The 52601-nt window shown below is 69.5% G+C and carries 45 protein-coding genes and 1 pseudogene; 25 read left to right on the forward strand and 21 right to left on the reverse strand.

The window, feature by feature from the left end; all coding sequences use genetic code 11:
- The first annotated feature begins 33 nt into the window (after positions 1-33).
- The 3 genes from AC31A1_RS05655 to AC31A1_RS05665 are packed head-to-tail and all read left to right on the forward strand — an operon-like array spanning position 34 to position 2964.
- Complete coding sequence (locus AC31A1_RS05655) at positions 34-1245, forward strand: ABC transporter substrate-binding protein (protein ID WP_489652178.1); 1212 nt, start codon at positions 34-36, stop codon at positions 1243-1245.
- Positions 1246-1248: 3 nt separating this feature from the next.
- On the forward strand, positions 1249-2112 hold the full coding sequence (locus AC31A1_RS05660; RefSeq protein WP_489652139.1) for an ABC transporter permease: 864 nt from the start codon (positions 1249-1251) through the stop codon (positions 2110-2112).
- A gap of 36 nt (positions 2113-2148) precedes the next feature.
- The gene (locus AC31A1_RS05665; protein WP_489652140.1) at positions 2149-2964 is read left to right on the forward strand and encodes an ABC transporter permease; all 816 of its coding nucleotides are present in this window, start codon (positions 2149-2151) and stop codon (positions 2962-2964) included.
- Between the two features lie 41 nt (positions 2965-3005).
- Here the strand turns inward: AC31A1_RS05665 and AC31A1_RS05670 are convergent, their stop codons facing one another.
- Positions 3006-4418, reverse strand: a complete 1413-nt coding sequence (locus AC31A1_RS05670) for an aminopeptidase P family protein (protein WP_489652141.1) — start codon at positions 4416-4418, stop codon at positions 3006-3008.
- A gap of 92 nt (positions 4419-4510) precedes the next feature.
- Between AC31A1_RS05670 and AC31A1_RS05675 the strand changes: the two genes are divergently transcribed.
- From AC31A1_RS05675 to AC31A1_RS05730, 12 genes are all read left to right on the forward strand, one after another.
- Positions 4511-5674, forward strand: coding sequence for an NAD(P)/FAD-dependent oxidoreductase (locus AC31A1_RS05675; RefSeq protein ID WP_489652142.1), 1164 nt, complete (start codon positions 4511-4513; stop codon positions 5672-5674).
- Entirely contained in the window at positions 5671-5973 is a 303-nt protein-coding gene (locus AC31A1_RS05680; protein ID WP_489652143.1) for a (2Fe-2S)-binding protein, read from the forward strand. Before AC31A1_RS05675 ends, AC31A1_RS05680 begins: the two co-directional genes overlap by 4 nt.
- Positions 5966-7399 carry an FAD-dependent oxidoreductase gene (locus AC31A1_RS05685; protein WP_489652144.1) on the forward strand — a complete coding sequence of 478 codons (1434 nt, stop codon included), beginning with the start codon at positions 5966-5968 and terminating at the stop codon, positions 7397-7399. The genes AC31A1_RS05680 and AC31A1_RS05685 overlap by 8 nt, the downstream gene beginning before the upstream one ends.
- Before the next feature lie 69 nt (positions 7400-7468).
- Complete coding sequence (locus AC31A1_RS05690) at positions 7469-8365, forward strand: dihydrodipicolinate synthase family protein (RefSeq protein WP_489652145.1); 897 nt, start codon at positions 7469-7471, stop codon at positions 8363-8365.
- Between the two features lie 40 nt (positions 8366-8405).
- On the forward strand, positions 8406-9407 hold the full coding sequence (locus AC31A1_RS05695; protein WP_489652146.1) for a proline racemase family protein: 1002 nt from the start codon (positions 8406-8408) through the stop codon (positions 9405-9407).
- Between the two features lie 69 nt (positions 9408-9476).
- Entirely contained in the window at positions 9477-10172 is a 696-nt protein-coding gene (locus AC31A1_RS05700) for a GntR family transcriptional regulator (protein ID WP_489652147.1), read from the forward strand.
- 122 nt (positions 10173-10294) lie between these two features.
- A complete protein-coding gene (locus AC31A1_RS05705; RefSeq protein WP_489652148.1) occupies positions 10295-11293 on the forward strand; it encodes a LacI family DNA-binding transcriptional regulator in 999 nt (332 codons plus the stop codon).
- A 110-nt stretch (positions 11294-11403) separates the two neighbouring features.
- Positions 11404-12750, forward strand: a complete 1347-nt coding sequence (locus AC31A1_RS05710) for an ABC transporter substrate-binding protein (protein ID WP_489652149.1) — start codon at positions 11404-11406, stop codon at positions 12748-12750.
- 4 nt (positions 12751-12754) lie between these two features.
- Positions 12755-13711: a carbohydrate ABC transporter permease gene (locus tag AC31A1_RS05715; protein ID WP_489652150.1), complete on the forward strand. Its 957-nt coding sequence runs from the start codon at positions 12755-12757 to the stop codon at positions 13709-13711.
- The gene (locus AC31A1_RS05720) at positions 13708-14583 is read left to right on the forward strand and encodes a carbohydrate ABC transporter permease (RefSeq protein ID WP_489652151.1); all 876 of its coding nucleotides are present in this window, start codon (positions 13708-13710) and stop codon (positions 14581-14583) included. The genes AC31A1_RS05715 and AC31A1_RS05720 overlap by 4 nt, the downstream gene beginning before the upstream one ends.
- A gap of 40 nt (positions 14584-14623) precedes the next feature.
- Positions 14624-16225, forward strand: a complete 1602-nt coding sequence (locus AC31A1_RS05725; RefSeq protein WP_489652152.1) for a glycoside hydrolase family 13 protein — start codon at positions 14624-14626, stop codon at positions 16223-16225.
- Between the two features lie 66 nt (positions 16226-16291).
- Entirely contained in the window at positions 16292-18472 is a 2181-nt protein-coding gene (locus tag AC31A1_RS05730; RefSeq protein WP_489652153.1) for a discoidin domain-containing protein, read from the forward strand.
- Here AC31A1_RS05730 and AC31A1_RS05735 read toward each other — a convergent pair.
- The 7 genes from AC31A1_RS05735 to AC31A1_RS05765 all read right to left on the reverse strand — a co-directional run bounded on the left by AC31A1_RS05735 (position 18462) and on the right by AC31A1_RS05765 (position 24193).
- Entirely contained in the window at positions 18462-19268 is an 807-nt protein-coding gene (locus tag AC31A1_RS05735) for an ABC transporter ATP-binding protein (RefSeq protein ID WP_366493485.1), read from the reverse strand. The genes AC31A1_RS05730 and AC31A1_RS05735 overlap by 11 nt on opposite strands.
- 20 nt (positions 19269-19288) lie before the next feature.
- On the reverse strand, positions 19289-20068 hold the full coding sequence (locus AC31A1_RS05740) for an ABC transporter permease (RefSeq protein WP_489652154.1): 780 nt from the start codon (positions 20066-20068) through the stop codon (positions 19289-19291).
- Entirely contained in the window at positions 20065-20838 is a 774-nt protein-coding gene (locus AC31A1_RS05745) for an ABC transporter permease (protein WP_489652155.1), read from the reverse strand. The genes AC31A1_RS05740 and AC31A1_RS05745 overlap by 4 nt, the downstream gene beginning before the upstream one ends.
- The gene (locus AC31A1_RS05750; protein ID WP_489652156.1) at positions 20835-21803 is read right to left on the reverse strand and encodes an ABC transporter substrate-binding protein; all 969 of its coding nucleotides are present in this window, start codon (positions 21801-21803) and stop codon (positions 20835-20837) included. Before AC31A1_RS05750 ends, AC31A1_RS05745 begins: the two co-directional genes overlap by 4 nt.
- Positions 21804-22020: 217 nt before the next feature.
- A complete protein-coding gene (locus AC31A1_RS05755) occupies positions 22021-22956 on the reverse strand; it encodes a PDR/VanB family oxidoreductase (protein ID WP_489652157.1) in 936 nt (311 codons plus the stop codon).
- Positions 22953-23132, reverse strand: coding sequence for a hypothetical protein (locus tag AC31A1_RS05760; protein ID WP_327399957.1), 180 nt, complete (start codon positions 23130-23132; stop codon positions 22953-22955). The genes AC31A1_RS05755 and AC31A1_RS05760 overlap by 4 nt, the downstream gene beginning before the upstream one ends.
- Entirely contained in the window at positions 23129-24193 is a 1065-nt protein-coding gene (locus AC31A1_RS05765) for an aromatic ring-hydroxylating dioxygenase subunit alpha (protein WP_489652158.1), read from the reverse strand. Before AC31A1_RS05765 ends, AC31A1_RS05760 begins: the two co-directional genes overlap by 4 nt.
- Positions 24194-24540: 347 nt before the next feature.
- Between AC31A1_RS05765 and AC31A1_RS05770 the strand changes: the two genes are divergently transcribed.
- Both AC31A1_RS05770 and AC31A1_RS05775 read left to right on the forward strand, forming a co-directional pair.
- Positions 24541-26031, forward strand: coding sequence for an NACHT domain-containing protein (locus AC31A1_RS05770; protein WP_489652159.1), 1491 nt, complete (start codon positions 24541-24543; stop codon positions 26029-26031).
- A gap of 213 nt (positions 26032-26244) precedes the next feature.
- Positions 26245-26954 (forward strand): annotated as a pseudogene (locus AC31A1_RS05775) (amidohydrolase family protein); the annotation flags it as partial.
- Between the two features lie 89 nt (positions 26955-27043).
- Here the strand turns inward: AC31A1_RS05775 and AC31A1_RS05780 are convergent.
- A complete protein-coding gene (locus AC31A1_RS05780; protein WP_489652160.1) occupies positions 27044-28117 on the reverse strand; it encodes a glycosyl hydrolase family 18 protein in 1074 nt (357 codons plus the stop codon).
- Positions 28118-28224: 107 nt separating this feature from the next.
- Positions 28225-29055 (reverse strand): GntR family transcriptional regulator, encoded by an 831-nt coding sequence (locus tag AC31A1_RS05785; protein WP_489652161.1) that lies wholly within the window; start codon positions 29053-29055, stop codon positions 28225-28227.
- 123 nt (positions 29056-29178) lie between these two features.
- On the opposite strand from AC31A1_RS05785, the gene AC31A1_RS05790 reads away from it, so the two are divergent.
- From AC31A1_RS05790 to AC31A1_RS05810, 5 genes are all read left to right on the forward strand, one after another.
- Positions 29179-30525: an ABC transporter substrate-binding protein gene (locus tag AC31A1_RS05790; protein WP_489652162.1), complete on the forward strand. Its 1347-nt coding sequence runs from the start codon at positions 29179-29181 to the stop codon at positions 30523-30525.
- A 5-nt stretch (positions 30526-30530) separates the two neighbouring features.
- Complete coding sequence (locus AC31A1_RS05795) at positions 30531-31496, forward strand: carbohydrate ABC transporter permease (RefSeq protein ID WP_489652163.1); 966 nt, start codon at positions 30531-30533, stop codon at positions 31494-31496.
- A 111-nt stretch (positions 31497-31607) separates the two neighbouring features.
- Positions 31608-32510, forward strand: a complete 903-nt coding sequence (locus tag AC31A1_RS05800) for a carbohydrate ABC transporter permease (RefSeq protein ID WP_393757841.1) — start codon at positions 31608-31610, stop codon at positions 32508-32510.
- Positions 32507-33754 carry a 6-phospho-beta-glucosidase gene (locus AC31A1_RS05805; RefSeq protein WP_489652164.1) on the forward strand — a complete coding sequence of 416 codons (1248 nt, stop codon included), beginning with the start codon at positions 32507-32509 and terminating at the stop codon, positions 33752-33754. The genes AC31A1_RS05800 and AC31A1_RS05805 overlap by 4 nt, the downstream gene beginning before the upstream one ends.
- Positions 33754-34749, forward strand: a complete 996-nt coding sequence (locus tag AC31A1_RS05810) for an N-acetylglucosamine kinase (RefSeq protein WP_489652165.1) — start codon at positions 33754-33756, stop codon at positions 34747-34749. Before AC31A1_RS05805 ends, AC31A1_RS05810 begins: the two co-directional genes overlap by 1 nt.
- A 22-nt stretch (positions 34750-34771) precedes the next feature.
- Here AC31A1_RS05810 and AC31A1_RS05815 read toward each other — a convergent pair whose 3' ends face one another.
- Positions 34772-35404 carry a response regulator gene (locus AC31A1_RS05815; protein ID WP_489652166.1) on the reverse strand — a complete coding sequence of 211 codons (633 nt, stop codon included), beginning with the start codon at positions 35402-35404 and terminating at the stop codon, positions 34772-34774.
- Complete coding sequence (locus tag AC31A1_RS05820; protein ID WP_489652179.1) at positions 35404-36675, reverse strand: sensor histidine kinase; 1272 nt, start codon at positions 36673-36675, stop codon at positions 35404-35406. Before AC31A1_RS05820 ends, AC31A1_RS05815 begins: the two co-directional genes overlap by 1 nt.
- Before the next feature lie 206 nt (positions 36676-36881).
- Between AC31A1_RS05820 and AC31A1_RS05825 the strand changes: the two genes are divergently transcribed.
- Positions 36882-37619 carry an ABC transporter ATP-binding protein gene (locus AC31A1_RS05825; protein ID WP_489652167.1) on the forward strand — a complete coding sequence of 246 codons (738 nt, stop codon included), beginning with the start codon at positions 36882-36884 and terminating at the stop codon, positions 37617-37619.
- Positions 37613-40069, forward strand: a complete 2457-nt coding sequence (locus tag AC31A1_RS05830) for an ABC transporter permease (RefSeq protein WP_489652168.1) — start codon at positions 37613-37615, stop codon at positions 40067-40069. The genes AC31A1_RS05825 and AC31A1_RS05830 overlap by 7 nt, the downstream gene beginning before the upstream one ends.
- A 16-nt stretch (positions 40070-40085) precedes the next feature.
- Here AC31A1_RS05830 and AC31A1_RS05835 read toward each other — a convergent pair whose 3' ends face one another.
- The 3 genes from AC31A1_RS05835 to AC31A1_RS05845 all read right to left on the reverse strand — a co-directional run bounded on the left by AC31A1_RS05835 (position 40086) and on the right by AC31A1_RS05845 (position 42847).
- Positions 40086-40739: an Atu4866 domain-containing protein gene (locus AC31A1_RS05835; RefSeq protein WP_489652169.1), complete on the reverse strand. Its 654-nt coding sequence runs from the start codon at positions 40737-40739 to the stop codon at positions 40086-40088.
- Positions 40740-40741: 2 nt separating this feature from the next.
- Positions 40742-40873: a hypothetical protein gene (locus tag AC31A1_RS05840; protein WP_489652170.1), complete on the reverse strand. Its 132-nt coding sequence runs from the start codon at positions 40871-40873 to the stop codon at positions 40742-40744.
- A gap of 108 nt (positions 40874-40981) precedes the next feature.
- Positions 40982-42847, reverse strand: a complete 1866-nt coding sequence (locus tag AC31A1_RS05845; RefSeq protein ID WP_489652171.1) for a glycoside hydrolase family 76 protein — start codon at positions 42845-42847, stop codon at positions 40982-40984.
- A gap of 403 nt (positions 42848-43250) precedes the next feature.
- On the opposite strand from AC31A1_RS05845, the gene AC31A1_RS05850 reads away from it, so the two are divergent.
- Positions 43251-46070 carry an alpha-L-rhamnosidase-related protein gene (locus tag AC31A1_RS05850; protein ID WP_489652172.1) on the forward strand — a complete coding sequence of 940 codons (2820 nt, stop codon included), beginning with the start codon at positions 43251-43253 and terminating at the stop codon, positions 46068-46070.
- A gap of 54 nt (positions 46071-46124) precedes the next feature.
- On the opposite strand, the gene AC31A1_RS05855 is transcribed toward AC31A1_RS05850, so the two are convergent.
- The 6 genes from AC31A1_RS05855 to AC31A1_RS05880 form a co-directional block, all read right to left on the reverse strand.
- Positions 46125-46460: a hypothetical protein gene (locus AC31A1_RS05855; protein WP_489652173.1), complete on the reverse strand. Its 336-nt coding sequence runs from the start codon at positions 46458-46460 to the stop codon at positions 46125-46127.
- A 52-nt stretch (positions 46461-46512) separates the two neighbouring features.
- Complete coding sequence (locus tag AC31A1_RS05860; protein ID WP_489652174.1) at positions 46513-48450, reverse strand: glycoside hydrolase family 9 protein; 1938 nt, start codon at positions 48448-48450, stop codon at positions 46513-46515.
- A complete protein-coding gene (locus AC31A1_RS05865; RefSeq protein WP_489652175.1) occupies positions 48447-49085 on the reverse strand; it encodes a sensor histidine kinase in 639 nt (212 codons plus the stop codon). The genes AC31A1_RS05860 and AC31A1_RS05865 overlap by 4 nt, the downstream gene beginning before the upstream one ends.
- Positions 49052-49429 (reverse strand): response regulator, encoded by a 378-nt coding sequence (locus AC31A1_RS05870; RefSeq protein WP_489652176.1) that lies wholly within the window; start codon positions 49427-49429, stop codon positions 49052-49054. The genes AC31A1_RS05865 and AC31A1_RS05870 overlap by 34 nt, the downstream gene beginning before the upstream one ends.
- Positions 49430-49505: 76 nt before the next feature.
- Positions 49506-50957, reverse strand: coding sequence for a cellulose binding domain-containing protein (locus AC31A1_RS05875; protein ID WP_489652177.1), 1452 nt, complete (start codon positions 50955-50957; stop codon positions 49506-49508).
- An 87-nt stretch (positions 50958-51044) separates the two neighbouring features.
- Positions 51045-52586 carry a beta-N-acetylhexosaminidase gene (locus tag AC31A1_RS05880; protein WP_489652180.1) on the reverse strand — a complete coding sequence of 514 codons (1542 nt, stop codon included), beginning with the start codon at positions 52584-52586 and terminating at the stop codon, positions 51045-51047.
- Between the last annotated feature and the right edge of the window lie 15 nt (positions 52587-52601).

A 52601-nucleotide genomic window follows, 5' to 3' on the forward strand; every position in this document is an offset into this window, starting at 1 on the left:
CCCCGACCCCGCTCCTCCCACGTCCTTTCACGTATGGAGAACGTCGTGCGCCTCACCCCAACCCTCAAGGCCGTCGCCGCCGTGGCCACGCTCGTGCTGGCCGCCACCGCCTGCGGCTCCTCCGACTCGACGGGCAGCTCGTCCGGCGGCCTCAACCCCCCTGATCTGAAAGCCCAGTCGAAGCTCGGCAAGAGCGAGGGCGAGGTCAACCTCATCGCCTGGGCCGGCTATGTCGAGGACGGCTCCAACGACCCCAAGGTGAACTGGGTCAGCGACTTCGAGAAGCAGACGGGCTGCAAGGTCAACTCCAAGGTCGCCGCCAGCTCCGACGAGATGGTCAAGCTGATGAAGACCGGCGAGTACGACGCCGTCTCCGCCTCCGGCGACGCCTCCCTGCGCCTCATAGCCTCCGGCGACGCGGCCCCCGTGAACACCGGCCTGGTCCCCAACTACAAGGACATCTTCCCGGACTTGAAGCTCCAGGCCTGGAACTCGGTCAAGGGCAAGGCCTACGGCATCCCGCACGGCCGCGGCGCCAACCTGCTGATGTACAACACCCAGAAGGTCACGCCCGCCCCGACCTCCTGGGCCGCGGTCTTCGACGACGCCTCCCAGTACAAGGGCCATGTGACGGCGTACGACTCGCCGATCTACATCGCCGACGCGGCCCTCTATCTCAAGGCCACCAAACCCGAGTTGAAGATCAAGGACCCCTACGCGCTCGACCAGAAGCAGTTCGACGCGGCCGTCGCCCTGCTGAAGAAGCAGAACGCGGACATCGGCGAGTACTGGAGCGACTACCTCAAGGAGATCTCCGCCTTCAAGAGTGGCGACTCCGTGGTCGGCACCACCTGGCAGGTCATCGCCAACCTCACCGCCGACGAGGGCACCAAGATCAAGGCCTTCGTGCCCAAGGAGGGCTCGACCGGCTGGTCCGACACCTGGATGATCTCCGCCAAGGCCAAGCACCCCAACTGCGCCTACCAGTGGCTCAATTGGATCGTCTCCCCGAAGGTCAACGCCCAGGTCGCCGAGTACTTCGGCGAGGCCCCCGCCAACGCGAAGGCCTGTGAGGAGACCAGCGACAAGAGCTTCTGCACCACCTACCACGCCGCCGACACCGCGTACTGGAAGAACATCGCCTTCTGGAACACGCCCATCGAGCAGTGCCTCGACGGCCGTACGGACGTGAAGTGCGTGCCGTACGCCAAGTGGGTACAGGCCTGGACCGAGATCAAGGGCTGAGACATGTCCTTGCTGAACCGGACCGCGGGGGCGCTGTACCGGCGCCCCCGGCTACGGCTCTCCCTGCTCCTCACCGCACCGCTGCTGTGGCTCGCCGTGCTCTATCTCGGCTCCCTCAGCGTGCTGTTCGTCTCCGCGTTCTGGACGACCGACTCCTTCACCTCCGAGGTGGTGAAGGTCTGGTCGACCGACAACTTCCACGAGCTGTTCACGGTGCCCGTGTACCGGCAGGTCATCCTGCGCAGCATCGGCGTCGCGCTCGCCGTCACGGTCCTGTGCGCCGTGATCGCGTTCCCGCTCGCCTTCTACACGGCCCGCGTCGCGAAGCCGCGGTGGCGCCCGCTGCTGGTGGTCGCCATCCTCACCCCGCTGTGGGCCAGTTACCTGGTCAAGGTGTACGCGTGGCGGCTCATCCTGTCCCAAGGCGGCCTGGCCGACTGGGCGTTGAAGCCGTTCGGCCTCAGCGGACCCGGGTTCGGACTCCCCGCGACCGTCCTCACCCTGACGTACCTCTGGCTGCCGTACATGGTCCTGCCGATCCACACCGCGCTGGAGCAGCTGCCCGCCAACCTCCTTGACGCGTCAGCCGACTTGGGCGCGCGGGCCGGGCGGACCTTCCGGTCGGTCGTCCTGCCGATGGTGCTGCCGTCCGTCGCCGCCGGCTCGGTCTTCACCTTCTCGCTCAGCCTCGGCGACTACATCACCGTGCAGATCGTCGGCGGCAAGACCCAGCTCATCGGCAACCTCGTCTACTCCAACATCGAGCTCAACCTGCCCATGGCTGCCGCCCTCGGCACCGTCCCCGTCGTCGTCATCGTGGTGTACCTGCTCGCGATGCGCCGCACGGGCGCACTCAGCAGCCTGTAGATGATTCTCGACCGCCTCCGAAGGGGGTGACATGTCATGCAGCTCTCCCGTTCCGCGCGTATCGCCCTGCGCGTGGCCGCCGGGTTCGGCTTCGCGGTGATCTACGTCCCGCTCCTGCTCGTCCTGGTCAACTCCCTCAACCCGGACCGCAGCGCGAGCTGGCCGCCGTCCACCCTGACCGTGCACTGGTGGTCGGTCGCCTGGCAGAACTCCGGTGCCCGCGCGGCCCTCTGGGTCTCCGTGAAGGCCGGCCTCGGCGCCACGGCCATCGCCCTCGTGCTCGGTACCCTGATCGCCTTCGCGGTCGCCCGGTACCGCTTCTTCGGCCGCGACGCCATCTCCTTCGTGGTCGTCCTGCCGATCGCGCTGCCCGGCATCGTCACGGGCATCGCCCTCAACTCGGCGTTCAGTACGGTACTTGAGCCGCTCGGGGTGGGCCTCGGGCTGTTCACGGTGATCGTCGGGCACGCCACCTTCTGCATCGTCGTCGTCTTCAACAACGTCGTCGCCCGGCTCCGGCGCACCTCCGGGTCGTACGAGGAAGCCGCGATGGACCTGGGCGCCGACACCTTCCGCGCCTTCGTCGACGTCACCTTCCCGCTGGTGCGCTCGGCGCTCCTCGCGGGCGGACTGCTCGCGTTCGCGCTGTCCTTCGACGAGATCGTGGTGACCACGTTCACCGCCGGGCCCGGCATCGAGACCCTCCCGATCTGGATCTTCAACAACATGACCCGGCCCCAACAGGCCCCGATCGTCAACGTGGTGGCCGCGGTGCTCGTCCTGCTCTCCGTGCTCCCGATCTACGTCGCCCAGCGACTGTCCGCCGACACGGCCACCGCAAGCCGCGTCTGACGACCGGTCACCCCGCCGGCCGGGGTGACCAGTCGGCGCACTCAGCCCGCGAACTCCCGCATCCACGCCTCGACTTCATCGGCCGAACGCGGCAACCCCGCCGACAGGTTCTCGTAGCCGTCCGCCGTCACCAGCAGATCGTCCTCGATCCGGACGCCGATGCCCCGCCACTCCTCCGGCACCGTCAGATCGTCGGGCTGGAAGTACAGGCCCGGCTCGACGGTGAGCACCATGCCGTGTTCCAGGATCCCGTCCACGTACTCCTCGCTCCGCGCCTGGGCGCAGTCGTGGACATCGAGCCCGAGCATGTGCCCGGTGCCCGCCATCGTGAACCGCCGCTGGAGCGACAGCTCGTACGCCCGCTCGGCCGGCCCCTCGATGAAGCCCCACTCCACCAGCCGCTCGGCCAGCGACCGTTGGGCCGCCTCGTGGAAGTCCCGGTAGTGCGCGCCCGGCTTCACCGCCGCCATGCCGGCCTCCTGGGCCTCGAACACCGCGTCGTAGACCGTGCGTTGGACCGGGGAGAACGTGCCGTTGATCGGGAGGGTGCGGGTGACGTCCGCGGTGTAGAGGCTGTGTGTCTCGACTCCCGCGTCCAGCAGGAGGAGTTCGCCGGGGCGGACCGGGCCGTCGTTGTCGGTCCAGTGCATGATCGTGGCATGCTCACCGGCGGCGCAGATCGAGCCGTAGCCGACATGGTTCCCTTCGACACGCGCCCGGCGGAAGAACGTGCCCTCGATCCAGCGCTCCGAGGTGGCGACCGCCTGTGACAACTCCCGTACGACATCGGTGAATCCGCGCACCGTGGAGTCGACGGCCCGGCGCATCTCGCCGATCTCCCACGCGTCCTTGATCAGCCGCAGCCCTGAGACGGCCGACTCGAACTCGTCGTCGCGTTCCTCGTCGGTGTCGAGTGCGGCGTCCAGGACCGGGTCGACGCCGCGGACGATGCGGGTGGGCGTCCCGGACGTCTTCGCCAGGTCCTCGGCGATCGTGCGGATGTCACGGCAGGGCAGCCCGAGGACCAGTGCCGACTCGGCGAGCGAGCGGCGGCGGCCCATCCACAGCTCGGCGGTGTAGCCGGTCCAGAACTCGTCGGTGTCCCGGCTGTCGCGAGGGAGCTGGTAGCAGTGCGCGTCGTGCCCGCCGTCGGGGCGGGGCTCCAGGACCAGGGCGCCGTCGCGTGCCTGGTCGCCGGTGAGATGCACATACCCGGAGTACGGGCGGAACGGGTGGTGGCTGTCGTTCGAGCGGATCAGGAGGTTCCCGGACGGTACGACGAGGCGCTCGCCCGGGAAGAGCGCGGACAGCGCGGCCCGGCGGCGCGCCGCGTGCGGCGCCTGCTCGGTCGGCTCCAGATCCGTGCGCTCGGTGTCGGCCCAGCCGGTCCGCATCAGGGCGGACAGCTCGTCGGGGATTCCTCGGTACAGACCGTTCTTTCGGCCCTTGGCCACGTCGGGCACCTCTTCCGTGTGTGGTGACATGCGGGTGGGGAGATCCGCGTGGGGACATACCCAGTTAGAGAGTCATGTGACATAGTACTGCTGTGAGCAAGCGACTGACCTGCGATGTCGTGGTCGTCGGAGCCGGAATGGTGGGCGCGGCCTGCGCCCTCTACGCGGCCCGGGCGGGCCTCGACGTCGTCATCGTGGACCGCGGCCCGGTCTCCGGCGGCACGACCGGGGCCGGCGAGGGCAACCTGCTCGTCTCCGACAAGGAGCCAGGCCCGGAACTCGACCTCGCCCTTCTCTCCGGCCGGCTGTGGGCGCAACTCGCCGAAGAAGTGGGGGAGTTCGTCGAGTACGAGGCGAAGGGCGGCCTCGTCGTGGCCTCCACGCCCGACGGGCTCGCCGCGCTGGAAGGCTTCGCCGAGCGGCAGCGCACCGCGGGAGTCGTCGTTGAACCGGTCCAAGGCGACGCCCTGTACGCCCTCGAACCCCACCTCGCCCCCGGCCTCCCGGGCGGCGTGTACTACCCCCAGGACTGCCAGGTGATGCCCGCCCTGGCCGCCGCCCACCTCGTCCGGGCCTCGGGCGCCCGCCTGCTCACCGGCCGCACGGTGACGGACGTACTCCTCAAGACGGACGGCACGGTCGACGGCGTCCGCACGGACCGGGGCGACATCCTTGCCCCGACCGTGATCAATGCCGCGGGAACCTGGGGCGGCGAACTCGCGGCCCTCGCCGGAGTCACCCTCCCCGTCCTCCCGCGCCGCGGCTTCGTCCTCGTCACCGAACCGCTGCCACGCCTGGTCCGCCACAAGGTGTACGCCGCCGACTACGTGGCCGACGTGGCCAGCGACTCGGCCGCCCTGCAGACCTCACCGGTCGTGGAGGGCACCGCCGCTGGACCGGTCCTGATCGGCGCGAGCCGTGAACGCGTCGGTTTCGACCGGGAGTTCTCGCTGCCGGTCGTACGGGCGCTGGCGGCGGGCGCGACGAGACTGTTCCCATTCCTGTCCGACGTCCACGCGATGCGCTCCTACCTCGGCTTTCGCCCGTACATGCCGGACCACCTCCCCGCCATCGGCCCCGACCCCCGGGTCCCCGGCCTCGTCCACGCCTGCGGACACGAGGGCGCGGGCATCGGACTCGCCACCGGCACAGGGCACTTGATCGCGCAGTCGCTGGGCAGCAAGACCCCGGACCTTGACTTGGCATCCTTCCGGCCCGACCGCTTCCCCGACTTCCCCGAGAAGGAGGGTGCGTGAACTCCCCACTGGACCTCGCCGACGCCCACCCGGGCCCGGCCTTCACGGTCACCCTCGACGGCCGCGAGATCGAGGCCCTCCCCGGCCAGACCGTCGCCGCCGCACTCTGGACGGCGGGCGTGACGTCCTGGCGCACCACCCGGGGCGAGGGCCGCCCACGCGGCGTCTTCTGCGGGATCGGCGTCTGCTACGACTGCCTCGTCACCGTCAACTCCCGCCCGAACCAACGGGCTTGCCTGGTGTCCCTGCACCCGGGCGACGCCATCCGTACGCAGGAGGGGACGGGCCACGATGACTGACGACCGACCGCACCTCGCCGTGATCGGCGCGGGCCCGGCGGGACTCGCCGCCACCGTCGCCGCCGCGGCTTACGGCGTCCGTGTCACCCTGATCGACTCGGCGGCGCGGGCGGGCGGCCAGTTCTACCGACAGCCCGCCGCCGAACTGAACGCCGGACGCCCGCAGGCCCTGCACCACCAGTGGCGGACGTGGGAGCGACTGGGGGATGCCCTCGCGCAACACGTAGAGGCAGGCCGCGCAACACACTTGACGGGCCATCATGTGTGGCTCGTGGAGCGGAGGTTGAAGCAACAAGCCGGAGATGCCGGCCGATACGCCTTCACCGTGCACGCCCTCCTCGGCCCCGCTCAGGAGACCCCGGGCGAGGTACGCGCCGACGCCGTCCTCCTCGCCACCGGCGGCTACGAGAAGGTCCTCCCGTTCCCCGGTTGGACCGTTCCCGGAGTCCTCACCGCGGGCGGCGCCCAGGCCATGCTCAAGGGCACACTCGCCGTCTCCGGACGCACCGCCGTGGTCGCCGGTACCGGCCCGCTCCTCCTCCCCGTGGCAACCGGCCTCGCGGCGGCCGGTGTCGAGGTGGCCGCGCTCGTCGAGTCCGCCGACCCCAAGGCGTTCGTGCGGCGGACCCGCGCGCTCGCCGCACAGCCCGGCAAGGTCGCCGAGGGTGCCCAGTACGCGGCTCAACTCCTGCGCCACGACGTCCAGTTGCTCACCCGGCACACCGTCGTGGAGGCCCACGGTGACGAGCGGCTGGAGGCGGTGACCGTCGCCGCACTCGACACCGACGGGCGCGTCCGGCCCGGCACCGAACGCCGTATCGCCTGCGACACCCTCGCGGTCGGTCACGGCATGCTTCCGCACACCGATCTCGCCGAGACCCTTGGCTGTCGGCTCGACGGGACCGACGTCCACGTCGACGACGAACAGCGCACCGACGTCCCCGGCGTCTGGGCGGCCGGCGAGACCACCGGCATCGGCGGCGCGGCCCTCTCCCTCGCCGAGGGTCACATCGCGGGACGCTCCGCCGCAGCACGCCTGAACGGCGCCGAACCCGACCCGCGCACCTGGGCGCCGGCCGCCAAGTCCCGTAGGAAACTGCGGGAGTTCTTCGCCGCCCTCGACACCGTGTACGCACCGCCAGCCCGTTGGACCGATCTCGTCACCGACGACACCGTGGTCTGCCGTTGCGAGGAGGTCACCGGGGGAACGATCCGCGAGGCCGTGGACGGGCTCGGCGCCGGTGACGTACGCACCGTGAAGCTGCTGACGCGGGCCGGGATGGGCTGGTGCCAGGGGCGGATGTGCGGGCCCGCTGTCGCGGGGCTGGCCGGGTGCGAACTCACCCCGTCCCGGCGGCCGTTCGCGCGGCCCGTACCGCTCGGGGTGCTGGCCCGTGCCGGAGAGCCCGAAGCCGGGCCGGACTGACCGTACGCCCCGTTCATCAGTGAAATGTCACGCGCCCATGAGACACGCGCTATTGAGATAGGACTCCATATGACCACCACCCCGAACCGCCCCTGGCGCGGCGTCCTCGTCGCCACCGCGCTCCCGCTGACCGACGAACTCGCCGTCGACTACGACAAGTTCGCCGAACACTGCGCCTGGCTCGTCGAGAACGGCTGCGACGGTGTCGTGCCGAACGGCTCGCTCGGCGAGTACCAGGTGCTCACGCCCGAGGAGCGCGCCAAGGTCGTCGAGACGGCCGTCGCCGCGATCGGCGGCGCGCGCGTGATGCCCGGTGTCGCCGCCTACGGCTCTGCCGAGTCCCGCCGCTGGGCCGAGCAGGCCCGTGACGCCGGCTGCGCCTCCGTGATGCTGCTGCCGCCCAACGCGTACCGCGCCGACGAGCGTTCGGTCCTCGCGCACTACGCGGAGGTCGCGAAGGCGGGCGTGCCGATCGTGGCGTACAACAACCCCATCGACACCAAGGTCGACCTGGTGCCGGAGCTGCTCGCGAAGCTGCACGGCGAGGGGTACATCCACGCCGTCAAGGAGTTCTCCGGCGATGTCCGCCGCGCGTACCAGCTTGCCGAACTCGCCCCGGAACTCGACCTGTTGATCGGCGCCGACGACGTCCTGCTGGAGCTCGCGCTCGCGGGTGCGAAGGGCTGGGTGGCCGGCTACCCGAACGCGCTGCCCGCCGCGAGCGTCGAGCTGTACCACGCGGCCTTCGACGGCGACCTGGCCACGGCGAAGAAGCTGTACGAGCAGCTGCACCCGCTGCTGCGCTGGGACTCCAAGGTCGAGTTCGTGCAGGCCATCAAGCTGTCCATGGACATCGTCGGCCGGCACGGCGGCCCGGTCCGTCCGCCGCGCGTCCCGCTGCTGCCCGAGCAGGAGGCCGCGGTGCGCGCCGCCACCGAGAAGGCGGTCGCGGCCGGGCTCGCATAGACAACGGCACAATGGTTCACCGGCATTCATCAGGAGCGTCATGCGCAGTAAACTCGTCCTGCACGCCGTCGACTCGCACACCGAGGGCATGCCCACCCGCGTGATCACCGGCGGCATCGGCACGATCCCCGGCGCGACCATGAACGAGCGGCGGCTGTACTTCCGCGAACACCGCGACCAGATCCGGCAGTTCCTGATGAACGAGCCGCGCGGCCACTCCGCGATGAGCGGTGCGATCCTCCAGCCGCCCACCCGCCCCGACTGCGACTGGGGTGTCGTCTACATCGAGGTCTCCGGCTATCTGCCGATGTGCGGGCACGGCACGATCGGCGTGGCCACCGTGCTCGTCGAGACGGGCATGGTCGAGGTCGTCGAGCCGGTCACCACGATCCGGCTCGACACCCCGGCCGGACTCGTCGTCGCCGAAGTCGCCGTGGAGAACGGTGCCGCGAAGAACGTCACCCTCAAGAACGTTCCGTCGTTCTCCGTCGGCCTGGACCGCAAGATCACACTCGCCGACGGGCGGACGGTGACATACGACATGGCGTACGGCGGCAATTTCTACGCCATCCTTCCGCTGGACCAGTTCGAGCTGCCCTTCGACCGGTCCCGCAAGGACGACATCATCAAGGCGGGCCTGTCCCTCATGGAGGCGATCAACGACCGGGACGAGCCCGTCCACCCCGAGGACGACTCCATTCGCGGCTGCCATCACGTCCACCTGTACGCGCCCGGCGCCACCGCGCGGCACTCCCGGCACGCGATGGCGATCCACCCGGGCTGGTTCGACCGCTCACCCTGCGGCACGGGCACCAGTGCCCGCATGGCGCAGCTCCACGCGCGCGGTGAACTCCCGCTGCACACCGAGTTCGTGAACGAGTCCTTCATCGGCACCCAGTTCACGGGACGGCTCCTCGACACCACCGAGGTCGCCGGTCTCCCCGCCGTCCTGCCCAGCTTCACCGGCCGGGCCTGGATCACCGGCACCGCCCAGTACCTGCTCGATCCCGCCGATCCGTTCCCGGGCGGATTCATCCTCTAGATCCGGGATAATGGCCGGTCACGCGTGACATTGCACCGTGTGTGACCTTGCACCACTAGGAGACTTCCGATGGCCGTCCAACGAGTCGGCGCCCCGCCGGCCACCGCTCCGGATCTGCCCACGCTGGGCGGCAAGAAGAGCAGCTATCGCGAGCGGGTCGTCGATGCCTTGCGGGCCGCGATGATCGCGGGGGAGCTGCGGCCGGGCGAAGTGTACTCCGCGCCGACGCTCGCCGCCCGCTTCGGTGTCTCGGCGACCCCGGTGCGCGAGGCCATGCTGGACCTGGCCAAGGAGGGGCTGGTCGACACCGTCCCGAACAAGGGGTTCCGGGTCACCGCCGTCTCCGAGAAGCAGCTCGACGAGTACACCCACATCCGCGCCCTGATCGAGATCCCCACGGTGGTGGGACTCGCCGGGACCGCAGACCCCGTCTCGCTGGAGGCGCTGCGCCCGGCCGCCCGGGAGATCGTCCACGCGGCCGTGGCCGGTGACCTCATCGCGTACGTCGAGGCCGACACCCGCTTCCACCTCGGGTTGCTCGCGCTCGCGGGCAACGCCCACCTCGTCGAGGTCGTCGGTGATCTGCGGGGGCGTTCCCGCCTCTACGGCCTGACCGCCCTCGTCCAGGCGGGACGCCTGCTGTCCTCCGCGCAGGAGCATCTGGAGCTTCTGGACGCGCTGTTGGACCGTGACAAGGATGCCGTGCGTGAGATCATGACCCGGCACCTGGGGCACGTCCGGGGTCTGTGGGCCGCCCACGACTGACCGGCACCGAGAGCCGTTGGCGGGCGCCAAGAGCCGCTGACCGGCTCGGGGAGTCGCCTGTCGCCGGATCTGGCTCAGCCATAACGCAAACCACTTGCGTATCTTGCGCTATTCTTGCGCACATGACGCGACGACTTGCTGAGGTGGCGAAGAAGGTCGGGGTCAGCGAGGCCACGGTCAGCCGGGTGCTCAACGGCAAACCCGGAGTCTCCGAGCCCACCCGGCAGGCGGTGCTCTCCGCCCTGGACGTTCTCGGCTACGAGCGGCCGACGCAGTTGCGCGGGGAGCGCGCGCGGCTCGTGGGTCTGGTGCTGCCCGAGCTGCAGAACCCCATCTTCCCCGCCTTCGCCGAGGTGATCGGCGGCGCGCTCGCCCAACTCGGCCTGACCCCGGTGCTGTGCACCCAGACCAAGGGCGGTGTCTCCGAGGCCGACTATGTGACGCTGCTGCTGCAACAGCAGGTCTCCGGCGTGGTGTTCGCCGGCGGGCTCTACGCGCAGGCGGACGCGCCGCACGATCACTACCGGCTGCTCGCCGAGCGCAACATCCCGGTCGTCCTGGTCAACGCGGCCATCGACCACCTCGGCTTCCCCGCGGTGTCCTGCGACGACGCGGTCGCCGTCGAGCAGGCCTGGCGCCACCTCGCCTCCCTCGGCCACGAACGCATCGGGCTCGTGCTCGGGCCGGCCGACCACATGCCGTCCGCAAGGAAGTTGGCCGCCGCGCGGGCCCTCGCGAACGACCTGCCCGACGAGTTCGTCGCCCGCGCCATCTTCTCCATCGAGGGCGGTCACGCGGCGGCCTCCCGGCTGATCGACCGGGGCGTCACCGGCATCATCTGCGCCAGCGACCCCCTCGCCCTGGGCGCGGTAAGGGCCGCACGCCGCAAGGGACTTGATGTCCCGTCAGAGATTTCTGTCGTCGGTTACGACGACTCCGCCCTCATGAACTGCACCGGGCCCCCGCTGACCACCGTCCGCCAGCCCATCGAGGCCATGGGCCGGGCCGCCGTGGAGCTGCTGAACTCACAGGTCGGCGGAACCGCCGTACCGGCCGAAGAGCTGCTCTTCGAACCGGAACTGGTAGTGCGTGGTTCCACCGCGCAAGCCCCGCGCGGCTGAGCGTCAGCGCACTGTCGAATAATTACAGATTCTGCGCGACATCTTGCGGACAGGTGTCGGCGGTGCTTGAGTGTGCGGCGCCCACCGCTCCTGCCCAGAGGGGTCCACCGATGAGAAGCACCGGGTTCCGCCGCACCTTCGCCGCGATCGGCGTCTGTTCTCTCGCGCTCACTGCCTCCGCCTGCGGGTCCGGCGACGACTCGGCGAGCGGCAAGACGCGCATCACGGTCAACTGCGAACCGCCCAAGAGCGCCAAGGTCGACCGCAAGTTCTTCGATTCCGACGTCGCGGCCTTCGAGAAGAAGAACACCGACATCGACGTCGTCACTCACGACGCGTTCCCCTGCCAGGACCCGAAGACCTTCGACGCCAAACTCGCCGGCGGCCAGATGGAGGACGTGTTCTACACGTACTTCACCGACGCCAAGCACGTCGTCGACATCAACCAGGCCGCCGATCTCACTCCGTACATCAAGGAGTTGAAGAGTTACGACACGCTGCAGAAGCAGCTGCGTGACATCTACACCGTCGACGGCAAGATCTACGGCATCCCGCGCACCGGCTACTCGATGGGCCTGATCTACAACCGCAAGCTCTTCCAGCAGGCCGGACTCGACCCCGACAAGGCGCCGACGACCTGGGCCGAGGTCCGGGCTGACGCCAAGAAGATAGCCGCGCTCGGCAACGGCACCATCGGCTACGCCGACTACAGCGCCCAGAACCAAGGGGGTTGGCACTTCACCGCCGAGATGTACTCCCAGGGCGGCGACGTCGTCAGCGCCGACGGCAAGAAGGCGACCGTCGACACCCCGCAGGGTCACGCCGTCCTGCAGAACCTGCACGACATGCGCTGGACCGACAACTCGATGGGCAGCAAGCAGCTCCTCGTCATCAACGACGTGCAGCAGCTGATGGGTTCGGGCAAGCTCGGCATGTACCTCTCCGCGCCGGACAACATCCCGATCCTGGTCAAGGAGAAGGGCGGCAACTACGACGACCTCGCCCTCGGCCCGATGCCCGGCGGCCAGGGCACGCTCATCGGCGGCGACGGCTACATGTTCAACAAGCACGACACGCCCGCCCAGATCCGCGCCGGCCTCAAGTGGCTCGACAGCATGTTCCTCACCCCGGGCAGCGGCTTCCTCGGCGACTACGCCCGCGCCAAGAAGGCCAACGCGCCCGTCGGACTGCCCGAACCGCGGCTGTTCACCGGCGCAGCCGACGCCAAGGACCAGCAGGTCAAGAAGGCCAACTCCAATGTCCCGGTGGCGAATTACCAGGCCTTCCTCGACGGCAACCAGTCCCTCCAGATGAAGATCGAGCCGCCGGACGCCCAGCAGATCTACTCCGTTCTCGACGGAGCCGTCTCCGCCGTCCTCACCAAGAAGGACGCGAACATCGACCAACTCCTCAAGGACGCCTCCGGAAAGATCGACGGCATCCTGGCCCGGGGCTGACCCGATGACCCGGACGGCCACCCGAAGTCCCGTCGAGACGACGGCAGTTCGACAGGTCGAGGCGCCGCCCCCGGCAGGGGGCCCGAGGCGGCGCCGCCTCCTCGACCAGGCCCGCGCCTACGCCTTCCTCATCGGCGGCCTGATCTGCTTCGCCCTGTTCTCCTGGTACCCGGCGATCCGAGCGGTCGTGATCGCCTTCCAGAAGTACACGCCCGGCTCCTCGCCCGAGTGGGTCGGCACCGCCAACTTCACCCAGGTCTGGCACGACCCCGAGTTCACCGCCGCCTGGCGCAACACCCTCGTCTTCACCCTGCTGGCCCTGCTCATCGGCTTCGCGATCCCGTTCGTACTCGCCCTGGTCCTCAACGAGTTGAGGCACTGGAAGGCCTTCTTCAGGGTCGTCGTCTACCTCCCGGTGATGATCCCGCCGGTGGTCACCGCCCTGCTGTGGAAGTGGTTCTACGACCCGGGAGCCGGTCTCGCCAACGAGACGCTGCGCTTCCTGCACCTGCCCACCTCGAACTGGTCCAACGGCACCGACACCGCCCTCATCTCCCTGGTGATCGTGGCCACTTGGGCCAACCTGGGCGGCACCGTCCTGATCTACCTGGCCGCGCTCCAGTCCATCCCCGGCGAGCTGTACGAGGCCGCCGAACTGGACGGCGCGAGCCTCCTGCAACGCGTCCGGTACGTGACGGTCCCTCAGACCCGGTTCGTCATCCTGATGCTGATGCTCCTTCAGATCATCGCCACGATGCAGGTGTTCACCGAACCGTTCGTCATCACCGGCGGCGGACCGGAGAGCGCCACCGTCACCGTCCTCTACCTGATCTACAAATACGCCTTCCTCTACAACGACTTCGGCGGCGCCTGCGCGCTCAGCGTGATGCTCCTCGTGCTGCTCGGCGTCTTCTCGGCCCTCTATCTGCGGCTGACGCGCTCCGGAGAGGACGACCTGTGACCACCCGCACGCTGCTCTCCCCGGCGAGCCTCGCCCGGCCGCGCGGAAAGGCCGTCTACTGGACGGTGTTCACCGGCGTCGTCGTGCTCTTCGCCCTGGCCTTCCTCTTCCCCGTCTACTGGATGGTCACCGGCGCGATGAAGTCGCCGGACGAGATCGCGCAGACTCCGCCCACGATCGTGCCCCACCACTGGCACCTCAGCGGCTACACCGACGCCTGGGACCTGATGCAGCTCCCGGAGCACCTGTGGAACACGGTCGTCCAGGCCGCCGGCGCCTGGGCGTTCCAGCTGGTCCTCTGCACGGCCGCCGCCTACGCCCTGTCCAAACTCAGGCCCGCCTTCGGCAAGTTGATCCTCGGCGGCATCCTGGCGACGCTGATGGTCCCGGCCCAGGCACTCGTCGTACCCAAGTACCTGACCGTCGCCGACCTCCCGCTGATCCACACCAGCCTCCTCAACAGCCCGCTCGGCATCTGGCTGCCCGCCGTCGCCAACGCCTTCAACCTGTATCTCCTCAAACGGTTCTTCGACCAGCTCCCGCGCGACGTCATGGAAGCCGCCGAGATCGACGGCGCCGGGAAGCTCCGCATCCTGTGGTCCATCGTGCTGCCCATGTCCCGCCCGGTCCTCGGCGTCGTGTCGATCTTCGCGCTCGTCGCCGTCTGGCAGGACTTCCTGTGGCCGCTGATGGTCTTCTCCGACACCGACAAACAGCCGATCAGCGTGGCACTCGTCCAGCTGTCCCAGAACATCCAACTGACCGTGCTCATCGCCGCGATGGTGATCGCGAGCATCCCCATGGTCGCGATGTTCCTGGTCTTCCAGCGGCACATCATCGCCGGGATCAGCGCGGGCAGCACGAAGGGCTGACACCGCCCCCTTCGACGCCCCCGACAGAAAGGCCAGCACCGTGGGACAGCCCACCCCTGCCCAGAGCCAGGACGACTGGTGGCGCTCCGCCGTCATCTACCAGGTCTACGTCCGCAGCTTCGCGGACGGCGACGGCGACGGCACCGGCGACCTCGCGGGCGTCCGCTCCCGACTGCCGTATCTCGCCGAACTCGGCGTGGACGCCCTGTGGTTCAACCCCTGGTACCTGTCACCGATGAAGGACGGCGGCTACGACGTCGCCGACTACCGCGCCATCGACCCGGCCTTCGGCTCGCTCGCCGAGGCGGAGAAACTCATCGCCGAGGCACGGGAGTTGGGCATCCGCACGATCGTCGACATCGTGCCGAACCACGTCTCCGACCAGCACCCGTGGTTCCGCGCCGCGCTCGCCGGCGGCCCCGAGCGCGAGCTGTTCCACTTCCGTCCGGGACGCGGAGAGCACGGTGAACTCCCGCCCAACGACTGGCCGTCGCAGTTCGCCGGCTCCACCGAACCCGTGTGGACCCGCCTCCCCGACGGCGACTGGTACCTCCACCTGTTCACCCCCGAACAGCCCGACCTCAACTGGGCCCATCCGGCGGTGCGTCAGGAGCACGAGGACATCCTGCGGTTCTGGTTCGAGCGCGGTGTCGAAGGGGTCCGCATCGACTCGGCGGCGCTGCTCGCCAAGGACCCCGACCTGCCCGACTTCGTCGAGGGCCGCGACCCCAACCCCTTCGTCGACCGCGACGAACTCCACGACATCTACCGCTCCTGGCGGGCCGTCGCCGACGAGTACGGCGCCGTCTTCGTCGGCGAGGTCTGGCTCCCCGACACCGAACGCTTCGCCCGCTACCTCCGCCCCGACGAACTGCACACCGCCTTCAACTTCGCCTTCCTGTCCTGCCCCTGGGACCCGGACCGACTGCGCGCCTCGATCGACGAGACCCTCGCCGAGCACGCCCCGATCGGCGCGCCCGCCACCTGGGTGCTGTGCAACCACGACGTGACCCGCACGGTCACCCGCTACGGCCGCGCCGACACCGGCTTCGACTTCGCCACCAAGGCCTTCGGCACCCCGACCGACCTCGCGCTGGGCACCCGGCGCGCACGGGCGGCCGCCCTGCTCTCGCTGGCCCTGCCCGGGGTGGTCTACCTCTACCAGGGGGAGGAGCTGGGACTGCCCGAGGTGGAGCTGCCCGTCGACCGCATACAGGATCCGATGTACTTCCGGTCCGGCGGCACCGACCCCGGCCGCGACGGCTGCCGGGTGCCGCTGCCCTGGACCGAGGGAGCACCGTACGCGGGCTTCGGTTCGCGCGGTGAGCCGTGGCTGCCGCAGCCGGTCGGCTGGACATCGTATGCGGTCGACCGTCAGCAGCGGACCGTCGACTCCATGCTCAACCTCTACCGCGAGGCGATCCGCCTCCGGCCGGTCTTCGGCGACGGCCCCCTCACCTGGCTGCCCGCCCCCGACGGCGTCCTCGCCTTCGCCCGCGCGGAGGGCGTGACCTGCGTGGTCAACCTCGCCGACACGCCCGCCGACCTCCCCGCCCACATCCACCTCCTGCTGACCAGCGGCCCCCTGGACGACCAGGGACGCCTGCCGCGGGACACGGCCGCCTGGCTGCGCACCGCATAGCCGCCGGCCCTCGGCCGTCACCCTGCATCCGCTATCCCCGCACCCCCACCTCGAAGGGATCAGCACATGCACAGCACCACCTTCAGATCTGTCAGGCGCCTGCCAATGATCGGTGCGGCCGTCGCGCTCGCCGCCGGTACGCTCGTCGCCCTGACCCCCGCCGCCGCCCACGCCGCCTCGGGCGCCAGCCTCCCCTTCACGTCCGTCGAGGCCGAGTCGGCCACCACCACCGGCACCAAGATCGGCCCCGACTACACCCAGGGGACCCTCGCCTCCGAGGCCTCCGGACGGCAGGCCGTACGGCTCGGCTCCGGGCAACGCGTCGAGTTCACCGTGCCGCGCGCGGCCAACGCCGTGAACGTGTCGTACAACGTCCCGGACGGCCAGAGCGGCAGTCTCGACGTGTACGTCAACGGCGTCAAGATCAGCAAGACGCTCGCCGTGACGTCCAAGTACGCATACGTCGACACGAGTTGGATCGCGGGCGCGAAGACGCACCACTTCTTCGACAACTCCCGGCTCCTGCTCGGCCGGAACGTGCAGCAGGGCGACAAGGTCGCGTTCGTGTCGACCGGCACCCAAGTCACCGTCGACGTGGCCGACTTCGAGCAGGTCGCCGGAGCCGCCGCGCAGCCCGCCAGTTCGGTGTCCGTGGTCTCCAAGGGCGCCGACCCCAGCGGCGCGGGCGACTCCACCCAGGCCTTCCGGGACGCCGTCTCCGCCGCCCAAGGGGGAGTGGTGTGGATCCCGCCGGGCGACTACCGGCTCACCTCCTCTCTGAGCGGTGTGCAGAACGTGACGCTCCAGGGCGCCGGCCAGTGGTACTCGGTCGTGCACACCTCGCGCTTCATCGACCAGTCCAGCTCCTCCGGCGGCGTCCACATCAAGGACTTCGCCGTCATCGGCGAGGTCACCGAACGCGTCGACTCCAACCCCGACAACTTCGTCAACGGGTCGCTGGGACCGGGCAGTTCGGTCTCCGGGATGTGGATCCAGCACCTCAAGGTCGGCCTCTGGCTGACGGGCAACAACGACAACCTCGTCGTCGAGAACAACCGCATCCTCGACACCACCGCCGACGGCCTCAACCTCAACGGCAGCGCCCACGGCGTGATCGTCCGCAACAACTTCCTCCGCAACCAGGGCGACGACTCCCTCGCCATGTGGTCGCTCAACTCCCCGGACACCAACAGCAGTTTCGAGAACAACACCATCTCGCAGCCGAACCTCGCCAACGGCATCGCGATCTACGGCGGCACCAACATCGCGGTCAGGAACAACCTGGTCTCCGACACCAACGCCCTCGGCAGCGGCATCGCGATCTCCAACCAGAAGTTCCTCGACCCCTTCTCCCCGCTCGCCGGGACCATCACGGTCGACGGCAACACCCTCGTCCGCACCGGCGCGATCAACCCCAACTGGGGCCATCCCATGGGCGCGTTGCGCGTCGACTCCTACGACAGCGCCGTCAACGCGACCGTCAACATCACCAACACGACCATCACCAACAGCCCTTACAGCGCCTTCGAGTTCGTGTCCGGTGGCGGGCACGGCTACTCGACCGGGAACGTCACCGTGAGCGGGGCGACCGTGCAGAACACCGGCACGGTCGTCGTCCAGGCGGAGGCACAGGGCGCGGCCAGGTTCAGCAACGTGCAGGCCACCGGCGTCGGCGCGGCCGGCGTCTACAACTGCCCCTACCCGTCCGGCTCCGGGGTCTTCACCGTCACCGACGGCGGCGGCAACTCCGGGTGGAGCAGCACCTGGTCGGACTGCTCGACCTGGCCGCAGCCCGGCCAGGGCAATCCGCCCCCGGACCAGAACACCAACCTCGCCAAGGGCCGCCCGGCCACGGCGACCGGTTCGCAGGACGTCTACACGCCGGGCAAGGCGGTCGACGGCGACGCGAACTCCTACTGGGAGTCCGCCAACAACGCTTTCCCGCAGGCCTGGACGGTCGACCTCGGCTCCAACCAGGCAGTACGCAGGCTGGTGTTGAAGCGGCCGCCGTCCTCCGCGTGGGGTGCCCGCACGCAGACGCTGTCCGTGCTGGGCAGCACAGACGGCTCCACCTACTCGACCGTCGTCGGCTCCACCGGCCACCGCTTCGACCCGGCGACCGGAAACACGGTCACCGTGGCCCTGCCGAGCAACACGAACCTGCGCTACCTGCGGCTCGACGTCACCGCCAACACCGGCTGGCCCGCAGCACAGTTGAGCGAAGTGGAGGCGTATCTCACTTCGTGAGCCGGTCCTGGACCGGGAGTGTCCCGCGCTTCGCCGCCTGGATCTGCTCGTAGACGTGGGTCCGCAGTTCGGCGAAGCGCGGAGCGACCCGGGTGTGCAACTGATCGCGTTCCACGGGCAGATCGACCTTCAGCTGCTCCTGCACGACGGTCGGCGACGCGGACAGCACGACCACACGCTCACCCAAGTACACGGCCTCGTCGATGTCGTGGGTCACGAAGAGGATCGTGATCCCGCGCTCCCGCCACAACCCGCGTACCAGGTCCTCCAGATCGGCCCGGGTCTGCGCGTCGACCGCCGCGAACGGCTCGTCCATCAAGAGGACTTCGGGCTCGTACGCCAGCGCACGCGCGATCGCGACCCGCTGCTGCATCCCGCCGGACAACTGCCACGGATACGCCCCCGCGGCCTCCGTCAGCCCCACCGACTCCAGCGCGTCCGCGACCAGCTCACGCCGTCGGGCCTTCGACAAGTTCTTCTGCTTCAGAGGGAGTTCGACGTTCTCGCCGACCCGCATCCAGGGGAAGAGGCTGCGCCCGTACTCCTGGAACACGAACGCCATCCCGGGCGGCGGACCGCTCACCTTCCGTCCGCCCAGGAGGACTTCGCCCGCGGTCGGGGTGAGCAGTCCGCCCATGCACTTCAGCAGGGTCGTCTTGCCGCAGCCCGACGGGCCGACGAGACAGACGAGTTCGCCGGCGTCGACGGTGAAGGTGAGGTCCCGCACCGCCTCCACCCGTCGGCCGGAACCCTCGTAGACCTTGTGCAGGCCGGATACGTCGAGTTGCGCGTGCATGGACCGCCCTTTCACGATGTTCACGGGGACCGGCGGGAGGCCGCGCGCAGCCCGTGGTACCAGCCGAGCACCCGCCGCTCGACCACCTGGAAGACGACGGAGAGCAGGAACCCCAGGATCCCGAGGACGAGGATGCCCGTCCACATGTCCGGGATGGCGAAGCTGCGTTGGAACTGGACGATGGTGAAGCCCAGCCCGTCGGTGGCCGCGAACATCTCGCTGATGACCATGAGGATGATCCCGATGGACAGCGCCTGGCGCAGCCCCGCGAAGATCTGCGGGCTCGCCGAGCGCAGCACCAGCGTGCGCAGCCGGGCGACGCCCGTGACGCCGTAGGAGAGGGCTGTTTCCTTCATGACCGGGTCGACCGCGCGGACGCCCTCGACGGTGTTGAGGAGGACGGGCCAGACGCAGCCGCTCGCGATGACCACGATCTTCATCGTGTCGCCGATGCCCGCGAACAGCATGATGACCGGGACCAGCACCGGTGGCGGTACGGCCCGCAGGAACTCCAGGACCGGTTCGCACACCGCGCGCACCCGCCGGTACGAGCCGATGACCGTGCCGAGCGCGACACCGACGACGGCCGCCGTGGCGTAACCGGCCGCGAGGCGCAGGACGCTGGGCAGGACGTCCGTCTTGAGGCGGTCGCCGGTCCACACGTCGGGGAAGGTCTTCAGGATCGTGCGCAGCGGCGGCCAGTACACGTTGGTGCTGCCGTCCGACGCCAGCCACCACAGGGCGATCAGTACGGCCGGCAGCGCGACCGCGAACAGCAGCCGGAGCAGCATCCGCCTCACACCGCCACCTCCCCGCGCACCGACTGGTGCCAGGCCAGCGCCCGCCGCTCCACGGTACGCGCGCCGACGTTGATGAGCAGCCCCAGCAGACCGGTCACCACGATCAGCGCGTACATCTCCGGCACGGCCTGCGAGGTCTGGGCGACCGCGATGGTCGCGCCCAACCCCGGGGCCCCGATGACCAGTTCGGCGGTGATGGTGAGGATCAGCGCGACGGCAGCCGCCAGCCGTACGCCCGTCATGACGTACGGCAGCGCGCTCGGCCACAGCACGTGCCGGACCCGGGCCCAGGTGCCGAGACCGTACGACCGTGCCGTCTCCTCGGCGACCGGGTCGACGTCCTGGACGCCGTAGAGGACCTGGATCAGGATCTGCCAGAAGGAGGCGTAGACGACGAGCAATAGCACTGAGCGGAGTTCGGTGCCGTACAACAGCACAGCGAGGGGGATGAGGGCGACCGAGGGGATCGGGCGCAGGAACTCGATCGTCGACGCGGTCGCCTCGCGGAGGTACGGGACGACGGAGAGCAGGACGCCCGCGACGATCCCCGCGCCGACGGCGATCGCCAGGCCCAGGGCCCAGCCGGTGAGGGTGTCGCCGAGCGCCGACCAGAACGCGCCGTCCTTGAGTTCGTCCACGAACGCGGAGGCGATCCTGCTGGTCGGCGGGAAGTAGGCCTCCTTGACGATGCCCACGCGCGGCACGACCTCGCCGAGGGCGAGGAAGGCCGCGAGCCCGGCCGCACCGAGTGCGGTGTTCAGTCCCTTCACGGAAGCAGCTTGTCCAGGTCGGGGGCCGTCTTGAAGAGACCGTCCGTCACGCTCAGCTTCTCCAGCGCCTCGATCGACGAACGGTTGGGATCGGCGGGCCACTTGGGCAGGATCACCTTGGCCAGCACACTGGCGGGGACCTTGGTGTAGGTGGCGACGATCTGGCGGACCTCGTCCGGGTGGGCGTCGGCGTAGGCCAGCGACTCGGCGGTGGCCTCCTGGAACTTCTTGACCACGTCCGGGTTCTTGGTCGCGTACGCCGTCGAGGTGAAGTACATGGCGACGGTGAGGTTCGGCGCGACGTCGACCAGCGGCCAGGCGATCTGCTGGGCGCCCTGGTTCAGCATGGTGGTGAGCGCGGGTTCGACGGCCATCGCTGCGTCGATCTGGCCCTTGTCGAGCGCGGCCGGCATCTGGTCGAAGGCCAGCTCCACGAACTTGACCTTGTCCGGGTCGCCGCCGGCCTTGCGGACGGATTCGCGTACGGCTGTCTCGTTGATGTTCTTCAGCGTGTTGACCGCGACCTTCTTGCCCTCCAGCTCCTTCGCCGACTTGAGGGTGCTGCCCTTCTTGACGACGAGGGCGCCGAAGTCCTTGCCGGACACGCCCGTTGAGGCGACGCCGTTGGCGATGGCCTTCACGGGAACGTTGTTGGACTCGGCGAGCATCAGGGAGGTCATGTTGGAGAAGCCGAACTGGAACTGGCCGCTGACCACACCCGGCACGATGGCCGCGCCGCCCTGCGCGAGCGTCATTGACAGTTTCAGGCCGAGCTTGCTGAAGAAGCCCTCCTTCTGGCCGAGGTAGAGCGGGGCGACATCGACGATGGGGATGACGCCCACCTTGACCGTGGTGGTGCCGGTGGACGAACTCGTGTTGTCCGACGCTCCGTTGCCGGACGAACCGCAGGCCGACGCGGCGACCAGCATGGATCCGGCCGCGAGGCCGACGAGCAGACGACGCATGGCAACTCCTGTGCAGACGACGGTGTTCCGACAGGCTGTGCGCACACCGCACAGTGGTGCTCAATTGGTGTTGAGCGGGAACGTAAGGCTCCGTCGCGGCCAGGTCAATGCCTAGTGCTCACAATATTGTTGACAGTTACCGAAGTGCGCTCCTGCTCTGCCGTGAAGTGCGATCCTGCCGTGTCGTCCGGCGTCATCACGGACCCAGCCCGCGCCGTCACAGATCCAGTACGAGCCGCTTTCCCAGGCAGCGCGAGACGCAGATGAGCATCGTGTCGCCGGCCGCCCGTTCCTCCTCGCTCAGCATCGAGTCCCGGTGGTCCGGGGTGCCTTCGAGGACATCGGTCTCGCAGGTCCCGCAGGTGCCCTCGGTGCAGGAGAACAGCACCTCGACACCGGCGGCGCGCACGGTGTCGAGCACGGACACGCCCACCGGGACGGTGACCGTCTTCCCGCTCTGCTCCAGCACGACCTCGAACTCGCTGTCGGCGACCGCGACTTGGGCCTTCGGCTGGAACCGCTCGACGCGCAGGATACCGCCGGGGCACCGCGCCTCGACCGCGTCGAGCAGCGGCCCCGGACCGCAGCAGTAGACGAGGGTGCCGTCCGGGACGTCGTCCAGGACCGACGGCAGGTCGAGCAGCCCGGCCTCGTCCTGCGGAGCGACGGTGACGCGGTCGCCGTAGCGGCTCAACTCCTCCGTGAACGCCATGGAGTTGCGGGTGCGTCCGCCGTAGAGCAGGCTCCACTCCGCGCCCGTCGCCTCGGCCGCGGCCAGCATCGGGAGGATGGGTGTGATGCCGATGCCGCCCGCGACGAAGTGGTAGCGGGGGGCGGGCTCAAGCCGGAAGTGGTTGCGCGGGCCGCGTACCCGCACCTTGCCGCCCTGCTCCAACTGCCCGTGCACGTACGCCGATCCGCCCCGCCCGTCCGGCTCCCGCAGCACGGCGATCCGCCATGCCGTACGGTCCGCCGGGTCGCCGCACAGTGAGTACTGGCGCTCCAGGCCGGGGCCGAGGACGACGTCGATGTGGGCGCCCGGTTCCCAGCCGGGGAGTTGCTCGCCGAGCGGGTGGCGCAGGGTGAGGGCGAGGACGCCGTCGGCCGCGAACTCCCTTTCTTCTACGACGAGTTCGACCTCGTACGTGGTCATGCGTCGGCTCCCTGCGCATCGTCGACGGCGTGGCCGCGGGGGTGGGCGAGCATCCACTCCCACATCTCGATCGGGTCCTGGGACGTGTGCTCGCGGCCGCAGTGGCAGGTGCCGTGCAGGATGTCCGTCCCCGGCAGCCAGTCGATGCGGTAGACCTCGCCGGTCGGAGCGGTCACTGGACCTTCTCCACGGGCTTGGCGCCCTCCTCGACCAGCCGGGCGAGGATACGGCGGGCCGCGAGACCGCCGGTGTCGATGTTGATGCTCAGCTCCTGGTAGCCGCCGCGCTCCGAACCCAGCGTCTTCTGAAGGAGGTTGAGCGCGTCCACGTCCTGCATGACGACGGTGTGGTTGTTGCCGCGCAGGAACTCGGTGACCTCGGCGTCGCCGGTGGCCCAGTCGCGCGAGACCGCCCAGAAGTCGTACACCTTGCCGTCCGACGAGGGCGTGATGGCGTAGGTGATCTCGGTGTGGAAGCCGTTCGGGTCGCTGCCGTCCTCCTCGGGGAGGACACCGACCGGGGCGATCCGGCTGTGCAGGAGATAGAGGCACGGCGCGTGGTACTCGATGTCCTGCCAGCGAGTGATCCGCCCTTGTATCCCGGTGGACTTGGCGTAGAACGGCGGGCACTCCGCGTCGCCCATGTGCCGGCTCACCCGTACGACGCCGGCGCCCTCGTCGACCTCGGTGGTGATGGGCGTCTCGGCGACCTCGGGGGAGCCGATGTAACCGCCGTGCAGATACGTCTCGTGGGAGAGGTCGAGGAGGTTGTCGACGAGGAGCCCGTAGTCGGCGTCGATCGGTTCCATGCCGCTGACGGTGACCCAGTCGGGGGAGGCGAGGTGCGGGGCGCGGGGGATGACCTGCGGGTCCGCGAGCGCCGGGTCGCCGATCCACACCCAGATCAGCGCGTCCTGCTCGACCACCGGGTACGAGGCGACGCGGGCGGTGCGGGGGACGCGTTTCTGCCCCGGCACGTACACGCAGGTGCCAGTCGTGTCGTAGGTGAAGCCGTGGTAGCCGCACACGATCCGGTCCCCGTCGAGGCGGCTCTCGGAGAGCGGGAACCGCCGGTGCACACACCGGTCGTGCAGCGCTACGGCGGTGCCGTCGTCCTCGGTGCGGTAGAAGACGAGGGGTTCGCCGAGGATCGTCCGGCCGAGCAGGTCGCGGCCGACCTCGTGGCTGTAGGCGGCGACGTACCACTGGTTCCTGGCGAAGGCGGTGGTGTGCGGCATTGGCGGTCCCGTCCCTGTCGGCGGGGCTTCGTCGCCCCGCGAGCCGTGGTTGGACCCAGCGTCCTGACGTGGACAGTGGGTCGGCAAGGCGGCTTCTGCCAGGCGGAAGGGTTTCCGTGAAGGGGCTGGCCGGAGCATTGCTCTGCCTGCCGGTGGCCATCGGCGCAGACGTCGTGACCGTGTCCCTGGCCACCGCAGGCTCCGGTATGAGCAGTCGGCTTCCCGTGCCTCGCTCTGTCGGAGTGACGGCACAGTTTGGCACCATCTGATCATCTTGGTGATCATTCAGGGCATTGTGATCGGTTGAACTGCCTTGTACCCCAGGGGAGTTCTAAGCTGATGCCGCCATGGAAGCCGTAAGTGTTGGGGCCCGTCTCGCGTCGAGCGTCGTCGGCCCGTTGGTGAAGAAGCTGTTTCGCGCGGACGGGCCCGGGGCGGGGTTGGTCGACAAGCCTGTCCGCATCTCCAGCCTGGTGTCGTTCCGTGGGGAGAAGCGGACTCTCACAGATGTCGAACTCCGCAAGATCGCGGAAGAGTTGGTCGAGCGCGCGGCGCTGTCGACCGGTGTCTCGGAACGACTTCCCCGCTTCGAGCAACGTGCCGTGGTGAACGCCGTCACCCACTCGCTGTGTTTTCTGGAGCACATCGACATGGACGACGTCCAAGCCGTTCAGCTCGGCCATCTGGAACTGTCACGGAGCCTCCGGTCGAGCAACCAGGCCGCCACGATCGGACTTTCGAGTGATGCGGTGCTGCTGCATGCGCAGGTGGTGGACACCGCCTGCCTGCACATCCTCCATTTCTTCACCACGAGATCGACCTTCGTGCCCCGCACCCTCGTCGAGCAGAGTCGCCGGATCGAGGAATTGTCGTCGAAGATCGACACGTTGATCATGCGAACCCCTTCGCCGGCGGATGGTGGTTTCGAGGCTCGCTATGCGAGCCATATCTCGGCGAAGCATGGCAAGCTGACCATCTTCGGCCTCGATCTGGCCACGCCATCGGCGGCGTGGCCGCTGGATGCCGCCTATCTGAGCCTGGAGGCCACGGGGGCCGCGGCCGGGAAGATGCCGTTGACGATGCCGGCGGAACACGTCCTGGCCGGGCGTGCCCGGGTCCTTCTGCGGGGGGTCGCGGGGTCGGGGAAGACCACTCTTGTGCAGTGGCTGGCGGTGAGTGCAGCCCGTAGCGACGTCGACGAGCATCTCCTGTACCTGCACGGACTGGTGCCGTTCGTGCTGCCCATGCGTTCCCTGACTCGCGCCGGAGCGCGATTGCCGGCCCCGGACGAGTTTCTCTCGGCGGTAGGGTGCCCGATCGCGCACGCCCAGCCCACGGGTTGGTACGACCGGGTGCTGACCGCCGGGCGCGGCCTCATGCTCATCGACGGAATCGATGAGATGCCCGAGGGTGAACGCGAGGAAGCCCGCAACTGGCTGCGGGATCTTGTGGGTTCGTACCCGAGGAACCACTGGCTTGTCACGTCGCGTCCCTCGGCGGTGCAGGAGAACTGGCTGGCGAGCGAGAAGTTCACGGAACTGGACCTGGCTCCCATGAGCCGTGACGACGTCGCCGCGTTCATCAAGCGCTGGCACAAGGCGGCGGGCAGTGCCGATGCGTACGGAAAGGAACTCCTTTACGCGGTCAGGGCCAAGCAGGAACTCGACCGGCTGGCGACGAACCCGCTGATGTGCGCACTCATTTGCGCGCTCCACCGCGACCGCAGGGGTTATCTGCCCGATGGACGCAAGGAACTCTACGACGCGGCCCTGTCGATGCTGCTGTCACGGAGAGACCGTGAGCGCGGTATCTACAGCCCGGCACCGCCCCCGAGGTGACCCATGCCTTCGACGCCGCCGCAGGACCGGTCCAACCCACCTCGGAGAGCCGCCCTTCCTGAGCGAAGACCGGAAGGTGGGTGCCGGAAACCCAGGAGAGGCGTGGCCTGGTTTACCCGTGTGCGGGAACGCGACCGTGGAGCCATGAACACGAACGCAGCACCGCACCCCTTCGTCGGCATGCGGGTCACCGCCGACGGGCGCATCCGGCAGGAACTCGCCCGTACGGCAGCCGACTTGGGCATCGGTGTGAGCGTCGACGCGATCTTCGGTGCCTCCGGTTCGGCTGCCGCGCTGTCCTGCGCGAAGCACGGCATCCTCGGCCCCGACGTCACCCTGATCCACTCCACGGAGCTGACCGTCGAGGCATGGAAGGCGATGGGGGAGTCCGGTACGAGCGCCCACCTCGGACGCGCAGATCGTTCTGGAGACGGCGATCCCCGCGGTGGACGAGGCCCTTGCTGTCGGCATCCGACCCGGTTTGAGCATCGACGTCGAAGTCGCCCTCGCCAGCGACCTGTTCACCCAGATGCGGGCCCTGCTCGCCATCCAGCGGATGCGCGCGGTCAACGCGGCCTACGGCACCGGGGGCGAGCCCTCTCGCATCACCGCGCACGACGTCCTCGACTTCGTCACGCTCCAGGGCGCCCGGTCCAACGGCCTCGGCGAGATCACCGGTTCCCTCACCGTCGGCAGAAGGCGGACCTGTTGGTCACATACAGGCCGAGGACCTCAACAACATGCCGCTCAACGACCCGATCGGGACACTGGTGTTGGGCTCGGACGCCCGCAACATCACCGCTGTGTTCATGAACGGGCAGCCCCGTACGTGGGACGGTGAGGTGCTCGACGTGAATCTTTCCGCACTCCGGGCCGAGGTCAGCGCCTCCCGCGACCACGTGCTCAACACACCCGCGAAGTAAGGGGAGTTGAGTAGCCGGAGGAGTTGATGCGGCGGGCACCCGAATCCGAGGGTGCCCGCCGCATCAGTGCAGTAGGCGGACCGGATGGGTCAGTTGGAGAACCAGGGGTTTCCGCCGCCCAGCGACCACACCGAGACCTTGGTGACGCCGAGGCCCTTGAGGACGGCCAGCTTGCGGTCCATGGCGACGCTGTCGACGTAGTCGTAGAGGACGCCGCCGGAGACCCAGCGGATCTCGCCGGAGGAGGCGTCGCGACGGCTCTCTGTTGTCGCCGGGTTGCTGGAGAAGCCGGGACTCTTCTTCATGTCGCTGAACTGGATGTTGCCCGTCACGGAGTTGAGGTCGCACGGGTCGGGCGCGCTGTAGCCGTAGGACGGCACGCCGATGATCAGGCGGTTGGGGTCGGGGATCTTGCTCTGCGCGTACTGGGTGACCTTCTTCAGCCAGTCGTAGGGGCTGATGGGCAGGCAGCGGGCGCCGGACGCGGTGTCGAACTCCTCGTCGTACGCCATGATCACCACGTCGTCGGCGCCGGTGGCGGCCACGGCCGCGTAGTCGTAGAACGAGGCGTCCTCGGTCATCGCGGGTGCGTCGACCTGGAGGCGCTTGCCCTTGGCGTGCAGGGCGGTGGCCAACTGCTTCAGGAACGTCTTGTAGTTGGTGAAGTCGGCGGTGCTCCAGGACCAGTAGTCCTCCAGGTCGACGTCGACGCCGCTGAGCCCGGCGTCGCTGACGAGGGAGGTGACCTTGGTGACGGCCGCCGTACGGGCGCTGTTGGTGCTGACCAGGGCGTGGACGTCGGCGGTGGTCATGCCGGAGAGCGTCGGGTACTGGTACGCCGAGTGTGCCTTGAGGTCGGCGACGTTGGCCGCGCTGTAGGTGTTGCAGCTGCCGTCGGCGGTGGTCTCCAGTTTCACCGAGCCGTTGCTCTGGACCGACCAGTACTCGGGGTTGAGGGCGCCGTTCTTCACCCTGTTGTCGGCGTACTCGCTCTTGGCGGTGCAGGTGGAGTCGCCGGTCGACCCGGGGTAGAGCCAGGTCTGGAGCTGGACGCCCGAGGTGGCGGAGGAGGCGGCGCCGGCCGGGACCGAGGCCGTACAGGCGAGCAGCGTGGTGACCGTGGAGGCCACGACTCCGGTCACGGTGAGTGCGTGACGGAACATGAGCGGTCCTTTCTGGTGGGGAGGAGCGTCTCTTTCGGGTGGGGAGGGCGTGCGGGATCGCCGCGTCGGCCGGTGGGCCGGCGCGGTGAACTGGTGGGTGAGGGTGGCTAGTTGGTCCAGTAGGGGTCGAAGACCAGGGTGTCGGCGCCGGGGACGGTGGTGGCCGCCGACCAGGAGCCGTCGACGACGCGTCCGCCGTCGGGCCGGGCAGCCAAGGACAGCCTGGTGAAGATGCGGTAGCGGTCGCCGCGGTAGACGGAGCGGGTGAACTCGACGACCCGGCCCTCCGCGTCCCGCGCCGCTCGTTCGAAGAGCAGGGCGGGCGTGTGCACGGAGACGCCGAGGAGTTCGGCCTCCCACTCGTCGACCACGGTCGGCTCGATGCTCTGCGCGGCGTCGGTCAGCAGGATCTCGTAGCGCCGGCCGAGCATGCGGTAGAAGGAGTCGGTCTCCAGGTCACGGGCGGTCAGTCCGGGGACCAGCGCGTGCGGCACGTGCAGGGTCTCCACGCACATCGGGTCGCCGTCGACCGTCCGCAGCCGGGTGATCCGCAGAATCTGCTCGCTGGGCGCGATGCCCAGCCGGCGGCCGATCCGGGGTCCCGCGGCGACGGTCTTGAAGTCCAGGGTGCGGCTGACCCACGTGCCGTCCACGCCGCCGACGCCCAGGCCCGGTGCCTGCCCGGGGGCGCTGCCGCTGAGGTGCTGGGCCACCTTGGCGCGGGCCACGAAGACACCGCGTCCGTGCTCCCGCACCAGCAGGCCGTCACGGACGAAGTCGTCGACCACCGCGCGAAGGGTGGGGCGGGAGACCCCGAGCTCCTCGCACAACTGCCGCTCGCCCGGGAGGGGACGTCCGGGCCCGGTCTCCTCGACCAGGTCGAGGAGGTGGGTGCGGATGCGTTCCCGCTTCTCCCAACGGCTCTCACCGCTGACCATTCCTACCAACTTTCCATACCAGTGGTCATTTTTCTTCGGGAAAGCTTGCTTGACAGTGCCCAAATGGTGCCCCAACATGTGCCCACTGGTCAATAAGTGGTAAGCAAATTTGCCGGAGGTTCCATGTCCGAGTCCCGTACCGCCCGCCGTACCGTCGCCGCGTCGCTGCTCGCGGTAACGGCGCTGCTGGCCGCAGCATGCACCACCGGCGGCACCACGTCGAAGGCGGACACCGGCGCCGACGACACCACCCCGGTCACCATCACCTTCTGGCACGGTCTCAGCTCCCCGCACGAGATCGCCTCGGTCGACGCGGTGCTGGCCAAGTTCCACAAGAAATACCCGTACATCACCGTCAAGGCCGTCGCCGCCCAGACCGACGACAAGGTCAACCAGGCCATCCGCGGCGGCACCGCGCCCGACGTGGCCTCCTCGTTCAACGCCGCGAACGTCGGCGGCTGGTGTTCCAGCGGGGCCTTCCAGGACCTCACCCCGGACATCAAGGCCGACCACGTGGACCTGAACCAGATCCCGAAGGCCGTCCAGTCGTACACCGCCTTCGACGGCAAGCGCTGCACGATGCCGTGGCTCGCCGACACCTTCGGCCTGTACTACAACAAGAAGCTGTTCGCGAAGGCCGGGATAACGTCCCCGCCCAGGACGATGTCCGAACTGACGGCGGACGCCAAGAAGTTGACCACCTTCAACGCGGACGGCTCGATCAAGACCGCCGGGTTCATGCCCTACCTCGGCGCCTACGAGATGCTCACCGAGCACCTCGTCCCCAGCTGGGGCGGTAAGTGGCTCACCGCCGACGGCCAGTCCAACGTTGGCGCCGACCCCGCCTTCGCCCAGGCACTGACCTGGCAGAAGGGTCTCGTCGACTGGTTCGGCGCGAAGAAACTCGTCACCTTCAAGGCGGGCATGGGCGACGAGTTCTCCGCCCAGAACGCCTTCGAGACGGGCAAGTTGGCCATGATGGTCGACGGCGAGTGGCGCAACGCCTTCATCAAGAACGACAAGGCCGACATCGACTACGGCACCGCCGCGGTGCCCGCCGCCGACGGCAAGTCCGAGCTGTACGGCGCCGGTTACGTCGGCGGCAACGTGATCGGCATGCCGCGCGGCGCCAAACACCCGGGCGCGGCCTGGAAGTTGATCAAATTCCTCACCACCGACACCGACACGCTCACCTCGCTGGCCGACGCGATCGGCAACGTCCCCACCACCACGGCCGCACTGGACTCGCCCTCGCTCGGCCTCTCCAAGGACCCCAACTTCGCGCCGTTCCTTGAGGTCTACAAGAACCCGCTCACCACCACGACTCCGGCGAGCGGCGACGGCGGCGCCTACCTCACCAACTTCGGTCACTTCGTGGAGAAGTGGCAGAGCGGCGGCGTACCCGACCTGAAGGCCGGCCTGACCGCCGTCGACAAGCAGAACAACGCCGCGCTCAAGCTGGGGCAGTGACCGTCATGGCCACCACCCACCAGACCACTCAACTCCCGCTCGTCGCGGCCCCGTTGAAAGCACGGATGCGCCGCAACCGGGTGCGCGTCCTGCTCTTCCTGGCCCCCGGCCTGGTCGGCTTCGCGGTCTTCCTGATCTACCCCCTGGTGATGACGGTCTGGCTGTCCTTCACCAACTCGAACATGATCTCCCAGGCCCAGTTCGTGGGGCTGCGCAACTACCGCTACCTCCTTGACGGCGACCCGCTGATCTGGCACGCCGTCCGCAACACCGCCTGGCTGGTGGTGATCATGGTCCCGGCGCAGGTTCTCTTCGCCCTCGGCGTGGCCATGGTCACCGCCCGGCTCAAGGCCGGGGCGAGCCTGTTCCGCACCCTGTTCTATCTGCCCGCGCTGGCACCGCCGGTCGCCGCGACCGTCGCCTTCGTCTGCATGTTCAACCCCAACTCCGGCCCGGTGAACCGGATCCTGGGCCTGCTCGGCATCCACGGCCCGCTCTGGTTCAACTCGCCGGACTGGTCCAAACCGGCCCTGACCCTGCTCGCCCTGTGGGGCAGCGGCACGATGATGGTCATCTTCCTGGCGGCCCTGCTGGAAGTCCCCGCCGAACTCTACGAAGCCGCCGAACTGGACGGCGCCGGCCCCTGGCACCGCTTCCGCTACGTCACCCTGCCGACGATCTCCCCGGTCGTGCTGTTCGCGACCGTCACCGGGGTCATCGCCGGACTCCAGTACTTCACCCAGGCGATGGTGGCCTCCCAGGTCGCCAACGGCAACATCCAGGCCGCGCCCGGCTATCCGGACGGCTCCACCCTCACCTTCCCCCAGCAGCTCTACATCGCCGGCTTCAACCAGTTCCACGCGGGCTACGCCTGCGCGCTGGCCGTGGTGCTCTTCGTGGTGGCGATGGCCTTCACCGTCGTCCTGCTCCGCCGCGCCTCCGGCTTCGACATAGAGGAGTCCCCGCGATGACGTACGACGCCGAGATCCTCCGCACCGAGGAGTCCCCGCGATGACGTACCGCTTCGCCCATCGGCAAGTCGCCACGGCCGCGCGGGACTTGGCCACCGAGGAGTCACCACGATGACGACGACCTACGCCCCGGCACCCGCCCGGCAGACCCGCGCCGCCTCACCCCACCGCGCCGCGCGCGGTCGGGCCGGCCGCCGCAGGACCCTGATCTGGATCGCCGAACACGCCATCGCCGTCGGCCTGGCCTGCGCCTTCATCGGCCCGATCGTGTTCATCTTCCTGACCTCGGTCATGACCGACGGCCAGTCCCTCACCACCAGCCTCTGGCCCCACCACTGGCAGTGGTCCAACTATCGCACGGTCTTCAGCACCGCGCCGATCGGCACCTGGCTCACCAACACGGTGATCTACGCCGTCGCCGCCACCGCGACCACCCTGCTCTCCAGCGTCCCCATCGCGTACGCGCTGGCCCGATTCCGCTTCAAGGGCCGCAACACGGCGTTCCTGTGCGTCATCACCATGATGATGCTGCCGCCCCAAGTCCTCGTCATCCCCATGTACTTGATGTGGGCCCGGCTCCATCTCACCGGCACCATCTGGCCGTTGGTGCTCCCGTCCCTCTTCGGGGACGCCTTCTCGGTGTTCCTGCTGCGCCAGTTCCTGCTCACCGTCCCCGAGGACTACCTCAACGCGGCCCGCATCGACGGCTGCGGCGAACTGCGCGTCCTCACCCGGGTGGTGCTGCCGATGATGCGCCCCGCGCTCGTCGCGGTCGGCCTCTTCTCCTTCTTCAACGCCTGGAACGACTACTACGGCCCGCTCATCTACACCGGCGAGACGCCCGCCCACTGGACGTTGGCTCTGGGCCTGGCGACGTTCAAGACCTCCCACGCGGTGCAGTGGAACCTGACCATGGCGGCGACGCTCATCGCGATGGCGCCGGTGATCATCGTCTTCTTCTTCGCGCAAAAGGCCTTCATCGAGGGCGTCACACTGACAGGAGTCAAAGGTTGAAGATCACCGTTGTCGGTGGCGGATCCACGTACACCCCCGAACTCATCGACGGATTCGCCCGGTTGGGACTTCCCGTCACCGAGATCGCCCTGGTCGACCCCGACCCGGACCGGCTCGACGTCATCGCCCCCTTCGCGCGCCGCATCCTGGCCCGCCAGGGCAGCTCCGCCAAAATCACCACCACCGCCGACCCGGACGCGGGCATCGACGGCACCGACGCCGTCCTCTTCCAGCTCCGCATCGGCGGCCAGGCCGCCCGGCACGTCGACGAGACCTTCCCGCACGAGTGCGGCTGCATCGGCCAAGAGACCACCGGCGCGGGCGGGTTGGCCAAGGCGCTGCGCACCGTCCCCGTCGTCCTCGACCTCGCCGAACGGGTCGCCAAGCGCGCCCCGAACGCCTGGATCGTCGACTTCACCAACCCGGTCGGCATCGTCACCCGCGCCCTACTGGACGCCGGACACAAGGCAGTTGGGCTCTGCAACGTCGCCATCGGCTTCCAGCGCACCTTCGCCGACTGGCTCGGCGTCGACCACGAACGCGTCACCCTGGACCACGTCGGCCTCAACCACCTCACCTGGGAACGGGCGGTGCGGCTCGACGGCGTCGACGTCCTCCCGCGCATCTTCGACGAACACGGCCAGGCCCTCGCGGACCGGCTGCGCATGCCGCTGGACGTGGTCCGCAGGCTGGGCGTCGTTCCCTCCTACTACCTGCGCTACTACTACGCCCACGACGAGGTCCTCCGCGAGCAGCTGAGCGAACCCTCCCGCGCCCAGCAAGTGGCCGAGATGGAGGGCGACTTGCTCAAGATGTACGCCGACCCGGCCCTGACGGAGAAGCCCGCCCTGCTGGACAGGCGCGGCGGCGCCTACTACTCCGAGGCCGCCGTGCAGCTGGTGCACGCCCTCACCGCCGACACCGGTGAGGTCCGCGTCGCCAACGTCCGCAACAACGGCACCCTGCCCTTCCTCCCCGACGACGCCGTCATCGAGGTCCCGTCGCGCATCGACGCGCACGGCGCAACTCCCTTGCCCGTTACGGCCGTAGAGCCGCTGTTCGCCGGACTGATCGCCCACGTGACGGCGTACGAGGAACTGGCCCTGGAAGCAGCCCTGCACGGCGGGGTCGACCGGGTCGCGACGGCGTTGCTGGCTCATCCCCTCGTCGGACAGGTCAAGATGGCCGAGGAGTTGGCGGCGAAGCTCGTCGCCGCCAACCGCGAACACCTGTGGTGGGCCTGATGAAGACAGGCCTGTTGCTCGCCGTCGACGGCGGCAACTCGAAGACGGACGTCGCCGTGTTGAGGACGGACGGCACGATCCTGGGCCGCGCGAGGGGCGGCGGATTCCGGCCGCAGGCGGTGGGCGTGGACGCGGCGATGGACGTACTCGTGGGCCTGCGCGCCGAGGCGATGGCGTCGGCGGGCGTGGCGGCCGACGTCGAGGTGGACGGCATCACGGCCTTCCTCGCCGGGGCCGATCTGCCGTACGAGATCAAGGCGTTGCGCGAGGCCGTCGGCGCCCGCCGCTGGGCGGTCACCCAGCGCGTCGACAACGACTCCTACGCCGTCCTGCGCGCCGGCGCCAGCCACCCCTGGGGCGTCGGCGTGGTCTGCGGGACGGGCATCAACTGCGTCGGCGTGGCCCCCGACGGCCGCACCACCGGCTTCGCCGCGCTGGGGAGGATCTCGGGGGACTGGGGTGGCGGCATCGACGTAGGGACGTCGGCGCTGTGGCACGCGGCGCGGGCGGAGGACGGACGCGGTCCGCGAACTGCCCTCCTCGCGGCGGTGATTGACCACTTCGGCCTGGCGACGGTCGCCGACGTCACGGCCGCCCTGCACAAGGGCGACCTCCCCGCCCTCCGCCTCAGCGAACTCTGCCCGGCGGTGTTCGCGGCCCGCGACGAGGGCGACGAGATCGCGACCGAGCTGGTCGAACGCCTCGCGGCGGAGATCGCGAGGATGGCGGTCACGGTCCTGTGCCGCCTCCAACTCGCCGTCTCCCCGGACCCCGAAGTCGTCCTGGGCGGAAGCGTGTTGGCCGCCGGCCACAAGGCGCTCCTGGACGACGTCGAACGCAGGCTCACGGAGGCGGTGCCGGGGGTCCGGCCGGTGGTGTGTACGGAACCGCCGTTGCTCGGCGCCGCCTTGGCCGCGCTGGACCTGCATCCGCGAGCGGATCCTGGGGCGGAGGCGCGGCTGCGCGGGGGGTTCAGGGGGTGCGGCGGTCCGTGATCCGGTACGACCGCCCGCACTCTCAGGCCCGCAGATAGGTGAGGACGGCCAGGACCCTGCGGTGGGTGCCGGCCGTCGGGGGCAGGTCCAGCTTGGTGAGGATGTTGCCGATGTGCTTGCCGATCGCGGCCTCGGAGACCACCAGTTCGGCGGCGATCGCGCCGTTGGACCTGCCCTCGGCGATCAGTGCCAGCACCTCGCGCTCGCGCGGGGTGAGTTGCTCCAGCGGATCGCGGCGGCGGCGCAGCAACTGGCGTACCACCTCGGGGTCGACCACCGTGCCGCCGTCCGCCACCTGGTGCAGCGCCTCCATGAACTCCTCGACCTGGCCGACCCGGTCCTTGAGCAGATAGCCGACGCCCGATCCGTCGCCGGAGTCCAACAGCTCGGCGGCGTACGTCCGTTGCACGTACTGACTGAGGACCAGGACCGGGAGCGCGGGGCGCTTCTCCCGCAGCCGCACCGCCGCGTGCAGGCCCTCGTCCTGGAAACCGGGCGGCATACGGACGTCTGTCACCACGATGTCGGGGGCGTGCTCCTCGACCGCGGCGATCAGTGTCCGCGCGTCCCCGACGGCCGACACCACCTCGTGGCCGTAGCGGCCGAGCAGGCCGACGATTCCTTCCCGCAGCAGCACGCTGTCCTCGGCCAGCACTACGCGGAGCGGTCGGCCTGCTCGGTCAACTCGCAAGGGAACTCCACGTGCAGCAGTGTCGGTCCACCCGGCGGACTGGTCAGGGCAAGTCTGCCATCCAGGACCGACACCCGGTCCGCGAGACCGGTGAGGCCGCTGCCCGCCGTGGCGTCGGCGCCCCCGCGGCCGTCGTCGCGCACGTCGAGGAACAGCCGTCCGTCGCGATGACCGCCGCTCACCCGCGCACGGGTGGCTCCGCTGTGTTTCGCGACGTTGGCCAGCGCCTCGCAGACCACGAAGTACGCGGCGGACTCGACCGCCCGGGTCGGCCGGCCCGGCAGTTCGAGGTCGACGTCGACGGGGACCGCGCACCGGTCGGCGGCGTCGCCGACCGCGGCTTGAAGGCCGTAGTCCGTGAGGATCCTGGGGTGGATGCCGTGGATGAGTTCGCGCAGTTCCGCGAGCGCCTTGCCCGCCTCCTCGTGGGCCGTGGTGAGCCGGTCGGCGAGCGGGCCGGGCGGGGTGTCGAGACGGGCCAGCCCGAGGGCCATCGTCAGGGCCACCAGGCGCTGTTGGGCGCCGTCGTGCAGATCGCGCTCGATACGGCGTCGCTCCGCCTCGAAGGCATCGACCAACCGGACGCGGGAGCGGGCCAGTTCGACCACTTTGGCGCCCATCTCGCCCTCCGGGGAGGCGATCAGCAGCCGGGTCAGCGCGGCGCGGGCGCCCGCCGTGACGCCGAGCACATAGGCGCACAGGCACAGCAGGAGCAGGCCCAGTACGGCGACGCCGAAAGCGGTCGGCCAGGTGGTGACCGTCCACTGCTTGAGCACCTTCACCTCGTGGCCGTCGCCGACCGTCGCCAGCAGCAACGGGGTGGCGACCATGGACAGCGGGACGAGCAGGGCGACCGTGACCGCCAACGCGTCGACCGGCCACAGCAGCCCCGCGAACAGCAGCGCGTACCCGAGCTCCCGCCAAGTCGCCTGTTCGCGCAGTCGAGTGGACAGCCACGCCCACAGCCCCGGCGCGGTCGGCACCCGGTGTCGCCCGGACACCGGGGAGCGGTCGATCAGGCGCAGCCTGGACCGTTCCACCACGGCCACCGGGATCCCGCCGAGGGCGACCAGCGCGAGCAGGGGCAGCCCCACGAGGACGACGGCGAGCGCACCGCCCACCGCGGCCGCCGTCACGATCCCCGCCAGGGCGGCGGCGCCCGTGATCGCGCCGGTGAGGAGATACGCGGCGGACCGCCAGGGCCAGGCCGACAGCAGGAAACCCGGCCGGGACATGGCCTGCCACACATTCCGAGGGTGCATGGGCATGACCGTAGGCGCCTCCGCCGGTCGGGTGCCATCGGTCCAGGGTCCCTATCGAGGTAGGCCTGGCCCTACCCCAGGTCTCGTCCGGGCCGTAGTGCGTCACCAGGGGCTTCCGCGGTTTCGTGAAGACACCGACGAGCCGACGAGCCGAGGAGCAGGTACCGGTGGGGGAACACATGAGCAATGACGCGGTCCAACTGTGGGAGTTGACCCGGCAGTTCAGCTTGGGCACCACGTCCGTCACCGCCCTGGACCGGGTGTCGCTCATCTTCCCGAAGGCGACGTTCACCGCCGTGATGGGGCCGTCCGGCTCCGGCAAGTCGACCCTGCTGCAGTGCGCCGCGGGGCTGGACCGGTCCACGTCGGGTTCGGTCACCATCGGCGGGACCGAGTTGACCGGGCTGAGCGAGACCGAGCTGACCCTGCTGCGCCGTGAACGGATCGGCTTCGTGTTCCAGGCGTTCAACCTGCTGCCCTCGCTCACCGCCGCGCAGAACGTGGCCCTGCCGCTGCGACTGGCCGGCCGCCGCCCCCCGAAGGCGCGGGTCCGCGAAGTGCTGGAACAGGTCGGACTCGGTGACCGGGCGCGGCACCGGCCGACGGAGCTGTCCGGCGGCCAGCAGCAGCGCGTCGCCCTGGCCCGGGCCCTGATCACCCGACCCGAGGTGCTCTTCGGTGACGAACCAACAGGCGCGCTCGACTCGCGGACGAGTCGCGAGGTGCTCGACCTGCTGCGGGGCATGGTGGACCGCGAGGGGCAGACGGTCATCATGGTCACGCACGACCCGGTCGCGGCCTCCTGTGCCGACCGTGTCGTCTTCCTCGTCGACGGCCGTGTCCACGGCGAGTTGACCGGCGCCGGCGCCGAGGACATCGCCGCGCGCATGGCCAAGCTGGAGGCCGCGCCGTGCTGAGCACCGCCCTGCGCACCCTGCGCACCCGCTGGGTCACCTACGTCGGCAGCTTCGTCGCCCTCTCCCTGGGCGTGGCGCTGATCGCCGTCATGGGGCTGGCCCTGGCGTCCTCGCTGCACGCACCCGACCGCAAGCCCGAGCGGTTCGCCGCGGCACCGGTCGTTGTCAAGGGCGTGGACACCCTGCGGGTGCGCACCCCGATCGGCCTCCGCACCCGGAAACTCGTGCGGCCGCGCGCCGTGCCCGCCGATGTCGTCGCGAAGCTGAAGGACCTCGGGACCGTGGTCGTGGACCGTTCCTTCGCCGTACGGGCCCGGGGCGGCGCCGGCGATCTCGTGGGCCACCCCTGGTCCATCGCCGCCTTCGCGCCGTACCGGCTGGACTCGGGACGCGCGCCGAAGGCCGCGGACGAGGTCGTCGTCAGCGGTGACCGGTTCCGTCCTGGCACCCGGCTGCGGGCCGACGGCGGCACCGTGCGGGTCGTCGGCACCGTGGCCGGGCTGGGCTTCGAGAACGCCGTCTTCTACACCGACGCACGCGCCGCGCAGCTGGCACCGCACAGCGTCCAACTCGTCGTCGACGCGGAAGCGGTGGCCGTACGCACGGCGATGCGCGGCAGCGACGGCGTCCAGGTCCTGACCGGCGACGCGCGCCGGTACGCCGACGCCGATCCCGACCGGGACAGTGAGGAACTCACCGCGATGAACGCCCTGTTCGGCACGGCCGGCGGTGTCACGGGATTCGTGTCGGTGTTCGTGGTGGCGTCGACCTTCGCGTTCACGGTGGCTCAACGTCGCCGCGAGTTCGGGTTGTTGCGCATGGCCGGGGCGACGCCGGGGCAGATTCGCCGCCTGGTCGTCTCCGAGGCCCTCCTGATCGGTGTGCTCGCCTCGGCGACAGGCTGCGTGCTCGGCTCCTACGGCGCGCCGAAGCTCGCCGCGTGGACGGTCGACGAGGGCCTGGCGCCCCGCTGGTTCACCATCGGCGACTCCACCTGGCCGTACCAACTGGCCTTCTGGACAGGGCTGTTCGCCGCGTCGGCCGGAGCGCTGGCCGCCTCCTGGCGGGCGGGGTCCACCCGTCCCACCGAGGCGCTGCGCGAGGCGTCCGTGGACACCCGGACGATGACGTGGGGTCGCCGGCTGGTCGGCTCGGCCCTCCTGCTGACCGCCGTGGTGACGCTGGTCCTGGCCCTGGTGAACGATCCGAGCGGTCTGCTGCACCGCAAGACCTATGTGAGCCGTCCGATGCTGTTGATCACCGCGGTGGCACTGCTCGCGCCGGTACTGGTACCCCCGCTGATCCGGCTGATCGCCTGTCTGCCAGCCCAACTGCCGGGCGTCACCGGGATGTTGGTGCGGGAGAACGCCGTCGCCGGCGTCCGGCGCACGGCCGCTGTCGCGGCGCCCGTGCTGGTCACGGTCGCGCTGGCGGGATCGCTGCTGGTCGCCACGGCCACCCTCGCCGAGGCGAAGGTCACCGAGGTCAGCGCGCGGACCGCCGCCGATTTCGTGATCACCGCCGCGGGCGATGCGGGCTTCGACGACGCGACGCTGAGGAAGCTGCGCACCGTGCCCGACGCGGAGGTCTCCGCGACCTCGGCGAGTGCCGTGTACGTCCTGGAGGACAGCGTGGCGCTCATCCGCTCGGAGGCCCGCGCCGCCGACCCCCGCCTGCTCGCCGACACCACCGAACTGCCGCTCGTCGATGGGAGGTTGAGCGATCTCGACGACGACTCGATCATTGTCAACGAGGAGTGGGAGAAGCACACCGTGGGCGAGCGGGTGGACGTGTGGCTCGGCGACGGCAGGAAGAAGTCCCTGAGGATAGCCGCCGTCATGGCGACCGGCACCGGCGACAACGGCGTCTACGTCACACCGCGCAACGCCCCGGACGCACCCGTCGACCGGGTCGACGTACGCCTCGCGGACGGCGCCGACGCGACCGCCGTAGCCGCCGAACTGCGCGACGCGGTGCGGGCGTCGGGCGCGACGGTGCTCACCACCAGCCAGTGGGTGCGGTCGACGTACCCGGAGACCGACCGGACGACCCGGGCGGGCTTCCTGCTGGTCCTGGGCATCGCCCTGCTGTACACCGGCATCTCGCTGGCCAACACCATGGTCATGGCGACCTCCGACCGGGTCCGCGACCTGGCCGTGCTGCGCCTGGCCGGGGCCACCAGGTGGCAGGTGCTACGACTGGTGGCCGCCGAGGCGCTGACAGTCGTCGTGGTCGGCGGTGTGCTCGGGGTGCTGGTCGCCGGGCTCAACTTGCTCGGAATGTGGGGCGCGTTGGGCCTGCTCTCGGTGTGGACGCCGATCGAGATCCCCTGGGCGACGCTCGGTTGGACCGTGGCCACCTGCGCGGTACTCGCCGTGATCTCGGCGGTCGCCCCGGCCGCCCTCGCCCTGCGCCGCAGGGCGGTGGAACTGGCGGGCACACCGGAGTGACCGTCCCGAGCCATCGCTATGCCCGCGGCCCGAGCCGCATCGCATACCCCGCATGATGCAGCTCCTCGCCCCGGAACTCGCCGAACGCCCAGAACCCGAGGTCGTCGAAGTAGTCGATGCGGTCGCCGTCGATCCAGTACCGGCCCTCGTAGGCGTGCGGCCGGCCGCCCCAGGTCTCGTCGTAGCGGCCGTCGGCGGTCAACTCCTGGTGCAGGAAGTCGTTTTCGTCGATCCAGACGCCGATGCGCGGGCTGCCGGTGAGGTCCTGGGCGGTCGGGATGACCGCCTCGGGGGCGGTCGCGCGGCCGTCGGCGTCCGTGCCGGACCAGAGGACCAGCTTGCCGGCCGCTGTCAGGGCGCGGACCTCCTCCGGGCGGGCGAGCAATGTGGCCACCGCACCCTGCATATCCGGGGCGAACTCGTCCGGTACGACCAGCAGGTCCCCCGCGTTCCCCGGTGTCAACGTCCCTACGTACTCCGCACGGTGGCCCCGTCCGCCGACGAGCGCGATCGTGTCCACCACCGCCGGAACCACCGTCATGTCCGTGCAGTCGACGACGATGACGTTGTCGTCGCCCGTCGCCGTGATGATGCCCGGGCCGACGCCCACCAGCAGGGCGCCGACCAGCAGGACGTCGGCGCCGCGCAGGGTTCCGATCAGCGGGTCCATGGTCAGGACCGGGCGTTGGTGAACAGGATCGGGCGGTCCGTGTCGTTCGCGGCGATCTCGTCGAGGGCCTTGCTGTTCCGGGTCGCGGTGTCCGTGTCGGCTTTCGTGCCGGTTTCCGTGCGGGTGACGCTCATCGTCCGCTCCTCGGGTGGGTCTCCAGGTGGTGCCGCACGGAGCCTGGTCGCGCCCGAGGAGCGCAACCAGGCTGCCTTTTACCCAGGTGTCGGACACCCACCCTGCGCTCAGCTCCCGGCGGCGGCCGTGAGTGCTTCGAGCGCGCTGGCCTGCGTACGCCAGTCGGACTGGTTCGGGCTGGTGCCCGCCCAGCGTTCACCGAGGGCGTTGAGCGTGGACCGGTCCAGCGCCCACAGGGTGTCGGCCTGTTTCTGGATGTAGGCCTGGTAGGTGGTCGAACCGGTCGCCTTCGCCAGGTCGGCGAAGTTCCGCATGAAGATGCCCTTGAACTGCTTCTGGTTGTCGTCGCAGGACGCCGAGCCGACATCGCAGGATTCGGTCAGCACTCCGCCCACCGTCAGCTGCGAGCTGCTCATCGCCGCGTCCGCCAGAGTCCGCGCCGTGGTCAGCATCGAGCTGTCGCCCGTCGTCTTCCACAGTTCCGTGAAGGCGCCGATGGCCAGGCCCTGGTTGTAACTCCACACGGTGGAACCGTTGTTGGCGCAGGACGAGGAGAGCCCGTCGTTCACCAGACCCGCGGAGTTGATCATCCCGCTGGCCTTGTACCAGGCGGCCGACGCCTTCGCCCGTTGCAGCCAGACCGTGTCACCGGCGATGCGCTGGTGCAGCGCGGTGGTCAGCCACAGGTACTGCCCGTTCGTCACCGCGTTCTTGTAGGTCCGCTCACGGTCCCACCACACACCACCGCCGCAGGTACTGGTGTCCCAGTACTGCTGGACGTAATTCGCAATGGTGACAGCCTCGTTGAGATAGCGCGCGTCGTGCGTGTAGTCGTACGCGTCGATCCAAGCGATCGCCCACCAGCCCGAGTCGTCGATCGACCGGCTGATGAAGTCGCCCTCGATCGCATCCGAACTCCGCGTCCCGGCCGGGAAGACGCCCTTGTTCTGGTCGAAGGTGCGGGCGATGATCCAGTCGTAGGCGTGCGTGCCGGTCGTCTTCGCGAAGTCGATGACGGAGGTGAGGGTCGCCGCCGAGTTCCACCAACTGCTGGGCCACCAGCCGTTGTAGGGGTCGTACGACGTCATCAGCGCGTCCGCCGCGGCACGCGCCTTCGTCGGTACGGGCCGGTACCACGCGGTGCAGCTGCCCTCGTTGTGGCTCGCCTCCCGGCCGCAGGCGCGGACCGCGCCGCCGTAGAGGAGACCGCGCGGATCGCGGGCGGCGTACATCGCGGTGCGGGTCGTGGTCGCTCCGGACGGGGTGCTCGTCCGGCCGAGGGAAGAGCCGTCCGGCCAGGTCGAGCCGCCGTCCCAGGAACGGTCCAACCAGATCTCGTCACCCGCGCCACCGGTGTCGATGCTTCCCCAGGCCATCGAGTTCTTCTGGTCCACGTGCAGCCGAATGGTGCGGCCGTAGAGGGTGGTCGAGGGCACCGGCTGGTTGTCGCCCGCCGCCTGGCCCGCGCTCGTGCCGTCGCAGACGGTGTCGCAGACTGTGGGGTAGACCCAGTTCGTGCAGCCGACGCCGGCCGCGTCGCCGCAGGCGCGGACGAGGCCGCGCTTGTGGTTGCGCGGGTCGGTGATGTTGTACATCAGCGTCCTTGTACCGGTCCAAGTGCTCGGGATGCTCGCCTTGCCGAGCAGGCCGTCCCAAGTGGCGCCACCGTCCCAGGACCGGTCCAACCACACCGCGTCGCCGCTCGTACCGTTGTCGATGCTGGCCCACGCCATGTCGTCGGCGTCGGACACATGGAGCCGGACGACCCGTCCGTTGAGGGTCTTGTCCGGCACTGGAAACGTTTCCTGTTTCGCCTGCGACGGGTCGAGCGTGTCACAGGCCAGGACGCACACCTGGGTGGCGGCGGACGCCGGCGACGCGACCGGGACCAGTGCCACGAACGCGAGAGCGGCCGTCAGCAGAAAACTGAGGAACCGCGGTCTGACAACGATGTCGACACCATGTAGGGACACCGGAACTCGCCTCGATTTCACGATGGGGGACGCTGGGCGTGAATGGATTCAGCCTCTGGATCAATGGTCCATACCTCTACCCGTCCTCGACGCAGTGAACCGGCTTGGTGCGGCCCTGTCAATGTCGTAAGGTGCGCTTTTTTCGCGGGAGTTGAGGGCTCTCGTGATGGGTTGACACCCGCTCTTCCGGCGCCCATCATCGGTGCGAACTTCGGCGAGTCGGCTCGCGTACCCGTTGCTCTTCCCCTTCCAGGCCCTCGCGGTCGATCGGTTTGAATCGATTCACACGCCTGGTTGTCCAGTTGAGCCGCTGGTTCCCCCACCGATCCGGGAGGCACTCATGCGCCGCCGCAGGCCACCGCAGAACCGAAAGCCCAGACCAGGCCGCCTAGTTGGGCTCACCATGACGGTGGCCGCCGCACTGGCCGTGGCCCCGGCTCTGTCCGCCGGTGCGGTGCCGGCGACCGCAACGCCCGTTCCCAATGCGGCACTTGACGCCGTGAACTACTCGCCGACCTCCCGCACCCTCAAGCCGGCCGCCGTCTACCGCACGTCCGGCAGTGTCGCGAACCCGACGAACGTCCTCAACGGGCAGGCGACCCGGATCTCCGGCTCGCAGTCGGCCATCACGCTCGACTTCGGGAAAGAAGTCGGCGGCTTGGTAACGTTGTCATTCGGCACTACCAGCTCCAGCGGTCAACGCGTCGGCCTGGCCTTCAGCGAGTCGTCCCTGTACGTGGGCAACAACAGCGACCGCAGCAGCGGCCGCGACGGCGAAGACGGCGCCCTCTACACCACACCCTCCGCCAACGGCACCTATACCGTGCCCACCGCTCAACTCCGGGGAGGATTCCGCTACTTGACGGTCTTCCTCGACGGCTCGGGCTGGGTGGACCTCAACGGCGTCAGCCTCACCTTCACCGCGGCACCGGGGAAGTCCAACCCGGCGGACTACGCCAACTACTTCACCTCCAGCGACGAGTTGCTCAACCGCATCTGGTACGCCGGGGCCTACACCGTGCAGTTGAACACCATCGCCTCCAACCAGGGCCGCGCCTGGCCCCCGCCCTCCTCGGCCTGGGACAACAGCGCCACCGTCGGCGTCGGCGACTCCGTGCTGGTCGACGGGGCGAAGCGCGACCGCACGGTGTGGCCCGGCGACATGGGCATCGCCGTCCCCACGCAGTACGCGTACTCGAACGACCTCACCTCGACCCGCAACGCGCTCACCACGATGTACAACGCGCAGTCGTCGGCGGGTGAAATCCCTTGGTCCGGGCCGCCGTTCAACCTCACCGGCTCGGACACCTACCACACGTGGACGCTGCTCGGGACGTCCACGTACTACACGTACACCGGCGACCGGTCGTGGCTGGACTCCGAATGGTCCAACTACAAGCGCGGGATGACCTTCATCACCAACAAGATCGACGGCAACAACCTGCTCAATGTCACCCGCACCCAGGACTGGGCCCGCGTCGGCCAGGGCGGCGAGAACATCTCCGCCAACGCGCTGCTGTACGGCGCCCTCAAGGGCGGCGCCACCCTCGCCACGGTCGAGGGCGACAGCGCGCTCGCCGCGAGCTGGAACAGCAAGGCCGCCGCGATCAAGTCCGCGGCCAACTCCCTGCTGTGGGACGCCTCCAAGGGCATGTACAAGGACAACCCCACCAGCGGGCTGTACCCGCAGGACGGCAACTCCCTCGCCGTCTGGTACGGGTTGAGCGACTCCACCGCCAAGTCGAAAAGCATCATCGCGGGGCTCGGCAACAACTGGGGCATCTACGGCCCGACAACGCCCGAATGGGGCGGCAACGTCTCGCCGTTCGCCGGCGGCATGGAGCTGAACGCCCGCTTCACCGCCAACGACGACTTCACCGCGCTGGACCAGATCCGCCGCACCTGGGGCCACATGCTCGACAGTGGCATCGGCACGAAGAGCACGTTCTGGGAGGGCATCCAGTCCGACGGCGGCCTGGCGTACGGCGGTTCGTTCATGAGCCTCGCGCACGGCTGGTCCACGGCACCCACCTCCACGCTCACCTTCGACGTGCTCGGCACCGCCCCCGAGTCGGCGACCGGCGCCTACCGCTTCGTCCCGCACCCCGGCGACCTGACCAGCGCCCAGGGCCGCATCACCATGCCCCAGGGCGCCATCAACGCGTCCTGGTCCCGCGACCCGTCGGCCGGCACCTACTCGGCCACCCTCTCCAGCCCGTCGGGCAGCAGCGGCCGTATCGGCGTCCCGAAGCTGGGCGGCGACATCACGGTGACCGTGAACGGCGCGACCGTCTGGAGCAACGGAGCGTTCACGCCCACCTCCGGCATCACCGCCGGCAGCCAGGACGACACCTACGTCTACCTCGCCGGCGTCGCCCCCGGCAGCTACACCGTCTCCGCCACCGGCCTCGGCAACCCGTCGGCGCCCACCGAACCCGGCACCGGCGCCCTGCACGCGGGCTACACCCGGTGCGCGGGCGAGGGCGGCACCTGCTCCTTCAGCGGCACCCGCTCGGTGGCCTACGGCGCCGGGACGTACACGTACAAGACCGTGACCAGCAGCACCGCCTGCTCGAACGATTCCTTTGGCGGCGACCCGGCGGCCAACCTCGTCAAGTCCTGCTACGTCGCCGACGTGGGCGGCCCGCCGGGATACACCGCCTGCGCGGCGGAGAACGGCACCTGCGCCGTGCCCGGTTACAACCGTGACGTGGCCTACGGCGCCAACGGCAACTTCGTCCACCAGGTCACCAACGGCTCCGTCGCCTGCACCAACGCCCACTTCGGCGATCCCATCGACGGCGTCGCCAAGTCCTGCTACCTGCCGCCCGCCGGAGCCCCGGCCGGAGGCTGGACCAAGTGCGCGGACCAGAACGGCACTTGTGCCGCCGTCGCGGGTCAGCCGGTGATGTACGGCGCCTACGGAGCGTTCACCACGGCCACCGCCACCGGCGACACCGCGTGCACCGACGCCACGTTCGGCGACCCCATCTCCGGTGAGTCGAAGGCCTGTTACACCGCGACCGGCGGTCCGGTCGGCTACGCCACCAACTGCTCGGCGGAAGGCGGCACTTGTGCCTTCAGCGGACAGCAGACCGTCGCCTACGGCGCCCGCGGCCGCTTCCTCTACAAGGCCTTCAGCGGCGGCGCGAACTGCACGACGGCGGCCTTCGGTTCCGACCCGCTGCCGAACGTGAGCAAGTTCTGCTACCTCACGTCCTGAGCGGCCCCACGCATCCGGCAGCCTCCACTCCCCGCGTGACCGGAGGCTGCCGGATCACTCCGGATGGGCCACTGCCTCCTTCTGCAGATGCACAGCGGCCAGCAGGCTCAGTCGCGGCTCCGCCTGGCGCAGCGCACGCACCGCCGCGACGGAGGTGATGTCCCCGTCGAAGCCGACGGCGGTCAGTCGGGACCTGACCCAACGGCCGCGCAGCTGGCTGTCGTTGGCGGCTGCGGTGGACTCGACGAGCGCGGCGGCGCGTTCCAGGCCGGGGCGCTCCTCGGGAGAGGCCCCGGCCAGCGCATGGCGCAGGGCCGCCGCGACCACGTCGGCATCCCGGATGGTCAGCACGAAGGTGTTCTTCTTGCTCAGTCCCGCGATTCCAGTCATGGGGCTCAGCCTGCCGACCATGTTCCGTACGGGCCAAGCGACTTGAGGAGATTCAGAGCCTCGGCCGCTGGTCCTCGTCCCGCGCGGTCAACGCGAAGGCCAGCAACGCCGTCGTCGTGAAGTCCAGTGACGGTTCCACCGTCTGCCAGGCGCCCACGGCGTCCACGTACCGCGAGCCCTTGCCGTCGAAGTCGGTCCAGGCTCCCGACGGTGGGGCGGCGGTGCACTTCTTCATGGTGGGGAAGCGGTTCAACTCGGCCAGTTTGTCAGCCGCGTTGGGGCCGTTGACCACCGCGCCGCGCAGGATCGCGCCCTTGCCGTCGAGGCTGCCGCGGAGGTTGGCCAACTGGTGTTCCGGGCAGTGCGGGTAGACCTCGCCCGCGCCGATCACGAAGCTGGTGCCCCAGGGGTTGGCGCCGAGCGCCCAGCCCCGCTGCCGGCCGGCGAACGCGTCGTAGCGGGTGTCCCCGGTGGCCTTGGCGTAGAGGCGGGCGGTGGCCACCAGCCCGAACGTGTGCGGTACGGCGTCGAAGTCGTCGTAGACCGCACCGGCCCCGAACGGATCGTGCTCCGCGTGATCGACCCCGTCCTCCAACTGGCGCCGCAGGTCCTTGTTGAGGTCCTCGGCCCCAACTCCGTTGCTGCGGGCGCCGTCCAGAGCGGTGGTCAGGCCGACGTGGGCCAGGGCGCTGACGTCCGCGACGTTGAGGGTGTCCTTGACGTCGGAGTCCAGGTAGGCCTTGGCCCAGTGGGCCGCCTCGCCGGTCCAGTCGGCCTCCCGGTCGTCGCTCAAGTCTCGTGCGGCCAGGGCCAGTTCGGCACCCGCGAACTCCATGTCGTCCTGCCAGGAGTCCTCGGGATAGAACGCGCTCGGGAAGGCGGTGACGAGCGGCTTGTCGGGGTCGTGGTCGGTGTCGGCCAGGTTGTAGACGGCGGCAGCCTTGTCCAGCCACTCCCGCGCCTGGTCCGGGTCGCTGTCGGCCGTGCGCTGCGCGGCGAGGGCGAACACCGCGGCCACCCGTCCCGCCAGACTCGGAGTGATCGGCTCGCCCGGCTTGTTGGCGCGGAACACCGGCCGGTGCTTGATCGTGTAGTCCGGGTCGCCGGGCGCTACATCGAGCCGGTCGTCGGCCTCCGGCAGCCGCCACACGTCGTGATCCGTCCGTACGGCGTCGTTGCCCGCGCCGATGCCGACCTGGGCGTAGAGCGTCTCGCTGTCCCCGTCCCACATCTTGTCCACCCACTCCAGCCCGTGCCCGGCCTCGGCGGACAGCGACTCCATGTCGGGCAAGTCCCGCTCGGCGAGCAGGAGTTCGGCGGTCGAGTAGGAAGTGGTGCCGGTGAACTTCAGGAAGTCGCCCGCGTCGAACCAGCCGCCCGCGACATCGGCCGTGACACCGGTCGGGGTCAGCCGCTCGTCGAGCAGTTCCTCGCCCGCCTCGTCGTAGTGCGGGTCGGCGTAGACGGTCGCCTCCTCGTCGGCGAGATGGGACGGGCCGTGGGACAGACCGCCGGACACCACATCGGCGCCGTCGCGCTGCGCCTGCAGGAAGCGGACGTTGTCCCGGACGAGCGGGGTCATCAGCTCGTTCGCGTCGGCGATCCGGAAGGCGGGGGAGCGGCCGGCCGCGCTGCCGGACAGGACGATGCGGTACGTGCCGGGGGTGTCCAGCGCGGAGAGGTCGACGGTCCGCACAGACGGAAACTTGGCGTTCCAGTGGCCGCTGACCGCACCGAGCCTGCCCGCCGTGACCACCTTGTTCTTCGCGTCCACGACCTTGAAACGCGCCCCCGCGAGCGCCTTCGTGGGCCCCATGACGTACGCCTGTTTCGTCTCGCCGCGCACATAGCCGACCTGGTCGACGCGGACGGCCACATGGGTCGAGGAAGGGGTGGCGGCCTCGCCGTAGACATTGAGTCCGACGAGTACAGCGCCGATGCTCACGGCGGTGGTGGTGACCAGCACCACTGGGCTGCGCAATACGTTCATGCGCCCACGGTGCCGGGACCTTCATGAGATGAAGATGAGGACGCCGGGGGTGCGTCCGTCGGGAGCCGGAGTTCGGCGAGCAGGCCGCCGCCGGGGGCGTCCGTGAGGCGGGCGGTGCCGTGGTGCAGACCGGCGACCCAGCGGACGATGGCGAGGCCCGCGCCCGTACCTGGACCGGTCCTGGTGACTCCGCGTGCGAACACGCGTTCCCGGTCCGCGAGCGGTACGCCGTCCCCGTGGTCGCGGACCGTGACCAGCCCCGGTGCGACGCCGACCTCCACCGGCTCGGCCGTCATCGTCACGCTCTCGTGGTCCGGAAGCTCCTCGACCGTGGTCTCCACCAACTGGTCCAGCCGCAACGGCACCAGCTCGACCCGCTGCGCCCCCGAATCCAGCCGCGCCCTGGCGAGCAGCCCGGTGACCAGCCGACTCAGCCGGTCGACCAGCCGTAGTGCCTCGTCGGACGACTCGTTCCGCTCCACGACAAGCCGCAGCGTCGCCAGCGGCGTCCGCAGCTCGTGCGCCGCCTCGGCCAGGAACTGCTCCTGCTCGCCGAGCCCACGCAGCGCGGGCCGCATGGCCCGCCCGGACAGCAGATGTCCTACGGCCGCCGCGCGGGCTGCTCCCTGCGGCACAACGTCCTTACGCGTACGACCAGTTCGGCGAAGGCGAACGGCTTCACCAGGTAGTCGTCCGCCCCGTGATCGAAGCCGGCCACCCGGTCGCTCACCGCGTCCAGTGCCGTCAGCAGCGGGAAGGGCAGCACCGATCCCGCGCGCCGGTGTGCGGCGAGCAGCGTGAGGGAGTCGCCGTCCGGGACCGAGCGGTCGGCCACGACACAGTCGTAGCGATGGACGGACAGCTTGAGATCCGCCTCGGCCAGCGTGTGCGCGAGGTCCACCGCGAACCCCGCGTCACGCAGTCGAGCAGCGACGACGGGCCCCAGCCCGGGGTCGTCCTCCAAGACCATTACGCGCATGGGCCGGAGCTTAGGCGACGTCGGGCCGCGCTCCCGGATGCCGTACGCTGAGTGCGCTGCCCGCCGCCCTGAGTGATCAACTGCTGGGCACGGTGTCCTCGAATGTGGTGCCCGCGCCCCGGTACGCCGCGACCTTGGCGGCGACCTGCGCCGGCGTGAGGACCTGGTCCTTGACGTGCAGGACGTAGTCGACCTGCTCGTCGTAGGCGCGCGGGGTGGAGCTGGTGAGGCCGCCGAAGTCGATCAGCCACTGGTTGAAGTTGATCGACATCGGCCGCTCCGGGAGGTACGCGGCGTCGTGGGTGCCGAAGAGCTGGCCGTCGATGTAGTACTTGATGCTGCTGTTGTCGATGGTCAGCACCAGGTCGTGCCAGCCGTTGTAGCTCTGCCGGCCCTCGGTGTGCTGGTTGACCGCGATCCACGGGTCGGCCTGGTAGGTCTCCCAGGACGTCGTGTAGAGGATGTTGGAGTTCTCGCCCCAGCCGCCGTTGGGGAGGTACTCGAAGTCGTACTCGGAGTAGTCGTCCGCCAACGGGGCCGTGAGGTCGTTGATGGTGAAGAACGTCTGCACGAGGTGGTCGCCGTCCGGCCCCGACTTGGGCGCGTCGTTGAACTTGACCCGGGCCGCGTAGGTGCCGTTCTTGAACTTCCTTGTGTTGGTGACGACTTCGGTCTGCTTGGTGCTCTCGCCGGTGCCGGACGTCGACGTCTCCAGGTTCATCACGGAGTTGCCGCTCGTGCCGGCGAACGTGACGTTCTCGGGCGCCCAGGTGGCGCCGGAGACACCGGGACCGCCGGAACTGGAGCGCACGCTCCAGCCGTGTGACGAGATCTTCGGATCGTTGTAGGCGCTGTAGTTGAAGTCGTCGAACAGCGTGGCGCCGGTGGCCGGGGGATCGGTCGGCGGGTCCGTGGGCGGGTTCGTCGGGTCGTTGCCCGCGGGGGCGGTGCCCCACAGCGTGGCGCCGGACAACTGCGCGGTGACCTTGGACCAGTCGGCGTACGACGTCTGCGAGGCGCCGAAGGAGTAGTCGTCGCTCTGGTTCAGCGGCTGCCACGTCGACTGGTAGAAGCGCAGCTGCATGTCACCGGTGTCGGCACCCGGCGCGAGGGTGCCCGCGCCGGAGGTGAAGCCGATCTCCAGGTAACGGTCCGCCGTGGCCGTCGGGTTGGCGAGCGTGCCGAAGGTGCCCGTGACGTTGGCACAGCCCTTGACGGCCCAGGAACACGCGAAGCGGTAACTCGCGCTCGCCGAGTCCGCCTTGAAGTAGTAGCGGAACTTGACGCTCGCCAACTGCACTGTGCTGGAGCCGGTGTTCTTCACCTTGAACCATGGCTCGGACTGGTCGGCCGTGGCTCCCGTGGCGCTGGTGCGGTACTGCACGCTCAGTCCGTCGCCCGCCGCGCTCGCGGTGGACGGCATCGCGGTGAGCGCGGCGGCGCCCATGGCCACCGCGACGGCGGCGGACGCGGCGGCACGCAGTCTGTTCTTCGCGAACCTCGTGTCGAACCTCTTGTCGAGTCTCATGTCGTGCCTCTCCAGAAAGGTGGGGTGATTCCGGAACGGACAGGTGAGGGGCGGTACTTGAGGGGGGTGGCACTGGAAGGGGATGGCTCAGGGGCGGTACGGGACCCCGAGCGCGTCCAGGCGGGCCGTGTGGTCGTCGAGCCGGGCACGGAAGTCCGCCCAGTCGGTCGCGCCGCTCCAGGCACGGTCGGCGAGGGCGCACAGGCGGGGGTAGGTGAGGTACTCGATGCGCTCGGGCGTCTTGACGAACTCGGTCCACAACTGCGCCTGCGTGCCCAACACCCGCTCGGCCGCGCTGTGTTCGGCGTCCTCGGGGACAGAGTCGTGGGCGTGGACGGCGCGCAGATCCACGACGCTGCCGGGCTGGGCCGGAGGTTCGCCCGGGTCCTCGGACTGGGCGTAGTCGAGATAGGTCGCCCGGTGATAGGCGCTCACGACAGGGTGGCCGCGGCGGGCCGCCGCCAGAGTGTGCTGTGCGTCGCGCCAGGTCATCACCGTGAAATCCAGGGGCAGTTCGGCCCCCGTCTCGGCCCAGCCGACCGGACGCCGCCCCTGTCGGACGAGGAAGTCCCCGATCTGCCCGAGGAACCAGCCGTGCAGTTCCGCAGGACTCGACAGGCCCTGTCCCACGGCCCGTTCGCGGGCGGCGACACTGTGCGTCCACTCGTCGGTGGGACACTCCTCGCCGCCGACATGGATGTACGGCGAGGGGAAGACGTCCATGACCTCGTCCAGGACCGTACGGCAGAAGTCGAGGACCTCGTCGTGGACCCCGAGGACGGTGTCGCACACGCCCCAGCGCGTCCAGACGTCCAGGGTGCGCTCCGGGTTGTTGCCCAGTTCGGGATAGGCGGCGAGGGCGGCCCGTACGTGCCCGGGCATCTCCATCTCCGGCATGACGGTGACTCCGCGAGCGGTCGCATAGCTCACCAGGTCGGCGAGTTCGGCCCGTGTGTACGCCCCGCCGTGCGGGACACCGTCGTACAAGTCGATGCCGGCGGGGCCCACTTGGGACTCGGCGCGATGACCGCCGATCTCGGTGAGCTTCGGGTAGGCGGACACCGGCATGCGCCAGCCCTGGTCGTCCGTGAGGTGCAGATGGAACACGCTGATCTTGTGCAGCGCCAACAGGTCGACGTACCGGCGCAGATAGGAGACGGGCTGGAAGTGCCGGGCCACGTCGAGCATCGCGCCGCGCCAGGGATGGCGGGGGAGGTCGGTGATCTCGACACACGGCAGCACCCACCCGGTGTCGGGCTGCGGGGACTCCGACAGGGCTTGTGGGGGCAGGAGTTGGCGGATCGTCTGGATGCCGCGCAGCAGACCGGTGAGGTGCGCGGCGCGCAGCAGTACGGCGTGCGGGGCGACGGTGAGGCCGTATCCCTCCTCGCCGAGACCGGCCAGTCCGGCGAGGCCGGGGTCGAGCGTGAGGGTCAACCGGCCCTCGGGGGAGGCCGGGAGAGGCAGCCCGGTGGCCGGGGCGAGCAGGGTGCGCAGCAGCTCCGCAGCCGGTTCGGCGCCCGCGCCGATGTGCATGGCGGTTTCGGCGTCGAGCGTGAACTGCCCTGGCCGGACGGCCGATTTGGTGGGTCTGGGGACGAGGGAGAGCACGGAACGCTGTGCGGGCATGGGGCGTCTCCGGGA

It is taken from the genome of Streptomyces sp. P5F9 (assembly GCF_057961495.1).

Bases quoted from the DNA above. Each gene is read 5' to 3' on its own strand.
- AC31A1_RS05795 (WP_489652163.1), top strand. From the start codon at position 30,531: ATGGCCACCACCCACCAGACCACTCAACTCCCGCTCGTCGCGGCCCCG.
- AC31A1_RS05875 (WP_489652177.1), bottom strand. From the start codon at position 50,957: ATGAGACTCGACAAGAGGTTCGACACGAGGTTCGCGAAGAACAGACTG.
- AC31A1_RS05685 (WP_489652144.1), top strand. From the start codon at position 5,966: ATGACTGACGACCGACCGCACCTCGCCGTGATCGGCGCGGGCCCGGCG.
- AC31A1_RS05840 (WP_489652170.1), bottom strand. From the start codon at position 40,873: ATGAGCGTCACCCGCACGGAAACCGGCACGAAAGCCGACACGGACACC.
- AC31A1_RS05750 (WP_489652156.1), bottom strand. From the start codon at position 21,803: ATGCGTCGTCTGCTCGTCGGCCTCGCGGCCGGATCCATGCTGGTCGCC.
- AC31A1_RS05835 (WP_489652169.1), bottom strand. From the start codon at position 40,739: ATGGACCCGCTGATCGGAACCCTGCGCGGCGCCGACGTCCTGCTGGTC.
- AC31A1_RS05790 (WP_489652162.1), top strand. From the start codon at position 29,179: ATGTCCGAGTCCCGTACCGCCCGCCGTACCGTCGCCGCGTCGCTGCTC.
- AC31A1_RS05850 (WP_489652172.1), top strand. From the start codon at position 43,251: ATGACGGTGGCCGCCGCACTGGCCGTGGCCCCGGCTCTGTCCGCCGGT.
- AC31A1_RS05715 (WP_489652150.1), top strand. From the start codon at position 12,755: ATGACCCGGACGGCCACCCGAAGTCCCGTCGAGACGACGGCAGTTCGA.
- AC31A1_RS05810 (WP_489652165.1), top strand. From the start codon at position 33,754: ATGAAGACAGGCCTGTTGCTCGCCGTCGACGGCGGCAACTCGAAGACG.
- AC31A1_RS05660 (WP_489652139.1), top strand. From the start codon at position 1,249: ATGTCCTTGCTGAACCGGACCGCGGGGGCGCTGTACCGGCGCCCCCGG.
- AC31A1_RS05695 (WP_489652146.1), top strand. From the start codon at position 8,406: ATGCGCAGTAAACTCGTCCTGCACGCCGTCGACTCGCACACCGAGGGC.
- AC31A1_RS05825 (WP_489652167.1), top strand. From the start codon at position 36,882: ATGAGCAATGACGCGGTCCAACTGTGGGAGTTGACCCGGCAGTTCAGC.
- AC31A1_RS05880 (WP_489652180.1), bottom strand. From the start codon at position 52,586: ATGCCCGCACAGCGTTCCGTGCTCTCCCTCGTCCCCAGACCCACCAAA.
- AC31A1_RS05855 (WP_489652173.1), bottom strand. From the start codon at position 46,460: ATGACTGGAATCGCGGGACTGAGCAAGAAGAACACCTTCGTGCTGACC.
- AC31A1_RS05690 (WP_489652145.1), top strand. From the start codon at position 7,469: ATGACCACCACCCCGAACCGCCCCTGGCGCGGCGTCCTCGTCGCCACC.
- AC31A1_RS05780 (WP_489652160.1), bottom strand. From the start codon at position 28,117: ATGTTCCGTCACGCACTCACCGTGACCGGAGTCGTGGCCTCCACGGTC.
- AC31A1_RS05765 (WP_489652158.1), bottom strand. From the start codon at position 24,193: ATGCCGCACACCACCGCCTTCGCCAGGAACCAGTGGTACGTCGCCGCC.
- AC31A1_RS05870 (WP_489652176.1), bottom strand. From the start codon at position 49,429: ATGCGCGTAATGGTCTTGGAGGACGACCCCGGGCTGGGGCCCGTCGTC.
- AC31A1_RS05770 (WP_489652159.1), top strand. From the start codon at position 24,541: ATGGAAGCCGTAAGTGTTGGGGCCCGTCTCGCGTCGAGCGTCGTCGGC.
- AC31A1_RS05860 (WP_489652174.1), bottom strand. From the start codon at position 48,450: ATGAACGTATTGCGCAGCCCAGTGGTGCTGGTCACCACCACCGCCGTG.
- AC31A1_RS05730 (WP_489652153.1), top strand. From the start codon at position 16,292: ATGCACAGCACCACCTTCAGATCTGTCAGGCGCCTGCCAATGATCGGT.
- AC31A1_RS05665 (WP_489652140.1), top strand. From the start codon at position 2,149: ATGCAGCTCTCCCGTTCCGCGCGTATCGCCCTGCGCGTGGCCGCCGGG.
- AC31A1_RS05785 (WP_489652161.1), bottom strand. From the start codon at position 29,055: ATGGTCAGCGGTGAGAGCCGTTGGGAGAAGCGGGAACGCATCCGCACC.
- AC31A1_RS05735 (WP_366493485.1), bottom strand. From the start codon at position 19,268: ATGCACGCGCAACTCGACGTATCCGGCCTGCACAAGGTCTACGAGGGT.
- AC31A1_RS05755 (WP_489652157.1), bottom strand. From the start codon at position 22,956: ATGACCACGTACGAGGTCGAACTCGTCGTAGAAGAAAGGGAGTTCGCG.
- AC31A1_RS05820 (WP_489652179.1), bottom strand. From the start codon at position 36,675: ATGTCCCGGCCGGGTTTCCTGCTGTCGGCCTGGCCCTGGCGGTCCGCC.
- AC31A1_RS05700 (WP_489652147.1), top strand. From the start codon at position 9,477: ATGGCCGTCCAACGAGTCGGCGCCCCGCCGGCCACCGCTCCGGATCTG.
- AC31A1_RS05710 (WP_489652149.1), top strand. From the start codon at position 11,404: ATGAGAAGCACCGGGTTCCGCCGCACCTTCGCCGCGATCGGCGTCTGT.
- AC31A1_RS05800 (WP_393757841.1), top strand. From the start codon at position 31,608: ATGACGACGACCTACGCCCCGGCACCCGCCCGGCAGACCCGCGCCGCC.
- AC31A1_RS05655 (WP_489652178.1), top strand. From the start codon at position 34: ATGGAGAACGTCGTGCGCCTCACCCCAACCCTCAAGGCCGTCGCCGCC.
- AC31A1_RS05705 (WP_489652148.1), top strand. From the start codon at position 10,295: ATGACGCGACGACTTGCTGAGGTGGCGAAGAAGGTCGGGGTCAGCGAG.